The 57,671-nt window shown below is 60.3% G+C and carries 43 protein-coding genes and 2 pseudogenes (2 of these 45 only partly in view); 30 read left to right on the plus strand and 15 right to left on the minus strand.

From position 1 onward, the window contains the following. The 3 genes from ETEE_RS16550 to ETEE_RS16560 form a co-directional block, all read left to right on the plus strand. On the plus strand, window positions 1-1,887 hold the 3' portion of the coding sequence (locus ETEE_RS16550; RefSeq protein ID WP_158409708.1) for an autotransporter outer membrane beta-barrel domain-containing protein. It extends 1,278 nt beyond the left edge of the window; only the last 1,887 of its 3,165 coding nucleotides appear in the window; the start codon falls outside the window, past its left edge; it ends in the stop codon at window positions 1,885-1,887. Window positions 1,888-3,120: 1,233 nt separating this feature from the next. Further along, on the plus strand, window positions 3,121-3,426 hold the full coding sequence (locus ETEE_RS21385) for a hypothetical protein (protein WP_144242833.1): 306 nt from the start codon (window positions 3,121-3,123) through the stop codon (window positions 3,424-3,426). Window positions 3,427-3,537: 111 nt separating this feature from the next. Then, complete coding sequence (locus tag ETEE_RS16560) at window positions 3,538-3,894, plus strand: YcgJ family protein (protein ID WP_034165828.1); 357 nt, start codon at window positions 3,538-3,540, stop codon at window positions 3,892-3,894. A 27-nt stretch (window positions 3,895-3,921) separates the two neighbouring features. On the opposite strand, the gene ETEE_RS16565 is transcribed toward ETEE_RS16560, so the two are convergent. From ETEE_RS16565 to ETEE_RS16595, 7 genes and pseudogenes are all read right to left on the minus strand, one after another. Continuing rightward, window positions 3,922-4,656 (minus strand): hypothetical protein, encoded by a 735-nt coding sequence (locus tag ETEE_RS16565; protein WP_034165833.1) that lies wholly within the window; start codon window positions 4,654-4,656, stop codon window positions 3,922-3,924. A 146-nt stretch (window positions 4,657-4,802) separates the two neighbouring features. After that, window positions 4,803-5,279, minus strand: coding sequence for a NifB/NifX family molybdenum-iron cluster-binding protein (locus ETEE_RS16570; protein WP_034165829.1), 477 nt, complete (start codon window positions 5,277-5,279; stop codon window positions 4,803-4,805). Between the two features lie 10 nt (window positions 5,280-5,289). Continuing rightward, window positions 5,290-5,568, minus strand: a complete 279-nt coding sequence (locus ETEE_RS16575; protein WP_015461422.1) for a DUF134 domain-containing protein — start codon at window positions 5,566-5,568, stop codon at window positions 5,290-5,292. 57 nt (window positions 5,569-5,625) lie between these two features. Continuing rightward, the gene (locus ETEE_RS21650) at window positions 5,626-5,859 is read right to left on the minus strand and encodes a LuxR C-terminal-related transcriptional regulator (RefSeq protein WP_420314970.1); all 234 of its coding nucleotides are present in this window, start codon (window positions 5,857-5,859) and stop codon (window positions 5,626-5,628) included. Continuing rightward, window positions 5,851-6,740, minus strand: a pseudogene (locus tag ETEE_RS22385) (transposase); the annotation flags it as partial. The pseudogene ETEE_RS22385 and the gene ETEE_RS21650, both read right to left, overlap by 9 nt. A 121-nt stretch (window positions 6,741-6,861) precedes the next feature. Then, window positions 6,862-8,037 carry a hypothetical protein gene (locus ETEE_RS16590; protein WP_144242834.1) on the minus strand — a complete coding sequence of 392 codons (1,176 nt, stop codon included), beginning with the start codon at window positions 8,035-8,037 and terminating at the stop codon, window positions 6,862-6,864. Between the two features lie 249 nt (window positions 8,038-8,286). Then, window positions 8,287-9,081 (minus strand): PhnD/SsuA/transferrin family substrate-binding protein, encoded by a 795-nt coding sequence (locus ETEE_RS16595; RefSeq protein WP_038631576.1) that lies wholly within the window; start codon window positions 9,079-9,081, stop codon window positions 8,287-8,289. Between the two features lie 192 nt (window positions 9,082-9,273). On the opposite strand from ETEE_RS16595, the gene dsrO reads away from it, so the two are divergent. The 4 genes and pseudogenes from dsrO to ETEE_RS22390 all read left to right on the plus strand — a co-directional run. Next, on the plus strand, window positions 9,274-10,023 hold the full coding sequence (gene dsrO / locus ETEE_RS16600; protein WP_034165864.1) for a sulfate reduction electron transfer complex DsrMKJOP subunit DsrO: 750 nt from the start codon (window positions 9,274-9,276) through the stop codon (window positions 10,021-10,023). Beyond that, the gene (gene nrfD / locus ETEE_RS22060) at window positions 10,020-10,445 is read left to right on the plus strand and encodes an NrfD/PsrC family molybdoenzyme membrane anchor subunit (protein ID WP_225865181.1); all 426 of its coding nucleotides are present in this window, start codon (window positions 10,020-10,022) and stop codon (window positions 10,443-10,445) included. Before dsrO ends, nrfD begins: the two co-directional genes overlap by 4 nt. Beyond that, the gene (locus ETEE_RS22065; RefSeq protein ID WP_225865182.1) at window positions 10,346-10,948 is read left to right on the plus strand and encodes a polysulfide reductase NrfD family protein; all 603 of its coding nucleotides are present in this window, start codon (window positions 10,346-10,348) and stop codon (window positions 10,946-10,948) included. The genes nrfD and ETEE_RS22065 overlap by 100 nt, the downstream gene beginning before the upstream one ends. A 42-nt stretch (window positions 10,949-10,990) precedes the next feature. Further along, window positions 10,991-13,909, plus strand: a pseudogene (locus tag ETEE_RS22390) (molybdopterin dinucleotide binding domain-containing protein); the annotation flags it as partial. A gap of 19 nt (window positions 13,910-13,928) precedes the next feature. Here the strand turns inward: ETEE_RS22390 and ETEE_RS16615 are convergent. Together ETEE_RS16615 and yebS are read right to left on the minus strand one after the other, a co-directional pair. Continuing rightward, the gene (locus ETEE_RS16615) at window positions 13,929-16,568 is read right to left on the minus strand and encodes a PqiB family protein (protein WP_034165870.1); all 2,640 of its coding nucleotides are present in this window, start codon (window positions 16,566-16,568) and stop codon (window positions 13,929-13,931) included. Beyond that, window positions 16,528-17,772: a membrane integrity lipid transport subunit YebS gene (gene yebS / locus ETEE_RS16620; protein ID WP_045427641.1), complete on the minus strand. Its 1,245-nt coding sequence runs from the start codon at window positions 17,770-17,772 to the stop codon at window positions 16,528-16,530. The genes ETEE_RS16615 and yebS overlap by 41 nt, the downstream gene beginning before the upstream one ends. A gap of 298 nt (window positions 17,773-18,070) precedes the next feature. Here yebS and ETEE_RS16625 point away from each other — a divergent pair, with 298 nt between their 5' ends. The 4 genes from ETEE_RS16625 (at window position 18,071) to ETEE_RS21560 (ending at window position 21,598) form a co-directional block, all read left to right on the plus strand. Next, a complete protein-coding gene (locus ETEE_RS16625; RefSeq protein WP_034165865.1) occupies window positions 18,071-18,562 on the plus strand; it encodes a GAF domain-containing protein in 492 nt (163 codons plus the stop codon). Window positions 18,563-18,663: 101 nt separating this feature from the next. Beyond that, window positions 18,664-19,368, plus strand: coding sequence for an RNA chaperone ProQ (gene proQ, locus ETEE_RS16630; RefSeq protein ID WP_034165866.1), 705 nt, complete (start codon window positions 18,664-18,666; stop codon window positions 19,366-19,368). Window positions 19,369-19,387: 19 nt separating this feature from the next. Further along, complete coding sequence (prc, locus tag ETEE_RS16635; protein WP_034165867.1) at window positions 19,388-21,430, plus strand: carboxy terminal-processing peptidase; 2,043 nt, start codon at window positions 19,388-19,390, stop codon at window positions 21,428-21,430. Window positions 21,431-21,454: 24 nt separating this feature from the next. Next, a complete protein-coding gene (locus ETEE_RS21560) occupies window positions 21,455-21,598 on the plus strand; it encodes a hypothetical protein (protein ID WP_156119379.1) in 144 nt (47 codons plus the stop codon). A 204-nt stretch (window positions 21,599-21,802) separates the two neighbouring features. Here the strand turns inward: ETEE_RS21560 and ETEE_RS16640 are convergent, their stop codons facing one another. Beyond that, a complete protein-coding gene (locus ETEE_RS16640; protein WP_034165868.1) occupies window positions 21,803-22,648 on the minus strand; it encodes a MurR/RpiR family transcriptional regulator in 846 nt (281 codons plus the stop codon). A gap of 869 nt (window positions 22,649-23,517) precedes the next feature. Here ETEE_RS16640 and ETEE_RS21400 point away from each other — a divergent pair. From ETEE_RS21400 to ETEE_RS16655, 3 genes are all read left to right on the plus strand, one after another. Further along, window positions 23,518-26,319 (plus strand): glycosyl hydrolase family 18 protein, encoded by a 2,802-nt coding sequence (locus ETEE_RS21400; protein WP_158407653.1) that lies wholly within the window; start codon window positions 23,518-23,520, stop codon window positions 26,317-26,319. 89 nt (window positions 26,320-26,408) lie between these two features. Next, the gene (locus ETEE_RS16650; RefSeq protein ID WP_225865183.1) at window positions 26,409-28,595 is read left to right on the plus strand and encodes a peptidase domain-containing ABC transporter; all 2,187 of its coding nucleotides are present in this window, start codon (window positions 26,409-26,411) and stop codon (window positions 28,593-28,595) included. A 1-nt stretch (window position 28,596) separates the two neighbouring features. Continuing rightward, on the plus strand, window positions 28,597-30,042 hold the full coding sequence (locus ETEE_RS16655) for an HlyD family type I secretion periplasmic adaptor subunit (protein ID WP_158407654.1): 1,446 nt from the start codon (window positions 28,597-28,599) through the stop codon (window positions 30,040-30,042). Here ETEE_RS16655 and ETEE_RS20480 read toward each other — a convergent pair. Continuing rightward, a complete protein-coding gene (locus tag ETEE_RS20480; protein WP_225865199.1) occupies window positions 29,960-30,253 on the minus strand; it encodes a YadA C-terminal domain-containing protein in 294 nt (97 codons plus the stop codon). The two genes, ETEE_RS16655 and ETEE_RS20480, sit on opposite strands and share 83 nt — an antisense overlap. Here ETEE_RS20480 and ETEE_RS22090 point away from each other — a divergent pair. The 13 genes from ETEE_RS22090 to htpX all read left to right on the plus strand — a co-directional run bounded on the left by ETEE_RS22090 (window position 30,152) and on the right by htpX (window position 47,038). After that, on the plus strand, window positions 30,152-30,418 hold the full coding sequence (locus tag ETEE_RS22090; RefSeq protein WP_045428296.1) for a hypothetical protein: 267 nt from the start codon (window positions 30,152-30,154) through the stop codon (window positions 30,416-30,418). The genes ETEE_RS20480 and ETEE_RS22090 overlap by 102 nt on opposite strands. A gap of 172 nt (window positions 30,419-30,590) precedes the next feature. Continuing rightward, window positions 30,591-32,096, plus strand: a complete 1,506-nt coding sequence (locus tag ETEE_RS16665) for a CoA-acylating methylmalonate-semialdehyde dehydrogenase (RefSeq protein ID WP_034163495.1) — start codon at window positions 30,591-30,593, stop codon at window positions 32,094-32,096. Between the two features lie 11 nt (window positions 32,097-32,107). Continuing rightward, window positions 32,108-34,033, plus strand: coding sequence for a 3D-(3,5/4)-trihydroxycyclohexane-1,2-dione acylhydrolase (decyclizing) (iolD, locus tag ETEE_RS16670; RefSeq protein WP_034163494.1), 1,926 nt, complete (start codon window positions 32,108-32,110; stop codon window positions 34,031-34,033). 276 nt (window positions 34,034-34,309) lie between these two features. After that, the gene (gene iolG / locus ETEE_RS16675) at window positions 34,310-35,305 is read left to right on the plus strand and encodes an inositol 2-dehydrogenase (protein WP_034163493.1); all 996 of its coding nucleotides are present in this window, start codon (window positions 34,310-34,312) and stop codon (window positions 35,303-35,305) included. 29 nt (window positions 35,306-35,334) lie between these two features. Continuing rightward, window positions 35,335-36,264 carry a substrate-binding domain-containing protein gene (locus tag ETEE_RS16680; RefSeq protein ID WP_034163492.1) on the plus strand — a complete coding sequence of 310 codons (930 nt, stop codon included), beginning with the start codon at window positions 35,335-35,337 and terminating at the stop codon, window positions 36,262-36,264. A gap of 51 nt (window positions 36,265-36,315) precedes the next feature. Next, complete coding sequence (locus ETEE_RS16685) at window positions 36,316-37,863, plus strand: sugar ABC transporter ATP-binding protein (protein WP_034163491.1); 1,548 nt, start codon at window positions 36,316-36,318, stop codon at window positions 37,861-37,863. Window positions 37,864-37,874: 11 nt separating this feature from the next. Next, window positions 37,875-38,903 carry an ABC transporter permease gene (locus tag ETEE_RS16690; RefSeq protein WP_034163490.1) on the plus strand — a complete coding sequence of 343 codons (1,029 nt, stop codon included), beginning with the start codon at window positions 37,875-37,877 and terminating at the stop codon, window positions 38,901-38,903. A gap of 11 nt (window positions 38,904-38,914) precedes the next feature. Continuing rightward, the gene (locus tag ETEE_RS16695; RefSeq protein WP_034163489.1) at window positions 38,915-40,048 is read left to right on the plus strand and encodes a Gfo/Idh/MocA family protein; all 1,134 of its coding nucleotides are present in this window, start codon (window positions 38,915-38,917) and stop codon (window positions 40,046-40,048) included. Window positions 40,049-40,060: 12 nt separating this feature from the next. Further along, window positions 40,061-41,965 (plus strand): bifunctional 5-dehydro-2-deoxygluconokinase/5-dehydro-2-deoxyphosphogluconate aldolase, encoded by a 1,905-nt coding sequence (locus ETEE_RS16700; RefSeq protein WP_034163488.1) that lies wholly within the window; start codon window positions 40,061-40,063, stop codon window positions 41,963-41,965. Window positions 41,966-41,979: 14 nt separating this feature from the next. Then, window positions 41,980-42,870 carry a myo-inosose-2 dehydratase gene (gene iolE, locus ETEE_RS16705; RefSeq protein WP_034163487.1) on the plus strand — a complete coding sequence of 297 codons (891 nt, stop codon included), beginning with the start codon at window positions 41,980-41,982 and terminating at the stop codon, window positions 42,868-42,870. Between the two features lie 9 nt (window positions 42,871-42,879). Next, window positions 42,880-43,695: a 5-deoxy-glucuronate isomerase gene (gene iolB, locus ETEE_RS16710; protein WP_034163486.1), complete on the plus strand. Its 816-nt coding sequence runs from the start codon at window positions 42,880-42,882 to the stop codon at window positions 43,693-43,695. A gap of 200 nt (window positions 43,696-43,895) precedes the next feature. Continuing rightward, the gene (locus tag ETEE_RS16715; protein WP_049703780.1) at window positions 43,896-45,962 is read left to right on the plus strand and encodes an alpha-amylase; all 2,067 of its coding nucleotides are present in this window, start codon (window positions 43,896-43,898) and stop codon (window positions 45,960-45,962) included. Between the two features lie 185 nt (window positions 45,963-46,147). Beyond that, window positions 46,148-47,038 (plus strand): protease HtpX, encoded by an 891-nt coding sequence (htpX, locus tag ETEE_RS16720; protein ID WP_034163499.1) that lies wholly within the window; start codon window positions 46,148-46,150, stop codon window positions 47,036-47,038. Window positions 47,039-47,182: 144 nt separating this feature from the next. Here htpX and putA read toward each other — a convergent pair whose 3' ends face one another. Beyond that, window positions 47,183-51,109: a trifunctional transcriptional regulator/proline dehydrogenase/L-glutamate gamma-semialdehyde dehydrogenase gene (gene putA / locus ETEE_RS16725; RefSeq protein WP_034163485.1), complete on the minus strand. Its 3,927-nt coding sequence runs from the start codon at window positions 51,107-51,109 to the stop codon at window positions 47,183-47,185. Between the two features lie 524 nt (window positions 51,110-51,633). Here putA and putP point away from each other — a divergent pair. Then, window positions 51,634-53,148, plus strand: coding sequence for a sodium/proline symporter PutP (putP, locus tag ETEE_RS16730; RefSeq protein WP_071844164.1), 1,515 nt, complete (start codon window positions 51,634-51,636; stop codon window positions 53,146-53,148). A gap of 38 nt (window positions 53,149-53,186) precedes the next feature. Here the strand turns inward: putP and ETEE_RS16735 are convergent, their stop codons facing one another. From ETEE_RS16735 to ETEE_RS16745, 3 genes are all read right to left on the minus strand, one after another. After that, on the minus strand, window positions 53,187-53,459 hold the full coding sequence (locus ETEE_RS16735; protein WP_034163483.1) for a hypothetical protein: 273 nt from the start codon (window positions 53,457-53,459) through the stop codon (window positions 53,187-53,189). 224 nt (window positions 53,460-53,683) lie between these two features. Next, the gene (locus ETEE_RS16740) at window positions 53,684-55,162 is read right to left on the minus strand and encodes a Cu(+)/Ag(+) sensor histidine kinase (RefSeq protein WP_034163482.1); all 1,479 of its coding nucleotides are present in this window, start codon (window positions 55,160-55,162) and stop codon (window positions 53,684-53,686) included. Further along, window positions 55,152-55,835 carry a copper/silver response regulator transcription factor gene (locus ETEE_RS16745; RefSeq protein WP_034163481.1) on the minus strand — a complete coding sequence of 228 codons (684 nt, stop codon included), beginning with the start codon at window positions 55,833-55,835 and terminating at the stop codon, window positions 55,152-55,154. The genes ETEE_RS16740 and ETEE_RS16745 overlap by 11 nt, the downstream gene beginning before the upstream one ends. A 194-nt stretch (window positions 55,836-56,029) precedes the next feature. Between ETEE_RS16745 and ETEE_RS16750 the strand changes: the two genes are divergently transcribed. Both ETEE_RS16750 and ETEE_RS16755 read left to right on the plus strand, forming a co-directional pair. After that, window positions 56,030-57,412: a Cu(I)/Ag(I) efflux RND transporter outer membrane protein gene (locus tag ETEE_RS16750; protein WP_034163480.1), complete on the plus strand. Its 1,383-nt coding sequence runs from the start codon at window positions 56,030-56,032 to the stop codon at window positions 57,410-57,412. 32 nt (window positions 57,413-57,444) lie between these two features. After that, window positions 57,445-57,671: the 5' portion of a copper-binding protein gene (locus tag ETEE_RS16755; protein WP_034163479.1), read on the plus strand. It continues 121 nt past the right edge of the window; only the first 227 of its 348 coding nucleotides appear in the window; its start codon is at window positions 57,445-57,447; the stop codon falls past the right edge of the window.

Below are 57,671 nucleotides of genomic sequence, written 5' to 3' on the forward strand. Positions count from 1 at the left end.
ATAGGGAGTCACCTGATCCTGCGTACCGGCAGTGAAGGCGATAGTGGTCACAGCGACATTGCTGTCAGCGAGTTGATCGCCATCAAGGGGGGATACGCCGTCGGTCGCATTGAGCGCGTCTCCTCTGGGGGCGATCAGGATGGACAGAGAGCAGGCGACTATCAGGCGACGCTAGAAGGGTACGCCAGCTATGTCAATCAGCACCTGTATCTCGATCGTGCATGGCAATACAACGGCTGGGCAGAAAGTAAAGGCGCGGTGCGGTGCGCCACGATCCAGTGTGCGCTATACAGCAGTACCCATGGCCTGTCGCTGGTAAATCAGGGAACACTGGATATAACGATAGCGGGGGAGACGCTGGCGGCGCTGTATGTCAACCTTCGCGCTCAGCACGGAGTGGAGAATCCGGCTGTCAGGTTGGATAACGCGGGGGAGATCGCAGTCAATGCTGGCGGTGACAGCGGGCGCGCCTATGGCATGTATGTGCGGCTGCAGGACGCCGACCAGCAGGCGATCATTCATAATACCGGTACGATAACGGTAACGGGAGCGACGGCGCATGCGCTCTATGTCAGCGGCGAGCAGGGCAATGGGGGGACGGTTAGCTCGGGTAGCGGTGGGACGGCGCGGGTAGCTACCTGGAGCGTGGCGTTGCAGGATCGCTCGTCGGGTCAACAGAGTCTCTTCGCGGTGGCCGAGGGGGCGAGGCTGCACTTCGGCGATGAGGTGGGTAACGGCAGCCATCTGATCCTGCGCCCAGGGGACAGTACCCAGGGATATGCCGATAATAAGCGCTTTAATCTCAGTGACATGGTCTATAACTATGGCAATGGTGCTCAAGTATCGGGCAAGATTGGCAGCGTCAGCACACCGCTACCGATGCTGGTGGCCCACTATGGTTATCGCGATCCGGCTGGCAGCCGTACGTGGGATAATCAGTGGGTATCGCTGGATGTAGATGCGGGCAAGAGTGATGATTCTGCCCTGGGGGCTGGCGTGATCGACAGCATGGAGAACCAAGTTGAGCGTATCGGCCATATTCTGCTGGACGGTTCGCATCGCATGGGGAACGGGGAGAACGAGGTGCAGATGAAGGTCTACTATGGTCATCTGCAGCGTCGGGGCGTCGGGGCGGCTGATACCGATAGCGTCGGTACGGTAGCCTATGCCGACTACTCTCTCTCCCCAGATGCTACCCTGGGGTGGCATGGCGGTATAGAGCATGCTTGGCTCAAAGCGCAAAGCAATACGCTGCGCACCCGCGCGGTATCAGCGGTTATGGGGGTTCAAGGGCGCTATAACCTCGATGAGGCGGCGTATCTGCGTAGCCAGATCAGCGGCATTCTGTCCCATGACCAGAATCACTTCTCGGCGTTTGACGGTAGCCGGGCTAGCGCATCGGCGACCAACCTGGGGCTATATGGCGCGTTGTACGCGGGCTATGACTACCGTGTGGCTCGGCACAATACGATCACGCCCGAGTTGGGGGTGGCGACGCTATGGACATATCGACCATCCTTGGCGGTCAATTACGATCGCAGTGCCGATTTGAACCATGCCTATGCGACTCAGTACGATCAGTTTTGGTATGCCAGCGCCGGAGTACGCTGGCGTGGTCAGCTGGATATCGGGGGGATCGTGTATCAGCCGACGCTCATGGGCGGTGTCAAACATGCCATCGGCGGTGCGGATATCAACACTACCATGACATTTAATGGTCAGCGCTTTTCGGCGACCTTGCCCCGTGACCGTACCCGCGGCGTGGTCGATGTGGGTATCAGTAGTGCGCTTAATGCGCGTTTCGATATGGGCATTAACTATCGTGGCGAATATGGCAACAACATGACCGATCATATTGGGTATGTGAACGGGACGCTGCGTTTTTAGTCGTTTATTGCCGCGTAGTGCCGCGTAGTGCAGGGGCGAGGAGAGCGCCTTACCCGGGATCTACATCGTCGGTCAGCGGCGTGTATAGGCATAGACAGTTACGCTGTAACGCCTATGGCGCGTAGTCGGGGTGAGCATGATATGGCAAATAGCCAGCGTTATTGACCAGCTCCATGCGGCCTAACGTGAGGCTGATGCCTGGTATATTGTCATGGGTGACTTTTTCTATGGCTATCATCCTGAGATATGCCGCGTTTTGTGCGGCTCCTCGGTCTCTTTAGCACCGAGCGAATTGTTAAATTTGTCGCTCTCTTTACTGTGGCGCCACTGACCTAAGCGACATCGTGCATCATGGGTTATTGTCGCCGTAGCGCCTGCATTTAACCGTATCTGGTGGGGCGCGGCCATAAAACATGAGGCGCTTTTATAACAGTTAAAAACATTATTGATGACATATGATCAATAATGTTTCTTATCTGCGCTGAGCTGCTCGTTGAAGATAAAAAACACGCACCGGGATGCTGTATGCTGTCATTGATGAACGCAATGCGCTGATGTTGGATATCTATCGCATTGCGGCGCTCGCATGGCTTTTATTCGATGCTTGGCATGGGTGTGATTATATTTTTAGAGCTTATCTGTACCTTGTTTGGTTATTTACCGATCTTTTTTCGAATACGCTAAATCCTCGTTCACTCGGCCCTCGCGAGTAGGTACTCCGGCGATGTTAATGGCAATTATGACGTTTTTTAATCATTCAGGAAACGTGGCAACGAGAAAAGAGAGACAGTATAGCGTTGTATTCGTAGTTGAAACGATGGGGGAGAAGGGCGACGTTTTACGGCTTATCACGCTCTATTTCCGTTTCATCTTTTGCTCCGCGGTTAAACGTTAGCCGCCCACCTTGTGCTGTGACGCCAGCGGATAACGAGGGCGTGTCGCGGTGAGACGTGATTTTCGCCGGTATGATGTCATATTCACAGCGGTTGATACTTCTGGGTGATATCCCTGAGCGATAGGGAAAGGGCTCTATTATGGCGGTGATCTGCCCGGACTGCTTTGGCGGAGGGGGATTTCCCCAGCCGGCGGCGCAGGCTGGGCGCAGCACGCTGTCGCCCGGCCATGCGCGGAGTAAGGACAAGGTGTTAAAAATATGCCCGGCGTGAATCTGCAGTATCGCGATGCGCGGGACTCTGTGCTGCGCGGTGCATATTGCAAAAGGATGTGGATGCGATGGCTGACGGGCGGGGGATCTCCTCGCAGGATCGCGTGAGGGCGCGCTATAATTCCCTGCTGATAGGGCCGGCCTGGCGGCTGAATGAGGTCGTCAGCCGGTATGTCGCGGCGGGAATCTCCCCGCGTCACATGGCGTGGGACTACGTCAGCTGCGAAGGAGCGGCGCCGATTCACTATGCCGATATGCTCAATGTGTTGGCCGGCGGTGGCGGTGTACTGGTCGGCCTGAGCGTGCACGTTACGGCGAACCTCGGCTATGAGGGGGGGCGCAAACCCGCGTGCAGGGGCCGCGCCGTAGTGTGAAGGGGGTTAACGCCGGTATCGACTATCATTTTTAGGCCGGGCCGCCGGGCGGCCGGTGTCGCACCGGCTACCTCAGCGCCGGGCGCCGTTTGATAAGGTGAGGAGGATTAGATGAGACGCGTCTGTCGATGGTTTTCTACCGCGCTGCTGCTGGCGTTGCCGGCGGCGGCCTATGCCGCGTCCCCGGAGGCGCTGCGATCGCCGCGGGTCGGCGTGCTGTGCGATCGCTACCTCTGCGCGGACAGTCAGGGGATTTCCCGCACGCTAACGGAGCAATATCTGGGGCGTGCGGTGGCGCAGGGGCTCTTCGCGCAGGGGGATTTCGACCTGACCCAGTTTACCTTTGCCAACGGGATCTTCTGCGATACCCGCGAGCGCCTGTGCCGGGCGGATCGCTACTATGGCCCCGACGGTAAGCACAGCGGCGCCGTCTCAGTAAAATATACGGCGCTGCTGTTTCCCCGCTGAGTTTATGCAGGGTGGCCCGACGGCCCGTTACCCACCGCTGATGATGGCCTCGGGGATCTCATAGCGCTCATGACCCGCGCGGATCAGGAACAGATCGCTCTCTTGATGCCAAGTAAAGGTCATGTCGCCATCGGCTTGGCTCAGGTCGGCCGTTAACGGTTTGCCGTGGGCGAAAAACAGGGTGCGCTGCCGATGATCCGGCATGGTGATGGTGACGGTGGCCTCCCCCGGAGCGGTGCGGGTGACGCTAAAGGGGCATTGTCCCATCGGCTGGCCGCTCTGCTGTGCGCAGGGCAGCTTACCGCTGGCCGCGCTCGCCTTTTCTGTCTGCGGTGCCGCGGTGCCCGTAATACCGACCTTCAGGGTAAAGGGGTGCGCTGCGCTGGATTGCTTGGCAGCGCCCATCTGGTAGATCCGTACGGTGTAGCGTCCCTTCGCCGGCAGTATGCCCTGATAGCTATCGCCATCCTGCGCGCCGTTAAAGAGGGCCTCGCCTGTGCTGCCGGGCGCCATCAGGTTGAAGTAGGTCGTCGAAGCGCCGTTAAGCGTGATGCTGATATGCTGTCCCTTTGCGGCAATGAGCGTGTAATCCAGGACGTTTTCGCCTTTAATACGGCTTTTTATCGTCGCCTCGGATCCGCCTTTGGGGAACTGCACCGCGTGCTGGGTGATGCCACTGGCATCCGCGGCGTATACGGCATACGTCGGCGCGAAGGTACTGCAGCCCAGCAGACAAAGTGCAAACAGTGCGTGATGTTTCATGATCGGCCTCGGAATATCGTGGGGAAACGGCATGGCTAATTATAGTAAGGCCGCGATAAAAGTGATCTTGCGCAAATTTAATTACTTTTTGTCGCAGCCAGATCCGCATGGGGCCGCCGGGCGCAGACGCGTCCGGCGGTGAGGCGCTAGATACGCTGGCAGCGCACGATGTGCGGCGCGCCGTTCTGGCTGTGACGCGGCTGCAGCAGCGAGGGCGCCGCCGGCGTCGCGCTGTGCCCGTGGCATCCGCCGCCGCAGCCGTGTGCGCCATCGTGCGCCTTGCGCGACGGACGGGCCTGCGCCGGATCGGTGAGCGCCGGTAGCGGGCAGGGATCCTGGCAGCAGGCGCTCTGGAGATCGCCCCCCTTGACCAGGCGGATCTCCAGACCCATTGCCAGCAGACGCTGCGCCATATGCTGGCCGACGTTGCGCACCACCAGGCGTTGTACCCGCTGCTGGCGCAGCAGGGCCAGCAGCTGTTTCTTCCCGGCGCAGTGTTCGGCGGCGGCGGGATTATCATAGCGGGCGATTTCGCTGCCCTGTTGGTCAAAGATCGCCACCTGAGGCGCTCGGGCCAGGTGGCCCGCGATACGGTTACCGTGCATGGGAATGGCCGTTAGCATCGTTTTCTCCTTACAGCTCATCAATCATCAGTGCCTTGCCATTACTGAGGCAGTCCAGCAGCTTAAAACGCGCCCGCTTGAGAATATTGGCCAGCGTCTGGCGAGAGACGCCCATCTCTGCGGCGGCCTGCTGCTGTTGTAGCCCCTCGCGATCGACCAGCCGCAGGGCTTCAAACTCATCGCGCGCCAGCGTGACCTGCTCCAGCTGCTGCAGCGGCATGCCGTTGGGTTTAAAACAGCGGTGCTGCGGATGGCTGCAGATCCGGCGCGGGATTTTGGGTCTGGGCATAGGTTCTCCTAAATGGCATATGCAATATATACACCCTGTAATTAGCATATGCAATATTCATTTTGAGGCGGATGGACAGATATCATCCGCCGGTTCGGCGTTCAGCTGACAGATAAAGGCGATCAGTGAGGCGGTTTCCAGCTTCCGGCTGATGTTGGCGCGGTGTACCTCCACCGTGCGCAGAGAGACGTGCATACGGTCGGCGACGGCCTGGTTTTTTAATCCCTGACACAGCAGGTCGAAGGTCTGCCGCTCCCGCTGTGTCAGACGCGCCAGGCGTCGTCGGGTCAGAGCGGCGAATCTCGGCTGCTTCGGTTTTTTCCGCGCTTCTAATCTCCAGGGCTTCATACACCTTCGGCAGCAGTTCGCCCCGTTCACGGTTGGATAAAAAACCGTAGTAACGCACTATCTTAAAATGCTTTGCCGGGATATGACTGATATAGCGCCGATCATATCTTCCTGCATCAGCGTCTGTTGTCGGTGCTGCTGTGTACGATGGTCGTAATAGTGATGCACCTCCGCGCCGCCGCTGTAGTGCCTGAGCTTCGCTGCTGACACCGGTGGTCGTTTCAGGTACCGGCTGAGGTATTTGACGCTGCGCCAGGCTCCCTGGGTCTTCTTCGCAAAGTGGACCTTCAAGTTGTGTCCGTACTGCGCCTGCAGATATCGCTGCCGCTGCTTGTTATCGCGCATATACTCCAGCCCCGGCAGGAAGCCGTGATTGATCAGATTATAGCTGTGACGCAGCAGGCGAATGAACCACGCCAGATTTTCTCCACGGCATGCTTCGGTCTCGCCAGACGTCATGCCTGATATCGAGCCCTCCGCAGGTGACGGACAGGTGAATGTGCGGGGGGCATCGTAAAGGTGATGTGCTGCCAGTCGCAGTCGGGCAGGATGTGCTGCTGTTCGGCAATCCACTGCTCGGTGGCTTGCATGCCGCATGAGCTGCAGGCTTTTGACTTGCAGCTCTGGCAGAAGAAGCGGGAGTGAGTGCAGTCCGGCGAGCCGCAGCAGTAATGGCGAGCGCACATGACGCAGGTGCCACAAGCAAGCATGCGCTCAACGGAGAGTAGGGTCCACTGGCTGACGTTGTCGCCGTGTTTTTCGAGGTAGCGGTTCCAACCGTTATCGAAGGTGAAAAGGAGTTTGGCGGGGCGTGGGATGTACATGGGGGCGGAGTATAAAGCGAAGCTTCGGTCATGCAAATGCCCGAAGCTCCACAGGCGTGTTACGCTCTTAGGAAGCTCAAAAAAAATGCGCTTGAGATTAATAGTCATCGAGATAATATATTTAATCTGATTTTTTCTGAGTCGCCCAAAATTGAGCTCGAACCTGCTTCTGAACTATTGTTTCCATCATTCTTAATTCGCGGTGCCACTTCTGATCGTCGCTCATGTTATTATTTTTTTCGTAATTTTGAAGAATGCGCTTTGCCTGTGCGATACCATCACCATCACTGGCCTTTTCATTTTTTCTGTCTAGGATAATAAGAGCGTTTTTGAAATCTTTCCTTTGATCTCCTTGCATGCCAATATTTTCTTGATTGTTAATTTTTATTTCCTTGTTGTAAACTGTCATACTTGTGATTTTCTCTAATTTTTCTACGTCTCTTTGTAGGAAACTGTGGTTTTCAGCATGACGTAATCGTCCCAAAATCTCATAACCCTTCCCGTTTTGGTTAAAGCTGTCAGGAAAAATATTTTTCATATTATGTCCTCCCATGCCAATTAATACTCTTTGTGCTTTTTGATTATTTTCAAGCAGATTAACCGCCTGATTTAACAAAAGATGTTTAAGGTTTTTAGGACTATAATCGCTGTTTCCGCTATTATTTTTCATGGCAACGGTGCCGATGCAAAAATCGCCAGAATCTAGCTTCCAGATATTAAAATGCCCAATGTAATTGTTATGTTTATCGTTTACTTTAAGAGAAACTCCATCATTTGATAAGTATTCTGCTAGCGGGTAGTTTCCTCCTGCAGCACCCAGGAAGTCGCAATGTTTGGTCTTGCAACTCAGTAGGAAAGGCTCGCCCTGTTGATAATTTTCGGCGGTGAGAAGGGAAGTTGTGAGATTTCCTGATGATACTGTACTACATTCAAAATTAATATTTTTGGTTCCTTTTTGAGTGGTGATTTCTTCAGCTAGCATGATACACCGAGCAATATCCACCATTGTTTTATTTCCAGTTATTAAATCCTCAAAAATATACTCTTCACCTGGAGTGACAATGTCCTGCATACTTGTCAGCTTAGCCGGGTCAATATTCATTAATGTGTCACTATTCAGTAGCTGGTTTAGTTTTTCATTAATATTTATGCCATTTATTTCGAGTGTCGCAATATCGCGCATCATGTTTTCTTTGAAGGCCCTTTTATCTGAGGCGACTATTTTTTCTTGAGGTAACTGATCGGGCAAGGTAATTGAAGGAAAATATGCTGAGTGAGATGAGTTAATGGGTAACATTAAATATAGGTCCTTATAGTCATTAATAGAAAGCTGTGAGTTTACTCCGAAAGCGATCACAGTATGTACTTGTTTCGCGGTTTAAAGCGCCATGAAGAGGGGAACATTAGTATCGACGAACGCCCATGCGGGCAATCGCTCAACGTAGAGGCGGACAAAGGGTTATGCTGTCGTCGGATTTATCGGGTGACAAAATCCAACCGTTTGGTGGGGTGTGGGATAGACATGGTGCTGAGTATAAAGTAGGACTTAGAACATGCAAAGCATCGGAACGGCGAAGCCGAGAGGCTCGTCCTGTAAGGGCGCTATGTTTAGAATATTGACCAGCGTTTGGCGAGAGACGCCCATCTCTGCGGCGGCCTGCTGCTGTTGTAGCCCCTCGCGATCGACCAGCCGCAGGGCTTCAAACTCATCGCGCGCCAGCGTGACCTGCTCCAACTGGCAGACCGGCACGATCGCGGCGTCGGTTTCACCGTCGCGCAGGCGGTAGATCAGCGCATCCAGCGGAAAGCCGGCAAAGCGGGTCTGGGCGAAAAAGCGGCGGTAGTCATAGCCTTCGCGCGCCAGGCGGTAGAGCAGCGTCTGGTAGCCGCCAAAGGCCTGGGGCGAGACGGCGCTGATATTTTTGCCGCGCAGATCGGCCAGGTGACGCAGGCGGCTGTCGCTGCGCACGATCAGCGCAGATCCGATGACGTTGGTATTGCCGTGGCGCTGCGGGCTCTTCAGGGTCGCCAGCCAGGAGAGCGGGGAGTGCCGTCCCAGCGTGACCGCCTGCCCAGGATTGGTAATCACGAAATCCAGTCGCCGCTGACGCACGGCGCTGTCCAGCGCGCTGATGTCATAGGGCTGCAGACGGAAACGGTAGGCGGGCAGCCGTTGACTGAGCCAGTCGGCCAGCGGCTGCCACTGACGCTCGGCCATCTGGGTTCCGCGGGTGGCCAGCACGCCAATGGTCACCGTCTGCGACGGCGTGGGCGCCGCCCGGGCGGGGAGCAGCAAAAGCAGGGCCAGCCATGGGCTGCCGTAGCGCATCAGCGGGTTCATCGGGTGTTCAGGCTCAGATATTCAGTCGATGGTTAATTTTGATATAGGTCAGCAATCAAGCGCTATTGTGGTTTTCCACAATAGGAAGGCCTGTTCCCTGCCGCCCATAATAAATCACGCCAATCGATAAGCGAGCGAAGATATGCGGAACTGTGACATTTCGGGGCAGATGCGCTGCGCGGGGAGAGTGTGATGCCGGATGATAAACAACAACAACGGCGGCGCCTGCTGTTCGGGATCGGCAGCGTCAGCGCCGGTCTGGTGCTGCTGCCCTGGGGGGAGGCGCTGGCGGCGCCGGCGTCGCGACAGGGGATGCGCGGTAAGCGCTGGGCGATGATTATCGACCGGCGTAAGTGCGTCGGCTGTCAGGCCTGCACGGTTGCCTGCTGCATGGAGAACCTGCCGCCCCTCGGCCAGTTTCGCACCACGGTAAAGCAGTATGAGGTCAGCGGCGCCGCGGCAAACGGCGTCAGCCAGATGTTCATGCTGCCGCGCCTGTGTAATCACTGTGAAAATCCGCCCTGCGTCGCGGTCTGTCCGGTGCAGGCGACCTATCAGCGCGACGATGGCATCGTGATGGTGGATAACCGGCGCTGCGTCGGCTGCGCCTACTGTGTTCAGGCCTGCCCGTACGATGCCCGTTTTATCAATCAGCAGACGCTGACCGCCGATAAATGCACCTTCTGCGCCCACCGTCTGGAGGCAGGGCTGCTGCCCGCCTGCGTCGAGTCCTGCATCGGCGGGGCGCGCATCATCGGCGATATGCACGATCCCGACAGCACCCTGAGCCGCCTGCTGGCGCAGCATCGGACGTCGGTTTATGTACTGAAACCGGAGCAGCATACGGCGCCGCGGGTGTTCTACCTGGGGCTCGACGCCGCGTTTGTCAGCCAGGTCAGCGGGCAGGCGGCGCTGTACGGTGAGGAGGAGATTGACCAATGATAAGAGCGATCCTGGTGGCGCCGCAGCCGGTTGCCTGGCTGCCGTGGGCGGTGCAGTACTTTTTTTATATCGGCAGCGCCTATGGCGCGGCGCTGCTGCTGTGGCTGGCGCTGCGGCGCAGCGATAGTTACAGTGTCACGTTTATTTGTGCGATGGCGTTGGTGCTGCTGATCTCCTGCGTGGTCGGGCCGCTGGCGCTGACGGCCGATCTGCATCAGCCCGGTCGTGCCTGGCACTTTTTTGCCTATCTGACGCCCGGCTCCTGGATGTCGCGCGGCGCGCTGCTGCTGCCGCTGTTCTCCCTGCTGGGCGTGGCGACCGGGTGGCTCTGCCTGCGTCCCGCGCTGCAGGAGGCGGCGCGGACGCGCTGGAGCCCCCTGCTGATCCTGTTGGCCGCCGGGCGCTGGTCTGCGCCCTGCTGACCGTATTGTCCGGCGCCAGCATCGCCCTGTATACCGGCAGCGAGGTCGGGATCGTAGCGGCGCTTCCGCTGTGGCACCAGTGGGGGCTGCCGTGGCTGTGCAGCGCGCCGTTGGTCTGCGTGGGGCTGTGGGCGCTGGTGCGCGGCCTGCTGGATCGGCCGGTGACGGCGACCGATCGGCGCCTGCTGCTGCTGGCCTGCTGGCTATTCTGGCCCACGGGGCGGGTCGGGGCGGAGGGACTCTCGTTCATGCGCGCGCAGGCGTGGCCCGCCGCGCTGCTGACGCTCGCGGCGTCGCAGTGGCTGACGCAGCGGCGCTGGCCGGTCGCCCTGTTGGCCATCGGCGCAGCGGCCTCGCTGCGCTGGTTGACCCTGATCGACGTACAGCGGGTCCCCCGCTATGACGCGGGGATTTACCCTTACACGCTGGCGATCGGCAGCGAGGGGGGTGGCTGGGGATCCTGGCCATGGCGGGACTGTGGGTTTGCCTGGCGGCGATCCTGACTGAACTGATTGAGGTGCGCGCTGACGCGGTGGAGCAACAAAATGGATAAACGCAGACGTCATTTACTGAAGCTGGGGCTGGCCGCGGGCGGCGGCGCCGTGTTCGCCGCCGGCTATGCCTCGACGGTACGCCATGCGGCGCGCGGGGTGACGCAGGGCAGCGCCGGTGAGCCGACGCGCAGCGCCCAGTTTGGCAACGCGCTGCAGCCGGAGCTGCGTATCGACGGCGTAGGGCGACTGACGGTCAATCCGCAGCAGCGTCTGGCCAATGGGATGTGCTTTGGCTGCTGGACCCTGTGTGGGGTGCGCCTGGGTATCGATAATAACAGCAAGCGGATCCTGCGCATCGGTGGGAATCCCTACCATCCGCTTTCCCAGCAGCAGCAGATCCCCTATGTCACGCCGCTGGCGCAGGCCTGGCGCTCCCTGGCGGGCGAGGCGGGACTGGCGGGCCGTTCGACCGCCTGCGCGCGCGGTAACGCCATGTTGGAGATCCGCGAGAGTCCTTACCGCATCACGCAGCCGATGAAGCGGGTGGGGAAACGCGGCGAGGGACGCTGGTAAACCATCAGCTATGAGCAGCTGCTGCAGGAGATCTGCGACGGCGGCGATCTGTTCGGCGAAGGGGCGGTGGAGGGGCTGCGTTCGCTGCGAAACCTGACCACGCCGCTGGATGCGGCGCACCCGGAGTTCGGGCCGCGGGCCAACCAGCTGCTGGTGACCAACGCCAGCGATGAGGGGCGCGACCACATCATTAAACGCTTCGCCTTGAACAGCTTTGGCACCCGCAACTTTGGCCATCACGGTTCGTACTGCGACTATTCGTTTCGCGCCGGCTCCGGCGCGTTGATGCACGACTTGGACAAGAACGCGCACATGAAGCCGGATCTGGAGGCGGTGGAGTTTGTGCTGTATATCGGCACCTCACCGGCGCAGTCGGGAAACCCCTTTAAGCGCCAGGCACGCCAGTTGGCCGCCGCGCGAACCCAGACGGGGTTCAGCTACGTGGTGGTGGCACCCTCGCAGCCGGTGAGCACCAGCCTGGCGGCCGGGGAGAATAACCGCTGGCTGCCGATCCGTGATCCGCTGGGTCCTGGCGCAGCAGCGCTATAACGCCGCTTACCTCAGCCAGCCGGGCGAGGCGGCCATGATGCAGGCCGGCCAGGCCCACTGGTGCAATGCGACGCATCTGGTGATTTGTCAGCCTGGGCATCCGCGCGAGGGGCAGTTTTTGCGCCGCTCGGATCTGCTGGGGGGCCTCGTGGAGGCGCAGGATCCTCCGGCGCTGGTGCTGGCCGCGGCGCACAGGGCCCTCTGCGGGTAAAAAGCGCGTTGAGCTGCCTGCGCGATGAGGCGCAAAAGCTGACCCTGGCGCAGTACAGCGAAATCTGCGGGGTGCCCGAGGCGGATATCGTTGCGCTGGCGCGGGAGTTTACCGCCCACGGCACCCGCGCGGCGGTGGATACCCACGGCGGAACCATGCATGCCAACGGTTTCTATACCGCCTATGCCATCCTGATGCTGAATGTGCTGATCGGGAATATTAATCTGAAGAGAGGAATGATGGCCAAGCCGCCGGCCTATCCCGTCTTTGGCCGCGGGCCGTGCTATGACTTCGAGCGCTTTCCGGGCAAGGTCAAGCCCCGCGGCCTGATGCTGTCGCGCAGCAAGGCGCACTATGAGCAGAGTAGCGAGTACCGTGAGAAGGTCGCCGCGGGTGTCTCGCCCTATCCCTACCGGCTGAAGGCGTGGATTAGCCACATGGCGAACCCGCTGTACGGGGTGCCGGGGCTGCGTGCCCTGCTGGAGGCGTGCCTGCGCTCCCCGGCACAGCTGCCGCTGATCGTGGCGGTCGATGCCTTTATCAACGAGACCTCGGCGCTGGCCGACTATCTGGTGCCGGATACGGTCACCTATGAGAGCTGGGGGATCGCCGGGGTCTGGCAAGGAGTGCCGACGCGGGCGGCGACGGTGCGCTGGCCGGCGGTGACGCCGCTGAGCGCGCGGACGGCGGACGGCCGTCCGATCAGCCTGGAGAATTTCCTGATCGATCTGGCCAAGCGGCTGGCGCTGCCCGGCTTTGGCGCCCGGGCGCAGCAGAATGCGCAGGGGGAGTGGCTGGCGATCGACAGCGGAGAGCAGTACTACCTGCGCGCCGCGGCCAACCTGGCGCAGCTGGAGACGCCGGTGGCGCCCGCGACGGCGCAGGACGTGGCGCTGAGCGGGGTCGATCGTCTGCTGCCGCGGCTGCAGACGACGCTGCCGGCGGCCGAGGTGGGCGCGGTGGCCAGCGTACTGGCGCGCGGCGGTCGTTTTGAGGACGCCGCGCACCGTTATCAGGGGGAGATGATGGCTCACCGCTACCGCCGTCCGTTCGCCGTGTGGAATGCGCAGGTGGCGGCGGCGCGCAACAGCATGACCGGCGAGCGCTACTGCGGCTGCCCAACCTGGATGGCGCCGCGTCTAGCGGACGGTACGCCGCTGCGCGAGCGCTGGCCGCTGGAGGCGTGGCCCTTCGAGCTGACCAGCTACAAGTCCAATATCCACAGCGCCGTGTCTGCGCTGTCGCCGCGTCTGTGCGCCGTGAAGCGCGATAACCCGATCTACCTGCATCCGGCGGACGCCGAGCGGATGGGGATCGGCAACGGCGACGCCGTCGAGGTGACGACGCCGGGCGGCACACTGCGGGCGCAGGCGATGATCTTGGACAGCGTGATGCCCGGCGTCATCGCCGTTGAGCACGGCTATGGTCACTGGGAGCACGGCTATGGTCACTGGGAGCTGGGCGTCCGGTCGCATATCATCGACGGACGGGCGCAGCCCGCGCCGTCGGTGACGCTGGCGGGCGTCAGCCTGAACCAACTGGGGCTGGTTGACCCGACCCGCCAGAGCCCGGGACTGCTGCTGGACTGGGTGGTCGGTTCGGCCGCCCGCCAGGGGCTGCCCGCCCGCATCCGGCGGGCTAAGGCGGTCGGCCGCCTCAGCGCAGGGGAATGGCGGTTCCCCAGCGCTGCCAATCATCGGGGGGATTCTCGTGCAGTAAAAAGTGGGTTCCCGCCGGCGCGGCCGGCGCCAGCGGCGTTGAGGGCGGCGTGGCGAAGGCGATGCCGCCGCGGATGAACTGCTGGAACGTTCCAGTCTTGACCACGCCGCCGGTCAGGCCGAACGCCAGATTATAGCCAGAGGCCTGCCAGAAGACGCTATTGGTGCGCACCAGCCGCTGATAGGCGCGGCCAATGCGCAGCGCCACCTGCACCCGATCGCCCAAGTTGCCCAGGGTCAGGCCGGTGACGGTTCCCACCTCCATGCCGCGGTACAGCACCGGCGTGCCGATCTGCAGTGAACCGGCGTCCGGGGTATCGACCGCGATGCTGATCCCGTCCAGATAGCGCGCATCGCTCAGCGTCGCATCCTGCAGTTCAAAGCGTCGGGCCGCGTTGCCGCTGCCTGGCTCCAGGTTGATGAACGGCTGCAGCAGCGCCTCTAGGTTGCTCACGCCGGCGGCTGAAATATGCGGTGTCACCAGCGAAAAGCGGGTTCCCGCACGGGCGAAGGCATCGACATACTCCGGGTAGAGCACCGCCTGTGCCAATACCTGTCGGCGATCGGCGCTGAGGCTGAGCGAGGCCAGCTGACCGATGTCGAGCCCCAGGTAGCGGATCGGCATGCCCGGCGAGAGGCGGGTGCCGTCATAGGTTGAGAGAACGATCTGGCCGCCGACGGCGCGGGCGGCGGTTTCATTCGGGTAGAGGGGGCGCCGGTCGCCCGCGGGGGGCGTTACGCCGCTGAGGTTATCGAGGCTGATGGCGCCTTTCAGGGCGCGTTCAAGGGGGGCGGCCTCGACCGTCAGACCGCCGCCGTTGAGCTGCACCCGCGCGCCGCCCTCGGCCCAGAATACGCTTTGTCCTCCCACCAGGTGGCGATAGGCGGGCTGGATATACAGGGCGATATCGAAACCGTCGCGCCGCGGGGCGATGGCGGCGATTTCGCCGATGCGGAATTTGCGATATAGCACCGGCGACCCGGGCTGGATATCCGGCAGGGCGGCGGCGTGCAGAGTCAAGGTCGTCGGAGGCTGCTCGCCGCGGATATCATCGCGGGCGGCGGCGGCGTCGCGGAACAGCGGATAGTGGCTCAGCGCCTTACCGCGCTGGCCGGGCAGGATCGCGATCCCCCCCTCGAGCCACTCCTGCGGGGCGGCGCCGGTCACCGCCAGGCCATCGACGCCCAGCTGCAGGCCGAGGCGGCTGTTGACCACAAAGCGGCTGTCGGCATGGATAGCGTGTCGGTACGGCGGGGCGATGACGGCCTCAAACTGTACGCCGTCGTCGCGCAGTTCGCGCCCGGTGACCTGCCCAACGCGGATCCCCTTGAGGCGCAGCGGCTGGCCGACGTCGATACCGTAGCTCTGGGGGGCGTTCAGGGTCAGGCGCAGCGCGCCCGGTTCCTGCAGCAGCGCGTCGGCGGCGGGGAGGACGGTAAAGTGGCGCAGCGGCTCGCCGTCGCCGGGGTGAAGCTCGAGGACGCTGCCGTTGAACAGCTGGCTTAGATTAAGCCGGCTGAGCGTGAGGCCGGGCGCGCTGAGGCTGATGCGGCTCTGGCTGCGCAGCAGGTCGCTGACGCTGGGATCGACGGCCAGGGTGCCGCTGACTCGCCCATCGGCGTTGAGATCCAGCTCGGTGAGCATGCCGACCTGTACGCCCTGGTACAGCAGCGGCGTACGGTTGGCCTGCAGTCCCTCGCCGCCGGGCAGCGCCAGCGTGACGCTGACGCCGCGCTGACTGCTGGCCAGGTTAGAGTAGAGGGGAAAGCTGGCGCCGGGGCGTACCGGGGAGGATGCCGGCGGGGAATCGAATGCGATGGCGCCGTTGACCAGCGCGGCGAGACCCTCTACCTGCAGCGATATGCCGGACAGGCTGACGTCGCCGCGGATCCCTGAGACATTCCAAAAGCGGCTTTCCTCCTTGACCAGCGGGGCAAAGCGCCGCTCGATCAGCACATCGATACGCACCCCCTGCCGCGCGTCGTCGAGGGCATAATTATAGACGCTGCCGACCGGTATCTTGCGGTAATAGACCGGCGAGCCGTTGCTGAGCGCGCCTAAGTCCGGCGCGCGGAGGTGCAGCAGCAGCTCATCGGTCCCCGGATGGAGGCTGGGCTGCTCATCGCGGGCGATAAAGCGCTGGCGCGGCGCGCCGTCGCCCGGCTGCATGGCGATGTAGTTGCCGCCGACCAGCGCGTCCAGCCCGGAGACCCCCGCCAGAGAGGCCTTGGGCGTGACCAGCCAGAACTGGGTCCCCTGGCGCAGGGCATTGCTCATGCTGCGCTGGATGTTTACGGAGACCTCGATGCGCTTCAGATCCGGGGTGACGCTGACCTTGCTGACCGTGCCCACCTCGACCCCTTGAAAGCGCACCGGCGTGCGTCCGGCCACCAGACCGGGCGCGGATTGAAAGGTGATCAGCACCGTTTCACCGCGCTCTTGCAGGGTGGTATAGCCCATCCAGCCTGCGGTCAGCAGCGCGACCAGCGGCAGCAGCCAGAAGGGCGACAGGCGGCGTTTGTGCCTGACGATCGCGTTATTGGGCGTATTCTGTGTCGTTGGCGTCGGTTGTGGCATGTGCATCCCATATCAGTCGACTGTCCAGCCATTCCACGGCCAGCAGCGTCAGAAATACCGCGGCGCCGAAATAAAAGGCCGCCGCGCCCATGGTAAACGAGAACAGCTGGTCGCGATCGATCAGCGACATCATCAGCGCAATGACAAATAGATCCAGCATCGACCAGCGGCCGATCCAGGTGATCAGCCGCAGCATGCGCATGCGCCGCACCAGGCTGCCCCCGCGGCGCAGGTGTATGCCCAGCAGCAGGAACAGCATGACCGCCACCTTGATAAAGGGCACCAGGATACTGGCGATAAAGACGATAGCGGCGATCGGCAGATTCCCCCCCTTGGCCAGGGCGAGGGTTCCCGAGAGCAGGGTGTCCTCGATGCGCACGCCGTTGACGTATAGGATCGAGATGGGCAGCAGGTTGGCCGGCAGCAGGATGATCACGGCGGCGATCAGGGTGGCCCAGGTTTTTTGCAGGCTGTGGGGCTGACGGCGGTGCAGCGGTAGGCGGCAGCGCCGGCAGTGTCCGTGGGCATCCGGCGGAGCCGTATGGCGACAGGCGTGGCACAGCAGCAGCGCGCTGTCCGGCGCGCTTTGGGGCGGCTGCGGGTACAGGCGTCGCCACAGCTGTTCGATGTTCAGATGGATCAGCAGCAGCAGGGTCAGCAGGGTGGCGACGATATAGGCCAACAGCGCGGGGCCGGGATCGACGGCGGCATATTCGCGGACCTTAATGGCGGCGACGGCCAGCGCGATCAGATAGATATCCAACATGATCCACGGGCGCAGCAGGGAGAGCAGCAGCAGCAGCGGACGCAGGTTCAGGCGCAGCCGCTGGCCGAGATACAGCGCCAGCAGCAGCGCGGGCAGCAGCAGCGGCGCCACGATGGCGCAGAAGGCGACCATGCCGGCGGTGAGGATCTCGCCCTGCATGGCCATCTGTCCGATGCCCTGCCAGACGCTGGCCTGCACCGTGACGCCCAGCAGATGGATCTGTAGCAGCGGCTGAAACAGGGCCAGCGGCAAGAGCACCAGCAGGGTGAGTGCCAGCGCTGCAAGGCGGGGCAGCGGCCAGTCCCGGCCATCATACAGGCGGGCGTCGCAGCGCGGACAGAAGGCGGACTGGTGCGCACCGATCGCCGGGAGGCGACACAGCGCATCGCACTCCGGGCAGCGCAGGCGATGCGTCAGGACGCCGGCTCGGCGAGTCATGCCATTAATACCGGAAATGGGTGGCGTTGCCGGGTAAGCGGATAGCGCATCTATCGTCCCATGGTTGGCTGAGAAGCTGTGTACAACAGTAGCGCGGGCTAGGGCGTGTCCCGTAACGGTGCGCGGTGACGACGCTCACGGCCCGTTACGGGACATGTCCCGAGCGTAAATATACATGGTGTTAGCGCATAAGACGACGCTATTCGGCTTTTTGCTTGTGTGTTGTCGCATTTAATGCTTATTTTATGGGAGGCATGCCCGCGCAGGCTAATGGGATCCTATCGTCATTGAGAGAATCATGAGTAAAGATACGTTTTATACTGATATGGCTCGCGATCTGAGCGCGCTTTGCAGCGGTGAGTTCAACGCGGTTGCCACGCTGTCTAACGTGAGCGCCTTGCTGTATGAGCGCCTGCCTGCGGTGAACTGGGCCGGTTTTTATTTTCTGGATGGGCAGACGCTGGTGCTGGGGCCGTTCCAGGGCAAGCTGGCCTGCGTACGCATTCCCGTGGGAAAAGGGGTCTGCGGTACGGCGTGCGCCACGGGGCAGATACAGCGCGTTGGGGATGTGCACCGTTTCGATGGCCACATCGCCTGTGACGCCGAGAGCAATGCGGAGATCGTGCTGCCGCTGGTGGTCGGAGGACGGACGATCGGGGTGCTGGATATCGATAGCACACAGTTTGAGCGCTTCGACGAGGACGATGAAAAAGGCCTGAAAAGCGTAGTGGACGCGCTCTGCCAGCACTTGGAGCACTGCGACTGGGCAAAATTTGTGACTTTTGCTTAAGGTTGTGGTGCTGATGGCATGGCATTTGGCGGTAGCCTCATTATAATGTCGCCTGTTCATGCCATCGCTGGTTGGCAAACCCGTTGTAATCAGGAAATTTCATGGAAAATCAACCAAAGTTGAACAGTAGTAAAGAAGTCATCGCCTTTTTGGCCCAACGTTTCCCTCAGTGCTTCAGCACCGAGGGTGAAGCCCGCCCGTTAAAGATCGGCATCTTTCAGGATCTGGTTGCGCGGATGCAGGGGGAAGAAAACGGCCTGAGCAAGACTCAGCTACGTTCAGCACTCCGCCTTTACACATCCAGCTGGCGCTACCTGCACGGGGTAAAACTGGGTGCAGAGCGTGTCGATCTGGATGGCAACGCCTGCGGCGTGCTGGACGAGCAGCACGTAGAGCATGCCCGTCAGCAGCTGGAAGAGGCCAAGGCCCGGGTCCAGGCACAGCGTGACGCCCGCAGGCGCGAAGCCGCCGAAAACGGCGAAAAGCGCGAGCCGCGCCGTCCGCGTCCGGCGGGTAAAAAGCCCACCGTGCGCCGTGACGCTGAGCAGGGCAGTAAAGAAGTGCGTAAACCGCGTGCCGCCAAGGCTACGCAGGAGCGCAAACCGCGCGCCAAGAGCGAGACCACGGAACAGCGCAGCACCCCGGTGACCTCGCTGGAACAGCTGCATCTGGGGCAAACCGTGAAGGTCAGCGCCGGTAAGCATGCCATGGAGGCATCCGTACTCGAGATCACCAAAGACGGTGTACGTGTCCAGCTGTCTAACGGTCTGGCAATGATTGTACGCACAGAACACTTGCAGTTCTGATACGGAGGCCAACCCAGGCATGAACAATTTTTTCCGGGTATCGGCAATCGCCCTGTCGCTGTTTGCAGGTACCGTTTTTGCAGCGGATGACGCCGTCAGCGGCGCCGTTCAGCTGCCCCAGTTGCATCAGGAACCTCAGCATGCAACGGTCAGTGAACGTGTTACCGCACGTTTCACCCGCTCCCATTACCGCCAGTTTGACCTCAACGCAGACTTCTCGAAGAAAATCTTCAACCGCTACCTGAACATGCTGGACTATAACCACAACGTGTTTCTGGCATCGGATATCGCCCGCTTCCGCGATCGCGAAAGCAAGCTGGGCGATGAGCTGCGCAGCGGTCAGCTGGATACGGCCTATGCGCTGTTCAACCTGTCTCAGCAGCGCCGCCTGGAGCGTTATGAGTATGCCCTGACGCTGCTGAAAAAGCCGATGAACTTTGACGGCAGCGACACCATCGACGTCGATCGCAGCAAGGCGCCGTGGCCGACCAGCGTCGCCGAGCTGGACAAGCTCTGGTACGCCAAGGTGAAGTATGACGCGCTGAACCTGAAGCTGGCCGGTAAGGACTGGCCGGAGATCCAGAAGATCCTGACCAAACGCTATCAGTTCGCCATTAAGCGACTGACCCAGGGCAACAGCGAGGATGTCTTCCAGCTGTTTATGAATGCGTTTGCCCGTGAGATCGATCCCCATACCAGCTATCTGTCGCCGCGCAATACCGAGCAGTTCAATACGGACATGAGTCTGTCGCTGGAGGGCATCGGCGCGGTGCTGCAGCAGACAGAGGATGACTATACCCAGATTAACTCTCTGGTGGCCGGCGGTCCGGCGGCCAAGAGCAAGGTGCTGAAGGTGGGCGATCGCATCGTGGCGGTCGCCCAGCCGGGCAAACCGATGGTCGATGTGATCGGCTGGCGTCTGGATGACGTGGTCGCCCTGATCAAAGGGCCGAAGGGCAGCAAGGTGCGCCTGGAGATCCTGCCGGCGGGGAAAGGCACCAAAACCCGTATCGTCACCCTGACCCGCGAACGCATCCGCCTGGAAGATCGCGCCGTGAAGATGAGTGTCAAAACGGTGGACGGTCATAAAATCGGCGTGCTGGATATTCCCGGCTTCTACGTCGGCCTGACGGAGGACGTCAAGGTTCAGCTGCAGAAGCTGGAGAAACAGCACGTGAGCGCCATCGTTATCGATCTGCGCGGCAACGGGGGCGGCGCCCTGACGGAGGCCGTGTCTCTGTCGGGTCTGTTTATCCCCAGCGGGCCGGTGGTGCAGGTGCGCGATAACGTCGGCAAGGTGCGTGAGGACGACGATACCGACGGCGTCGTCTACTACAAAGGGCCGCTGGTGGTGCTGGTCGATCGCTTCAGCGCCTCGGCCTCCGAGATTTTCGCCGCCGCAATGCAGGACTACGATCGCGCCCTGATCGTGGGTGAGCCCACCTTCGGAAAAGGGACGGTACAGCAGTACCGGTCAGTGAACCGCATTTACGATCAGATGCTGCGTCCAGAGTGGCCGGATCTGGGGTCAGTGCAGTACACCATCCAGAAGTTTTACCGCATCAACGGTGGCAGCACCCAGCGGAAAGGGGTGACGCCGGACATCGTGATGCCGACCGGCGTCGATCCGGCGGACACCGGCGAGAGCTTTGAGGATAACGCGTTGCCGTGGGATAGCATCAACGCCGCCGCCTATAATAAGGCCGGCGATGTACAGCGCTTTGATCCGCAGCTGATTGTGCTGCACGATGCGCGTATCGCTAAAGATCCCGAGTTCCAGTACATCGAACAGGATATCGCGCACTACAAGGCGCTGAAGGCGCGTCGTAACATTGTCTCTCTGAACTACGCACAGCGTGAAAAGGAGAACAAGGACGACGACGCTATTCGCCTGCAGCGGATCAACGCCCGGCTGAAGCTGGAGGGCAAGAAGCCGATCGCCTCGCTGGATGATATTCCTAAGGATTATCAGGAACCGGATCCCTACCTGAATGAGACGGTGAAAATCGCCGAAGACCTGGCCCTGCTGGAGCAGAAAAGCGCACAGCAGGCTCAGGAGTAGGGGTAAGCCGGGCTGAAAGGTCTGATGGAAAAAGGCGCGCCGCAGGTCGCGCCTTTTTTTGTCTTGCGATCGACCGTCGCTTTCGCCAAATCAACGGAAGGCTGGCGGCAATATATTGAAAGCTATTTCTTTGAGGGCGTAGTTCTGCGTAAGACAGCTTTTTTCTGATCGATATATCATCATATGGAATTCAGCGCCGCTGATTTTTCACGGCCAGATTTCTTGATATCGTTCGCGAAATAAACACGGTATTGCCGATAACAATCCCTTAGGATGTCGCTTCCAAAATGTGCAGAATAAGCCTCATCACGTCATGATACGTTTATAAGGACATGTCGACTCTGCGAGCGTAGCGCATGCAAATGTCCGGCTTTATACAGAGCGCCGGTTTTGCGAGCCTCCCAGCTGATACGCCAGGGCCACTATCAGCGACTGCACCAGGCACAGCGTGGCGGATTGGGAGCGAAACGCATCCACCTGCGCCTCTTTCACCACAAAACAGAGATCGCTAAAGGTTGCGAGCGGACTAATCTGGCTGTCCGTAATGACTATCTGTTGAGCGCCCACGCTGGCGGCGGTCTCGCTGACTAACACGGTTTCTTCTGCATAGGGGGAGAAGCTAATGGATACCACAATATCGCGTGACTTGATGCGATTGATCTGCTCGCGCAGCATCCCGCCCATGCCGTCGAGCAGGATCGGACGACAGTCGAGGTGGCTCAGCGCGTAGGTTAAATAGGCGGCAACGCTGAATGAACGGCGTAATCCGACGATGTAGATGGTGTCGGCCTCTGCCAGCAGCGCCACTGCTCGCTGTAGCATCTCCGGCTCGGCGCGGGCGGCTAAATGCTGCAGCGCCTGGGCGTTGGAGCGGGCAAACTCCTGCAGGATATCCAGCGGCGTTTCCGGTACGGCCTCGCTCTCCATTTCACGGAACATCCGCGCGCGGTCGCTGTAGCTGGCGGTCTCCTCCATCAGGTTCATTCGAAACAGCTGTTTCATTTCATTGAATCCTGTGAAATCAAAGGCATTGGCGAAGCGGATAAGCGTTGACGGCGGCACCCCGGCGCGTTCAGCGATGACGGCAACCGTATCGAAGGCCACGCTGTTGGTATTGTCCAGCACATAGTGGGATACCTGCTGCAGTCTTTTACTTAGGCTATCGTAGCGGTCGCGGATCTGTTGCTGTAGCTCATTCAGGCTGGATGCTGTCGTCATTTTACCCCCATAGCGTAGTTCTCTGATTCTAAACGCTACAGCGTATTTTTTAAATATTGCTCATCCAGAACAGATCAAAATGAAACAGTGACTTCAGTCGTGATTCGCCCAAAATCGCCTCTTCATGGGGATGCGCTCATGTTACTGATGACGACATTACTCACATTGCGGTGTGTTAATCAGCGGGGAGCAGGTCAGTATGGCTTTTCCTGCCATTGCGGGCCCATACGCCGCCAAACCAGGGGGACTCTCCATGTCGGTAGGAGGCGGTGATCGTCGTTTTTCCTTTCAGTTGTGAATTTCCCCTGCCTGTATTGTGCGCCGGTGAGCCTGTTCCCGGGCATGACGGCAGTGGGCGTTATATATATTAATATTGAATGACAGTTTTAGAACCTATCCCATTAGGCTCTTATTCCTCTTTGCTCATTGTAATGATATTGCACCTTGGCAGGGCATTGTTTTGGCTGTTTGCATTAAAGTTGCCAGATTATCTGGTTTGTATCCACACGGGCATTAATATTTTTGCTGTATTCCATTTAAAATGGAGGTATCTATGTTTTCAAAGGGGATAAAATTATGACGTTAGAGAAAACACCACGTAACGTGATGATCTGACTTGATTTAATCATGCACTCTTTATCTTTGAAATTTTTTGCTTCATTTATTAGATTAGGTTTCTTTTTTCTGTTTGCTAATAATGTCATAGCGTGTAATTAAAGCCATCATTCAAATAATTTACATATGCTATACGGTGTTTGTATTTGAATTATTAATTAAATTATTTATGTGGCGTTTATTGCATAGCGATGCCAAATGAAAGGTGTGAAAAATACAATACGATATCTTATATAGTTGAGGACGTTATGTCAGTGCAAAAAATAAATTATAACTGGGGAGTCACAACGCATATCCAGTTTGATCCTGCAACCGATCGGCTGGATTTCGGCTGGATGCAGAGCAGTGAGTTCTCTATCAGTGAATCTGATGGCTCGGTGGTCATTTCGATTAGTGGCAACGAGCAATACTATATATTGGACGGCGTATCGCTGGCGGATATGCAGATCTCCGGGATCTCTGCGCTGGACGACTCTGCTGTGGCGGTGTGGTCGGAGGCCATTACCAACGCCGGTGGCAGCAGCGAACCCGCCGCATCTGTTGCCCCGGTGGTCGCGCCTCCCGTGTCAGACGTCGCTGTTGTTCCGGCGGCTCCGGCTGCAGATAGTGTCCCGGCACCGATCACCGAGCCAGAGGCAGTACCGGCTCCGCAGCCTGAGAGCGCAGAGAGCGGTGGTCCTGCCCCGGCGGTCAGCGGTGAAAGCACGGTCACCCAGATCGCCTACAATTGGGGCGCCACCACGCACCTTCAGTTTAATCCGGCAACGGATCGCCTGGATTTTGGCTGGATGCAGGGCAGCGAGTTCTCCATCAGCGAGGAGAACGGCTCTGTTGTCATTGCCATCAATGGCAATCAGCAATCCTATATTCTGGATGGCGTCTCCTTGGCCGACATGGACATGTCAGACATTTCTGCCCTGGACAGCTCGGCGATCAGCGCATGGTCTGCGGCCATCTTCAACGCCGGTGGCAGCAGCGAACCCGCCGCACCGGTTGCTCCGGTGGTCGCGCCTCCCGTGGCAGATATCGCTGCTGTTCCGGCTGCAGATAGTGTCCCGGCACCGGTCACCGTGCCAGAGGCCGTACCGGCTCCGCAGCCTGAGAGCGTAGGGAGCAGTGATCCTGCCCCGGCGGTCAGCGGCAAAAGCACGGTAATCCAGATTGCCTACAATTGGGGCTCCACCACGCACCTTCAGTTTAACCCGGCAACGGATCGTCTGGATTTTGGCTGGATGCAGGGCGGCGAGTTTTCCATCAGCGAGGAGAACGGCTCTGTTGTCATTGCCATTGATGGTAATCAGCAATCCTATATTCTGGATGGCGTCTCCCTGGCCGACATGGACATGTCAGACATTTCTGCCCTGGACAGCTCGGCGATCAGCGCATGGTCTGCGGCCATCTTCAACGCCGGTGGCAACGGGGAGATCATCCCGGTATCGTCCGCCCCGGCGGGGAGCTCGTCAGGCAGCCCGGCCTCAACGGTGCCCAGCGATTATACCGTGATGCCCCGTGATGGCAGTTCTTATGAGTTTACCCCTTACGTGGACATGACGGCCTGGCCGACCCCGGATCTGCTCGCCATCAGCCAGCAGTCCGGTGCCAGCGAATTTACCCTGGCCTTTATGGTGTCTGATGGCGTGGGTGGTCTGTCATGGGGCGGGGTGGTGCCGGTGGCAACCGAGACCGACTTTGCCGGTGGCATTGCCGCCTTCAGAAAGGCCGGTGGCCGGGTGACCCTCTCCTTCGGTGGCGCCAACGGCACTGAGGCTGCGATAGGGGCTTCCAGCGCCGAAGAGCTGGCAGCGCTTTATCAGAGTGCCATCGATAAGTATCAGGTGGACTCCATCGATTTTGACATCGAGGGGGCAGCCCTGAATGACAAAAAATCCGTCGATATGCGCAATCAGGCGATTGCCATTCTGGGGGCCAACAACCCGAATCTGGAAGTCTCCTATACGCTGCCGGTGTTGCCGGATGGGCTGACTCTGGATGGGATGAATCTGCTGCAGAGCGCCGTTGATAACCATGCCCGTATTGATATTGTCAACGTAATGGCCATGGATTACGGCGGCGCCTACGACCGCCTGCATAACAACCGCCCGGATATGGGGGATGCGGCCATTTCTGCGGCCAATGCCACCCTGTCACAGATGCGCAGTGTGGGTCTGGTGGACAGCAAGGTCGGCATCACGCCGATGATCGGTGTCAACGATGTCAATGTGGAGATCTTCAATCTGGAGGACGCCACCGAGCTGGTGGCCTATGCCGAAGGTAATCCGGATGTCGGTCGCCTGTCCATGTGGTCCATCGGGCGGGATAACGGTAGCGGCGCTGGTCAGCAATGGGCCAGCAGTTCGGCCAGCGGCCTGCAGCAGGGCAGCTATGATTTTGCCAGACTCCTCGGCGGCAGCGGGGCGGATGCCATGGTGCCCGTCAGCACCCCAGATCAGGGAGCGGTAAGTCCGGACAGCAGCGTGACGGCCCTGGAGAGCGCTCTGGTGGCTCCGGTAGAGCCGGCGGTGGATGCGGCAGCCCCGGGCACGGCGCCCAGCAATTATACCGTGATGCAGGAGATGACCATTCTGGAGAGTAATAACCCGATGCTGGATGTCTCCTATACGCTGCCGGTGTTGCCGGCGGGGCTGAATCTGGATGGGGGGAATCTGCTGCAGAGCGCCGTTGATAGCCATGCCCGTATTGATATTGTCAACATAATGGCTATGGATTACGGCGGCGCCTATGACAGCCTGCATAACAATAGTCCGGATATGGAGGATACGGCTATTTCTGCAGCTAACTCTACGCTGTCTCAGATGCATGATATCGGTATGGACGGCAGCGGCACTACGCCGATGATCGGTGTGAATGATGACAGCAATGAAATCTTCACGCTGGCCGATGCGGCGGAGCTGGCGGACTACGCCGACTCCAATGCAGATATCGGGCGGTCCATCGGGCAGGATAACGGCACTGCATCCGATCAGTCATGGGCAACTAGTTTGGCCCGCGGACTGGAGCAGAGTGATCATGATTTTGCCAAGGCATTTGCAGGTTAATCATTATCTTTAGGCAGGAGTTATTTCCGCCTTTTTTTCACTAACGCCGCTTCGGCGGCGTTACACATAATTTCGATTAAGAATTAATAATGAGAGAAAAAATAAATGATAATTCCAGGGAATATGTTCCTGGTGAGGAAATGGTTGCTCTATGTACAGTGTCACAGTTTTATAATATTGCCTCCGATCCGGTATTTCTGATAAGGGAACTGGGGCTGGAAGCGCAGGGAGTCGTGCCCGGCGATATTGTCCGGGCGGCAGTAATGATAAAAATGAAAGCCCGGGTGATAACGGGGGTGACGCTCAAAAGGATCAGAAAAATCCCGCTGCCATCATTAATTCAGCTTAAAAATAGATGTTGGTATATTCTTACAGACAGAAATGAAAATGGGGTTTTCAGGCTTTTTGATCCGGTCCGACGTAAAGTTTTTGACGAGCATGAAGATTCTGTGCTGGCCCAGTTGGGGGAACATGTGGTGCTGGTTCAGCGACACATGATGGGAGCAGGCCGCGATCCCCGCGGCTTTTCTATCCGCTGGTTTTTGCCGACTATTAAGCGCTATAAAAATCCGCTGACGCACGTTATTGTCGCATCCTTCTTTATTCAGATGTTTGCCCTGCTCGGCCCGCTTTTTTTCCAGATTATTATCGATAAGGTTTTGGTGCATAAAAGTTATGAAACGCTGGTTGTCATCGCAATTGGGATGCTGGTCGTGGGGGTGTTTGATGTCATATTACGCTATTTGCGGACATATGTATTAGCCCATACGGCTAACAGGATTGACGTGGAGTTGGGGCGCCGACTCTTTCATCACCTGTTTTCCCTGCCGATGAGCTATCTGGAGTCACGCAGTGCCGGGAGCACCGTTGCGCGTATCCGTGAGCTGGAGAATATCCGTAATTTTTTTACCGGACAGGCGCTCTTTTCTGTTATCGATTTATTTTTCATCTTTATTTTTATTGGTGTTTTATTTTTTTACTCCTGGACGCTGGCGATGATCACCGTGGTCAGTATTCCGGTGTATGTCCTCATCTCTGCGATTTTGCGCCCGTCGATCAAAAAACGGATTGACGATAAGTTCTATGCCAATGCGGCAAGCCAGAAGTTTTTGGTCGAGGCTGTGGTCGGGGCTCAGACAATCAAGGCCTCGGCGGTGGAGCCGATGTTCCGCAAACAGTGGGAGGAGCGCCTGGCACACTATGTTCACACCTCGTTTGAGGCCTCCCAGCTTACCTCCATCGGGCAGAATTCAATCTTGCTTATCAATAAAATATTTTCAATATTTATTTTGGCATTTGGGGCCGCCGCTGTCATTGGTGGAGAGTTAACGGTAGGGGAGTTGATCGCATTCAATATGATCTCCGGGCAGGTTGTGCAGCCGATTCTGAGAATATCGCAACTCTGGCAGGATTTTCAGCAGACGCAGGTTTCTGTTGAGCGGCTTGGCGATATCATTAATAACCAACCGGAGTTTATTCAAACGCAACAGGGTAAACTTCCTCCCTTACAGGGTCATATCCGGATGGAGAGTGTCTGTTTTTCCTATCGGAAAAGTGATCATTATGTCATTCGGGATATCGATCTGGAGATCAAGGCCGGAGAAGTGGTTGGTATTGTCGGTGCATCCGGCTCGGGGAAATCAACGCTGACCAAGCTGATCCAGCGGTTGTATATGCCGGTGGAGGGGAAGATATTCATTGATGGGATTGAAATGAATAATGTCGATCCTTCCTGGCTGCGCCGTAATATTGGGGTGGTGCTACAGGAAAATGTTCTGTTTAATCGCACAATCCATGAGAACATTGCCTTTGCCAATCCGGGAATGTCACGGGCGGATGTTATCCGGGTTGCAAAATTGGCTGGAGCCGATGAGTTTATCTCTACGCTGCCCCAGGGCTATGATTCGATCATTGAGGAGCGGGGCGGAAATCTTTCGGGGGGGCAGCGCCAGCGTGTTGCGATTGCCCGGGCCCTGGCCACCAATCCATCCGTGCTTATTTTTGATGAGGCAACCAGTGCCCTTGATTATGAAAGTGAAAATATCATCAGAGAAAACATGAAATATATTGTGGAGGGGCGTACGGTCATTATTATTGCACACCGCTTATCGACGGTGCGTCAATGTGACAGGATTATTAGCATGGCGCGGGGAAGAATTGTCGAACAGGGGCCTCATGCTGCATTAATGACCGCCAAAGGTATTTATTTCCACTTATGGTCATTGCAAAACAGCCAGTATGGCGTTGATGATGCGTCCATTGTCGGGGAAGCGTAACGTGAAATTATTAAACTGGAGAAATAAGAATTTTACGGATGACATGGCCTTTTTGCCTTCAGTTATTGAGGTGATAGAATCTCCGCCCTCACCGATCAGGGTCCAGTTGTTATATACGCTGTGTCTATTTACGGTTCTGGCGTTTGTCTGGTCGTTCTTTGGTCGCATCGATGTCATAGCCACGGCGCCGGGGAAAGTTCAGCCGCAGGGATACGTTAAGGTGATTGAATCGGAGGTGACCGGAAAGGTTTCCCAGATCCTGCTGAAAAATGGGGATCGCGTCAGTGAGGGAGAGACGGTAGCCCTGTTGGAGGCCGCCGATAGCCAGGCGAAATACAACGATACCCTCTATAATTTTTCCTCCTTTTATGCAGAGTTATGGCGCAGAAAAACCCAGGACAGGCTAGCCCGGGATTTGTCGGTGGAGGCTCGGGCGCTAACGGATTTTACCGTCGAATGGCCGGCACAGCCGGCCCTGCCGGAGGAAATTAAACTCCGTGAAACCAGTACCATGCATGGAGAGCTGACGCAGTTAAATACGGACTTACAGAATATACGTGCGCAGTTGGCGCAAAATAAAACCCGTGAACAGGGCATGAAGGCAACCATTGCGAGCCAAAAAAGCCTGATTGAGACACTTAATGAGCGCCTGCAGATCCGGCGGACCCTGGTGGAAAAACAGGTGGTCGCCAAGGATGACTGGTTACAGATATTGACGGATGTCAAAGAGGCCAAAAGTACATTGCAGTCTACGCTGGCTCAGTTGCACGATATTCAGGCCGCCCGGGACGTTCTGCATATCGCATTGCTGAAAATTCGCCATGATTTTATCTCTGAAAACCTGAAAAACATTGGGCAGCTTGAGCAGCAAAGCAACAGTCTGCGGGAGCAGCTGAACCAGCGGGAGGCGCAGCTGGCGCTGATGACATTCAAAAGCCCGATCAACGGAACGATTGTGGCATCCAGCCTGGTGTCACAGGGGCAGGTGGTGACACCGGGTGAAGAGCTCATGCGTGTTGTGCCGGACAACAGCCGACTGGAAATCATTGCCTATGTCCCCAATCAGGATATTGGCTTTATTCGGCCGGGACAGCATGTCGATGTAAAAATCAATGCGTTTCCCTACACCCGCTATGGCACATTGAATGGCGTGGTACAGCATATTTCCCAAGATGCCATCCCGGCAGCAGATGCACAGCAGGTGCAAATGGATCCCACCCGTCTTGGCAGTAACACCAAAACGGGTGGCGGGCAAAGTACTCAGGGATTGGTGTTTCCCCTGACGGTTGCGCTGGAGCAGGATCATATTCTGGTCGATAACCAACAGATCAGTCTGGTGTCTGGAATGGGGGTGAGCGTCGAGATTAAAACGGATCGCCGGCGTCTGATTGATTATCTGGTATCGCCGATTTATGACCTGACTTCCAGTTCATTGCGGGAGCGCTGATGGCCGGGGGCGGGGCTCCGTTGAATTCGTAGTTGATCCCCACACTGTACTCCAGCGCGTTATCATTAAAGGCAGCGTCGGCTTTGGCCGTCAGCCGATGGGGAAAGCGATGCCCCATCCCGACGGAGACAGCGTGTTGATCCTTATAGCATCCCCGTGCGGCGCTGGCATTAAATCCGCCGACAGTGTCGGGCTGAAACAGCCCGGCCAGTCCAGCATCCTTGGCGGCAATCTGTCGCATCTTATGGCGGTTATTGTCTATCTGGTGCTGTATGGCACCCAGATGATGGGGTACCGGCCTCCGGTAAGTTTCGGCGCCCGAGATCAGCTAAAGCCGAAAGGTCAAAAAACAGCCTCCGCGTACAATAACTTTTGATATCCAAACTGTCCCCAATAACGCGGCTGGTCAGCGTGATTCATGTCGTTAACATAAAAACACATCCTTGATCACAACAATCAATTTTTGTTTTGTTTTCCGCTAAAATGAAATGTTTATTTCATGTACGGTGTCCGGGTCACAGCCACATATCAATAGTGAGAGGTGCAGGATGGAGACGGTAGCGAATTTTATTCATGGCGAGAGCGTCACTGGTTCAGGCCAGCGCGTGCAGGCGATCTTTAACCCGGCCACAGGGGAACAGATCCGCCAAGTGGCGATGAGTACGGCGCAGGAAACAGAACAGGCCATTGCCGCCGCCGCACGGGCATTCCCTGCCTGGGCTCGCCAGTCGCCGCTAAAGCGCGCGCGGGTGATGTTTCGCTTTAAAGCGCTGCTTGAGCAGCGCATGGATACGCTGGCCCGGCTGATCAGCGAAGAGCATGGCAAGGTGTACTCAGATGCGGTGGGGGAGCTGACTCGCGGTCTTGAAGTGGTCGAGTTCGCCTGTGGGATAGCGCACCTGCAAAAAGGGGAACACTCTGCCAACGTGGGCACCGGCGTCGACAGCCACTCGCTGATGCAGCCGCTGGGCGTTTGCGCTGGGATCACGCCGTTTAACTTCCCGGCAATGGTGCCGATGTGGATGTTCCCCATTGCGCTGGCGACCGGCAACACCTTTGTGCTTAAACCGTCAGAAAAAGCCCCTTCGCTGGCGCTAGCGCTGGCGAAACTGCTGCAGGAGGCCGGGTTGCCGGACGGTGCGTTCAACGTCGTGCAGGGCGATAAGGCGTCCGTTGATCTCCTGCTGGCGGATCCGCGCATTCAGGCCGTGAGCTTTGTCGGCTCGACGCCGGTGGCTGAATATATTTATCAGACCGCATCTGCGCACGGCAAACGCTGTCAGGCGCTGGGCGGGGCCAAAAACCACTGCATCCTGATGCCGGATGCGGATATGGAGATGGCGGCCAGCGCGATCATGGGCGCCGCGTACGGTGCGGCGGGTGAACGCTGCATGGCGCTCTCCGTGGTGCTGGCGGTGGGAGATAGAGTGGCCGATGAGTTATGCGCGCGGCTGGCGAGCCAGATTGCCGCGCTGCGGATCGGCCCGGGGCTCGACCAAACGCCGGAAAATGAGATGGGGCCGCTGATCTCCGCCGCCCATCGCAGCAAGGTGCTGGGCTATATCGACAGCGGCGTAGTGCAGGGTGCGACGCTGCGCGCCGATGGCCGCCGCTTTCACACTCAAGGGTATGAGCAGGGGTATTTCGTCGGCCCTACGCTATTCGATAATGTGACCGCCGACATGGACATCTACCGGGAAGAGATTTTTGGCCCGGTGCTTTGCGTGGTGCGCGTTGCCGATTACGGCAGCGCGGTGGAACTGATTAACCGTCATGAATACGGTAACGGTGCGGCTATCTTCACCCGTGACGGCGGCTGCGCGCGCCGCTTCTGCGATGAGGTTCAGGCGGGGATGGTTGGCGTCAACGTTCCGATCCCGGTTCCCATGGCGTTTCACAGCTTCGGCGGCTGGAAGCGCTCTATTTTTGGCCCGCTCAACGTTCACGGTAATGACGGTGTACGCTTCTATACCCGGATGAAGACCGTTACCGCCCGCTGGCCTGAGATGCAACAGGATACCGGCGCCGCGTTTTCCATGCCGACGCTGGGCTGACAGGAGGGGGCATGAAAACCGAACGTATGACCATGGCGCAGGCGCTGATCAAATTTCTGAATCAGCAATATGTCTGTGTCGATGGGCTGGAGACGCCCTTTGTGGAAGGCATTGCGACAATTTTCGGCCACGGTAACGTGCTCGGTATCGGGCAGGCGCTGGAGCAGGAAGTGGGTCACTTGAAGGTCATGCAGGGCTGCAACGAGCAGGGAATGGCACACATGGCGACCGGGTTCGCAAAGCAGCACCGCCGCCTGCGTATTTTTGCTGTTACCACGTCGATCGGCCCGGGAGCGGCCAACATGGTGACGGCGGCGGCCACCGCCACGGCGAACCGCATTCCGCTGCTGCTGCTGCCGGGGGATATTTACGCCAGCCGCCAGCCGGACCCGGTGCTACAGCAAATCGAGCAGTTCCACGATCTGAGCATCAGCACTAACGACTGCTTTCGTCCGGTCTCCCGCTACTGGGATCGGATCAACCGCCCGGAGCAACTGATGAGCGCGATGCTGAATGCCATGCGTACGCTCACCGACCCGGCGGCCACTGGCGCGGTGACGATTTGTCTGCCGCAGGACGTACAGGGCGAAGCCTGGGATTACCCACAAAGCTTCTTCGCCCGCCGCATGCATTACATTGAACGTCGCCCGCCGGACATTCAGCGTCTGGCGATAGCGCAGGCACTGATTGCCCGCAAGCGCAGGCCGCTGGTGGTGTGCGGTGGCGGGGTTCGCTACTCGGGCGCTCACGATACGTTTCGCGAGTTTGTCGAGACGCTGCAGCTGCCGTTTGCCGAAACGCAGGCTGGAAAAGGCGCACTGGCAAGTGATCATCCCCTGAACCTCGGTGGTATTGGCGTTACCGGCGGGCTGGCGGCGAATCAGCTGGCGTCGCAGTCGGATCTGGTGATCGGCGTCGGTACACGCCTGACCGATTTCACCACCGGTTCGAAGGCGCTGTTTTCCCATCCTGACGTCGACTTCCTGCTGATCAACGTCGCGGAGTTCGACGCACTCAAGCTCGACGCCACGGCGCTGGTGGCCGATGCCCGTACAGGGCTTTCGGCGCTGACGGCAACGCTTACCGATTACCGAAGTCAGTGGGGCGATGCGGTTTGCCGGGCGATGGCGGCCTGGCGCAGCGAATGCCGCCGCCTGTGGGCGCGGACATGGTCGCCCGATGATACGCCTGAAATCGCCGGGCATCTTGATGCGCAGCTGGGTGAATATGGCGAGACGCTCAACACCCGTCTGACCCAGACGCGGGTGCTGGGGCTTATCAACCAGCATATTGAAGAGGACGCCATCGTAGTCGGTGCGGCGGGCTCTTTGCCGGGGGATCTGCAGCGGCTGTGGCAGGTGAAGACGCCCGACAGCTACCATCTGGAGTATGGCTACTCCTGCATGGGCTATGAGATTGCCGCCGCCATTGGCGCTAAGCTCGCCATGCCGCAGCAGCCGGTCTATGCCATGGTGGGCGACGGCTCGTACATGATGCTGCACTCTGAGCTGCAAACGGCAGTGCAGGAGGGAATTAAGATTACCGTGCTGCTATTTGATAACGCCGGGTTTGGCTGTATCAACAACCTGCAGATGGGGCACGGCATAAGCAGCTTTGGTACAGAGAGCCGTCGGCGTAATCCACAAACCGGGCGGTTGGACGGTCCGCTGGTGAAGGTGGATTTCGCGCAGAACGCCGAAAGCTACGGCTGCCGTGCGTGGCGGGTACACGATGAGTCAAGTCTGCTGGCGGCGCTGACGGAGTCCCAGCAGCATCCTGGGCCGACGCTTATCGATATCAAGGTATTGCCGAAGACCATGACGCACGACTATGCCGCCTGGTGGCGAACCGGCGATGCACAGGTTGCAACATCGCCCGCGGTACGTGACGCGGCGGAGCAGACGCAGGCGCGGGTGAAAAGCGCTCGTCAGTATTGAGTTTGCCAGCGTGGCGAAATTTTTATTCCATTTTCTCTTTTCCTCATCGCCCACTCGTCAAAAGGGAGTAGGTGCAGGCGGCAGTTGCTGCCGCATCCTCTCTTTTACCGACTGACGCATGCAAAATGTTGTGATTTTGATAGCATAATTTGTCGTGTTCATTGAAAAAATGTTAACTTTAGCGCAAAAACATAATTTTCACTTTTTATTAAAATAAAATAAATGTTTTATTTGTGGTGCGTTAGTTCACCGTATTCACCCACACCAGGAGCCGCTATGTTTAACATCGCTTTACTGGGCGCTGGCCGTATAGGTCAGGTACACGCAGCTAACATCGCCATCCACCAAGAGACGACGCTATGGTCCGTCGTCGATCCCAACCATGAATTTGCCACGCGTCTGGCCACGCAGTATCAGGCCCGCCAGCAGAGCCTCGATGAGGCGATGACCGACCCCAACGTACACGCGGTGCTGATCGCCTCTGCAACCGACACCCACGCGGATCTGATTGCGCTGGCCGCCCGCCACGGCAAAGCCATCTTCTGCGAAAAGCCGGTCCATCTGGATCTGGCGCGGGTGCGTGACTGTCTGAAGGTGGTCAGGAAGTACGACGTTCCTCTGTTTATCGGTTTTAACCGTCGTTTCGATCCGCAGTTCCGCCGCGTGAAAAGCGATGTGCTGGCCGGGCGTATCGGTACGCCGGAGTCGCTGGTGATTATTTCCCGCGACCCATCGCCGCCGCCGGCGGAATATGTGCGGGTGTCCGGTGGTATGTTCCGCGACATGACCATCCACGATTTTGATATGGCACGCTTTATCATGGGCGAAGAGCCGGTATCGGTGTACGCCCAGGGCAGCAATCTGGTTGATCCGGCCATTGGCGCCGCGGGCGATATCGATACCGCTTTTATCGTGCTTAAGTATGCCTCCGGTGCGATGGCGACCATCGTTAACAGTCGCCGCTCGGCCTATGGCTACGATCAGCGCCTTGAGCTGCACGGCTCCGAAGGGCTGCTCTGCGTGGGTAATATTCTGGAAAACCAGGTGCAGCACTATGGTCCAAACGGCGCTACCCATGCGCTGCCCGAGCACTTTTTCCTGCAGCGTTACCGAGCTGCCTATGCCGCGGAATGGGAGCACTTTGTCGCTGTTCTGCACGGCGAGGCGGTGCCTGAATGCAGCGGCGATGACGGTGAACAGGCGCTGTATCTGGCAGATAAAGCACTGGAGTCACTGCTCAGCCAGCGAGAGATCTCCCTCTACGAAGCGTGATAACGTCCCTTACATAGAGAGGCATAACAATGAAAAAACTGATCTTTGCCGTCCTCATCGCCGTGACATCCGGAGCGGCCCAGGCCGAGAACGAGCAGATTGTTTTCAGTACGCCAAACCTGGCGATGCCGTTTGAAGTTCACATGCAGCGCACGGCGGTCAAAGCCGCCAAAGAGATGGGGGTGAAGCTGCAGGTACTGGACGGACAGGGCAGCTCGCCAAAGCAGGTGGCGGATCTTGAAAACGCCATTACCCGCGGTGCACAGGGGTTTATCGTGTCGCCCAATGACGTTAACGCCGTTTCCGGCGCGGTTGATGAGATTCAGGCCGCCCGGCTGCCGGTGGTGACCCTCGACCGCTCTGTCGACAGTCAGAATAAGGTGCCGCACTTCGGTGCGAACAACTACAAAGGCGGCCAGGCCATCGGCGACTTTGTGAAGGCCCAGTTCCCCAACGGCGCGGACATTATTCTGCTGACCGGGCAGCCTGGGTCGTCGTCTAACATCGAACGCAGCAAGGGGATCCGCGACAGCCTGACGACGGGGGGCGATAAGTACAGGATCGTCGCCGATCAGACCGGTAACTGGATGCGTTCTGAAGGGATGCGCATTGTCGAGAGCGTCCTGCCGTCTCTGGACAAGCGTCCGCAGGTGATCCTTTCTGCCAACGATGATATGGCGCTGGGCGCGATTGAGGCGCTGCAAAGCCAGGGGCTCAAGCCGGGGGATGTGCTGGTGACGGGATTTGACGCCGTGCCGGAGGCCCTGGCGCGGGTGCGCGACGGCTGGATGGCGGTGACGGCCGATCAGCGCCCGGGCTATGCGGTACAGACGGCAATGGGCCAGCTGGTGGCCAGCGTGCGTGAGAAGCAGGCGATCGTTGGCGCAGACTATCCTCCGACGCTGATCACCCGTGAAAACCTGCAGCAGGCCGAGCGGATTAACGAGGCCGGTAACTGATTTGTCCTGGGCCGCCGTCGCGGCGGCCCACTATGAAGAAGGAGCAGGCCGATGTCGCAACCTTTACTCAACGTTACCCATCTGGCGAAAAGCTTCTCCGGCGTCTGGGCGCTGAGCAGCGCGCAGCTGACCGTTGGCACGGGTGAGATCCACGCGCTGCTGGGGGAGAATGGCGCGGGAAAATCCACGCTGCTGAAGGCGCTGGCCGGGGCGCAGCCGCAGACGAGCGGCGAAATCTGGTTTAACGGCGCTCTGCTGCCGGTGGAGGAGTCGCCCGTCGAGCGGCAGAATAGGGGCATTATTACCATCTATCAGGAATTTAACCTGCTGCCCAATATGACCGTCGCGGAAAACATGTTCCTCGGCCGCGAGCCGCGTAAGCGTAATTTGATCGTCGATGAAAAGGCGGTAAACCAGGAGGCGCAGGTAATCTTGAGCTACCTGCAGCTCAACGTTGCGCCGACGACGCCGGTGGCACGCCTGAGCGTGGCACAGCAGCAAATGGTGGAGATCGCCCGCGCGCTGACGCTGAATGCCAAACTGATCATTATGGATGAACCGTCCGCGGCGCTGAGCGACAGCGAAGTAGAAAGCCTGCATCGGGTGGTGCGGGAGCTCAGAGACCGAGGGGTGAGCATTATTTATGTCACTCACCGCCTGCACGAGGTGTTTCAGCTCTGCGACAACTTTACCGTGTTTCAAGACGGCCACTTTACCGGCACCGGCGCGGTGGCGGGCACCACCGTAGAGCAGCTGATCCGCCTGATGGTCGGGCGTGACGTGGCGTTCAACCGTCGTCCATCCTATGAAACCCACCATGAAGATAACCCCGTTCGCCTGGCGGTGAAAGGGCTGTGCCGTGAAAAGCCGCCGCTGGATCCGCACGGTATTGCGCTGCATGACATCAGTTTCCACGTTCACGCAGGCGAGGTGCTGGGCATTGCCGGGCTGGTCGGTGCCGGGCGTACCGAGGTGGCCCGCTGTTTGTTCGGCGCCGGCGGTTTCACCTCTGGCCAGTTTGAGATCGATGGCGTGGCCTATCAGCCGCGCAGCCCGCGGCATGCCCTTGCCCAGGGGATTGCGCTGGTGCCGGAGGATCGCAAAAAAGAGGGGGCGGTGTTGGGGCTGTCTATTCGCGACAACCTATCGCTTTCCTGCCTCTCCTCGCTGCTGCGCTGGCGCTATTTTGTAAACACCCGTAAAGAGGATGCGCTGATCGCTACTTATCGTCAGGCGCTGCAGATCAAAATGGTGAGCAGCGATCAGGCGGTACGTAAGCTCTCCGGTGGCAACCAGCAGAAGGTCATTCTCGCGCGCTGTATGGCGCTCAATCCACGGCTGCTTATCGTGGATGAGCCGACCCGGGGCATTGATGTCGGTACCAAGTCAGAAGTGCATCAGGTGCTGTTTGATATGGCAAAGCAGGGGGTAGCGGTAATTGTGATTTCGTCCGATCTGCCAGAGGTGATGGCGGTGTCCGATCGCATTATTACCCTCAGTGAGGGGCGGGTGACGGGCGAAATTCACGGCGACGATGCTACCGAAGAGCGCCTCATGATGATGATGGCCATCAATCACAACGCCCTGAATGCGGCATAACGGAGTTTCCCATGACGCAGATGACTTCCAAAACGCAGACGCCGGTAACGCGTTTGGGACGTTTCGATCCCATCGCCTTCTTCGAGCGCTTCGGGGTGCTGATTTTTATGATCCTGCTGCTGATTTTCTTTCAGTCGCAGAACGGCAATTTTTTCTCTGAGCGCAATATCGTCAATATTCTGACCGAGGTATCCATCTACGGGATCATGGCGGTGGGCATGACGTTTGTCATCCTGACCGCAGGCATAGACTTGTCCGTCGGCTCCATTTTAGCGGTCTGCGCCATGACCGCGGCTTACGTTATCAAAGGTGACAATTTCACTACCGTTGATGTCAGCGCCTGGGGTGGCATGAGCTGGCTGATTGGACTGGGGATCTGCCTGTCGATGGGCACGGCTATTGGCTTTCTGCATGGCCTCGGCGTGACCCGCCTGCGTCTGCCGCCGTTTATCGTCACCCTTGGTGGGATGACTATCTGGCGCGGGCTGACGCTGGTGATTAATGACGGTGCGCCGATCGCCGGTTTTGATCCCGGCTACCGCTGGTGGGGGCGCGGCGAATTGCTCGGTATCTCTATTCCTATCTGGATCTTCGCGCTGGTGGCCATTGGCGGCTATCTGGCGCTGCATAAAACGCGCTGGGGCCGCTTTGTGTACGCTATCGGCGGTAACCCGGAGGCCGCGCGCCTGGCCGGGGTCAACGTTAAACGCGTGCTGGTGAGTGTCTATGTGCTGATCGGCTGCCTGGCAGGGCTGGCGGGTTTTATCCTCAGCGCGCGTCTGGGGAGCGCCGAGGCGGTCGCCGGGATCTCGTTTGAGCTGCGCGTGATTGCCTCGGTGGTGATCGGCGGGACGTCACTGATGGGCGGCTATGGACGTATCGGTGGCACCATTATCGGTTCGATCATTATGGGCATCCTGATTAACGGTCTGGTGCTGATGAATGTGTCCGCCTACTACCAACAAATTATTACCGGGCTAATTATCATACTGGCCGTCGCCTTTGACACCTATGCCAAGAGCCGTCGCGGCGCACTGTGAGGAGACGGATGATGAAAGAGGTACGCATTGGGTTAATCGGTACCGGCTACATTGGCAGGGCGCATGCCATTGCCTATGCCCAGGCGCCGGTGGTGTTCAATCTACGCGGCAGGCTGGTGCGTGAAATGGTGGCGGAGGTCACCCCGACGCTGGCGGCAGAGCGGGCACAGGCCCTTGGCTTTAACCGCGCCACCGGCGATTGGCGTGCGCTGGTAGCCGACCCGAACGTCGATGTGGTGGACATCTGCTCGCCGAACCATCTGCATAAAGAGATGGCGTTGGAGGCGATTCATCACGGCAAACACGTCTACTCGGAAAAGCCGCTGGCGCTCAATGCCGTTGATGCTCGTGAAATGGTTGAGGCGGCGCAGCGGGCCGGAGTGAAGACGCTGATCGGCTTCAACTACATGAAGAATCCAACGGCCAAGCTGGCGAAAGAGATCATCTCCCGCGGTGAAATCGGCGAGGTGATCCACTTTTACGGTACCCACAACGAAGACTATATGGCTGATCCGTTGGCCCCCATCCACTGGCACTGCTTTACGAAAACCGCCGGACTTGGCGCGCTGGGCGACTTGGCTGCGCACATCGTTAATATGGCGCACTATCTGGTTGGCGATATCGAACAGGTCTGCGGCGATCTGAAAATTGTCGTACCCGATCGCCCTGCCCATGCCGGCTCGTCGCAGAGGGTGGCGGTGGAAAACGAAGATCAGGCGCATGCGATGGTGCGCTTCGCCAGCGGCGCACAGGGGGTGATAGAAGCCTCACGGGTTGCCTGCGGGCGCAAGATGGGGCTGTCGTATGTCATTACCGGCACCAAAGGCGCTATCCGTTTTACCCAGGAGCGAATGGCGGAGCTGCAGCTATATCTGCATGAGGATCCGGTGAGTCGCCAGGGTTTCCGCACGCTGCTGGTAGGGCCCGCGCACCCGGAGTACGCCGCGTTCTGCCTAGGGGCGGGACACGGTATCGGCTTTAACGATCAAAAAACGGTGGAGGTTCGTGACCTGGTGGATGGCATCGTCGCCGGTACACCCATGTGGCCGGATTTCACCGAGGGTTGGAAGGTATCGCGGGTGCTTGACGCTATCGCGCGCTCTCATCGTGAAGGCCGTTGGCTGAATGTGACTGACATTGTTTGATGAGGTATCAACGTGGAAAAGCCGTTTGATGTGATATGCATGGGTCGGGTCGCAGTTGACCTCTACAGCCAGCAGATTGGCGCGAGGCTTGAAGATGCGTCGAGTTTTGCCAAATACCTCGGCGGCTCGTCGGGAAACGTCGCCTATGGCACGGCGCGCCAGGGGCTGCGCTCATCGATGCTGGCGCGGGTCGGCGACGAACATATGGGGCGCTTCCTGCGCGAGGAACTCCGCCAGGTTGGCTGCGATACCTGCCATCTGATCATCGATAAAGAGCGGCTGACGGCGCTGGTGCTGCTCGGAATCAAGGACCAAGATACTTTCCCGCTGATTTTTTACCGCCACAACTGCGCCGATATGGCGATCAGCGCAGACGACGTGGAGGAGGCGTACATTGCCTCGTCCCGCTGCCTGGCGATTACCGGCACGCACCTGTCCCATCCGCAAACTCGCAATGCGGTGCTGACGGCGCTGGGTTACGCCCGTCGTCACGGCGTGCGCACGGTATTGGATATCGACTACCGTCCGGTGCTCTGGGGGCTGACCTCGCTGGGTGACGGCGAAACACGGTTTATCGCCGCCGATCGGGTGAGCCGTGAGCTCCAAGAGGTGCTGCACCTGTTCGACGTTATCGTCGGCACCGAGGAGGAGTTCCACATCGCGGGCGGCAGCATCGACACGCTACAGGCGCTGACGCAGGTGAGGCGCGTCAGTCCGGCGACGTTGGTGTGCAAGCGCGGCGCGCGGGGTTGCTCGGTGTATACCGATGCGATTCCGTCCCGGCTTGATGACGGCCTGACCGTTACTGGCGTCCGGGTGGAGATCCTCAACGTGCTGGGTGCCGGGGATGCGTTTATGTCTGGGCTGCTGCGGGGATACCTCAACGATGAAGGCTGGGAGCAGAGCTGCCGCTATGCCAATGCCTGTGGCGCGCTAGTGGTATCACGCCACGGCTGTTCGCCCGCCATGCCGAGCAAAATCGAGCTTGATGATTACCTGTCTCGTGAGCGTGACGTTCCGCGACCGGATCTCGACCCGCGTCTGAACCATTTGCACCGGGTGACTACTCGCCGCCGCGTGTGGCCTGAGCTATGCGTGATGGCGTTTGACCACCGCAGCCAGCTAGAGGATATGGCGATGCAGTGCGGTGCCAGCCTGAAGCGTATCCCCATGCTGAAAAATCTGATCCTGCAGGCTAGCCGGGCAGCCGCGCAGGATGCCGAGCTTGCGGGAAGGGCCGGGCTGCTGTGCGATGGTACCTTCGGGCAGGATGCGCTGAACGCCATAACCGGTGAGGGCTGGTGGATCGGGCGGCCTATCGAGCTGCCGGGATCTCGACCGCTGGAAATGGAGCTCGGCAATATTGGCACCCAACTGATCAGCTGGCCGCAGGAGCACGTAGTGAAGTGCCTGGTTCTTTATCACCCGGAGGACGAACACACCCTGCGCCTAGCGCAGGAGCAGAGCGTGGCGGAGGTCTACCGCGCCTGCTGCCAGTCCGGGCACGAGCTGCTGCTGGAGCTAATTTTACCGCCCGATATGTCACACAGTGACGATCTCTATCTGCGGGCGGTTTCCCGCTTCTACAACCTGGGAATTTATCCCGACTGGTGGAAGCTGCCGCCGCTCTCCTCTGCGGGGTGGTCGGCACTGGAAGCGATCCTCGAACGCTGCGATCCGCACTGCCGCGGCGTGGTTATCCTTGGCCTTGATGCCCCGGCGGAACAGCTGCGCGCCGGGTTTAACGCGGCGGCCGCTCACGCGTGGGTAAAAGGGTTTGCCGTGGGCCGCACGCTGTTTGGCGACGCCGCCCGCGCGTGGCTGAAGCATGATATCGACGATGCGCAACTGGTGGCGCGCATTCGGGACAACTACCTGCAGCTTATCGCCTGGTGGCGCGAGCGTGGGCAAGCATAATTAAGGAGAAGGGTATGGCTGTGCAATTAGGTATTAATCCGCTGACATGGACCAACGACGATCTCCCGTCTCTCGGCGCGGAGACGTCGCTTGAGACCTGCCTGAGCGAGGGTAAAGCGGCCGGGTTCGCCGGTTTTGAACTGGGCAATAAATTCCCGCGTGAAGCGCGGTTGCTCGGGCCCATCCTGCAGCGCCACGATCTGCAGCTGGTCTCCGGCTGGTACTCGGGCCGTCTGCTGGAGCGCAGCGTGGAGGAGGAGATCGCCGCGGTGCAGCCACACTTGACGCTGCTGCGCGAGCTGGGTGCCAAGGTGATGGTGTTTGCTGAGGTGACGCATTGTATCCACGGTGAACAGCAGACGCCGGTGCACCTGCGCCCGCGTTTTCCCCAGGCGCGCTGGGCGGAATATGGCGAGAAGCTGACCGCTTTCGCCCGCTACACTCAGCGGCAAGGGGTGCAGATTGCCTACCATCACCATATGGGGACGGTGATTGAATCCGCCGAAGATGTGGATAGCCTGATGCGTCAAAGCGGCGATGAGGTCGGGCTGCTGCTGGATACTGGCCATCTGACCTTTGCGGGGGCGGACCCGCTGGGGGTCGCCCAGCGCTGGGCGTCGCGCATTAATCACGTCCACTGCAAAGACGTGCGCGCCGACGTATTGGCAGAGGTGAAAAACCGTAAAACCAGCTTTCTCGATGCGGTACTGAGCGGTGTGTTCACGGTGCCGGGCGATGGCTGCGTCAACTATGCGCCGCTCATGTCACTGCTGAAAGAGAGCCAATATCAGGGTTGGCTGGTGGTAGAGGCCGAGCAGGATCCAGCTGTCGCCCATCCATTGACCTACGCGCGTCTGGGGTATAACAACCTGAATCATCTGGCGCGTGAGGCCGGGCTTATCTGAGGAGGCGATATGTCGCGTTTACTCTCGCGCTGGCAGCCGCCGGATGCACAGGGGTGTACCCAATCTATTACGCCAGAGCGTGCAGGCTGGGGCTATGTTGGCTTTGCGGCGTTTGAACTAGACGAGGGGCGGCAGTTAACGCTGCCTGCGGTCAGCGAAGAGCGCTGTCTGGTGCTGGTGGCAGGGCTAGCCGATATCACTACGCCGACCGCGCGGTTCACTGAGATCGGCGATCGGATGAGTCCGTTCGAGCGGAAAAAACCGTGGGCGGTATACGTCTCGCCCGGTGAAGCCGTGCAGGTGCAGGCGCTGACCCGGCTTGAGCTGGCGGTGTGCGCGGCGCCCAGCTCGGGCATCTGGCCGACCCGGCTGATCGCGCCGCAGGATATCGATGCCGAAGCACGTGGTAAGGGAAACAACCGACGCTATGTGCACAACATTCTGCCGCAGGATAAACCCGCGGACAGCCTGCTGGTGGTGGAGGTGTGGACTGACGAAGGCTGCACCAGTTCCTACCCCAGCCATAAGCATGATACCGACAATCCACCGCAGGAGACCTGCCTTGAGGAGACCTATTACCACCGCCTTAACCCGGAGCAGGGATTCTGTATGCAGCGGGTATATACCGACGATCGGTCGCTTGATGAGTGTATGGCGGTGTACAACCGCGACGTGGTGATGGTGCCGCGGGGGTATCACCCGGTGGCAACGATGGCGGGCTACGACAGCTATTACCTTAATGTTATGGCGGGCCCGGTGCGACGCTGGATGTTTACCTGGGAAGCGTGTCATGGCTGGATTAATCAGGACTATCCGCGCAAGTAACGCGTCGCGTGCATGATATCCGGTAGGGGCCGATACTTCGTCATGCACGGCTTTATTGCTTTACGGCTCGCAAAGGCGAGGGGGAGTGACGCTGCGGTGTCTAGCGTCAGCTCCGCCCCCGCTATCCTCCCCCCGCCGGGATGAGTCGCCGGCGCGGCCCCCGTGGCACACTGCAATGGTCACAGTCACAGGAGCCGATGATGAAATACGCCGTTCTCTCCGCACTATTGCTGCCGTTGGCCGCTGAGGCCGAATGGCGATCGCCCGCGTTTCCCCAGTTCGTCGCCGTAGGCGAGGGACGCTTTAGCGCCAGTCAGCCACTGGCTAAGGGCGAGGCGCCGCTGCAGCTGTATCAGGCCGATAGTTGCTGGCAACCCAGCGGATCGATCCGGCTGAATCAGACGCTCTCGCTGATGCCGTGCCAAGGTGAGGCGCCTCTATGGCGGCGCTTCCGGGATGGCCGCTACCTGGCCCTGATCGATATCCGCTCGGGAACGCCGACGCTGACGCTGTCCGTACAGGATGAGGCTGCGCAGCGGGCGGCGGCGCCTGCGCGCCGTTGTCCGCGTTGGGATGGGCGTCCGCTGCGTGTCCCCGTCGATCGGGCATTTAGCGAAGGCAGCCTGGTGCGCGATTTTTACAGCGGAGAGATCGTCCGCGTCACCCAGGGCACGGTGACCCTGCAGCCGGCGCCGGGCAGTAATGGCCTGCTGCTGCTCGAGTCGGCTGAAACCGCGGGGCCGGCGGCATTCGACTGGCACAACGCGACGGTCTATTTTGTCCTGATCGATCGCTTCGCCAACGGCGATCCCAGTAACGATCATAGCTATGGCCGCCAGAAGGACGGGATGCAGGAGATCGGGACCTTTCACGGCGGCGATCTGCGCGGGTTGACCGGACAGCTAGACTATCTCCAGCGTCTGGGGGTCAATGTCCTGTGGATCAGCTCGCCCCTTGAGCAGATCCATGGCTGGGTCGGGGGCGGTAGTCGGGGCGATTTCCCGCATTATGCCTATCATGGCTACTACCCGCTGGACTGGACGCGGTTGGATGCCAATATGGGCAGCGAGCAGGATCTACGGGCGCTGGTGGAGGGGGCGCACCAGCGCGGTATCAGGGTGCTGTTCGACGTGGTGATGAACCATACCGGCTACGCGACGCTGGCGGATATGCAGCAGTACCAGTTCGGCGCGCTGTTCCTGCAGGGGGAGACGCTACGGCAAACGCTGGGCACCGATTGGCGCGACTGGCATCCGGGGCGCGGCCAGACGTGGCATAGCTTTAATGACTATATTGATTTTGGCAATCGCGCGGCGTGGGCGCGCTGGTGGGGGAAGGGGTGGATTCGTACCGATATCGGCGACTATGACGCCCCGGGATTCGATGATTTTACGCTATCGCTCTCTTTTCTGCCGGATGTGAAGACCGAGTCTAGCACGGCGTCCGGTTTGCCGATCTTTTATCGTCATAAACCAGATACCCGCGCCCGGGAGATCCCCGGCTACACGCCGCGAGACTACCTGACTCACTGGCTCAGTCAGTGGGTGCGTGAATACGGCATCGATGGCTTTCGCATCGACACGGCAAAGCACGTAGAGCCGGCGGCCTGGCAACAGCTGAAGCAGCAGGCCAGCGCGGCCTTGGCCGAATGGAAGCGGGCTAATCCGCAGCAGGCGTTGGACGATGCACCCTTCTGGATGACCGGCGAGGCCTGGGGGCACGGCGTGATGCGCAGCGCCTATTATCGCCACGGCTTCGATGCGATGATCAATTTTGACTATCAGGAGCAGGCGGCACAGGCGCAGGGCTGCCTGGCCGATATCGATCCGCTGTGGCAGCAGATGGCGGCGCAGCTGCAGGATTTTAACGTGCTGAGCTATCTGTCGTCCCATGATACCCGTTTGTTCCGCAGCGACGGCAGCGGCGCCGCTGCGCTGCTGCTGCTGGCGCCGGGCGCGGTGCAGATTTTCTACGGCGATGAGTCGGGGCGTCCGCCCGGGCCAACGGGATCCGATCCGCTGCAGGGCACTCGTTCGGATATGAATTGGCAGGATATCCGCGGCCCGGCGGCGGCACAGGTCGCGCACTGGCAGCGCCTGGGGCAGTTCCGCGCCCGCCATCCCGCTATCGGCAAGGGAGAGCAGACGACCGTCGCGATGCCGCAGGGCTACGGCTTTATCCGCAATGACGGGCGGGATCGGGTGATGGTGGTCTGGGCCGGTCAGCCGGAGTCGCGCCGGCCGCGCCAGCTGTTACAAAAATTCTGAGGCGCGGCTCCGGCAACCATTTGATTTTTGCCGGAGCGGAGTGAAAAGTAGCCGCTATGCGCAGCATAAATGTAAAGTTTTGTTTCTTTACCCGGTTATCGCACCACAGCCCTTGAAACCGGCGCAGATGGCCTTACCATCTGATCATCGCATGGTGCGATATGTTTGAGAGGATTGACGACGATATGATGCGTATTGCTTTGTTCCTGTTGACCAACCTGGCCGTGATGCTGGTGTTCGGCCTGGTGCTGAGCCTGACAGGCATTCGGTCCAGCAGCGTGCAGGGACTGATGATCATGGCGCTGCTGTTCGGTTTTGGCGGATCCATTGTTTCGCTGCTGATGTCCAAGTGGATGGCGCTGCGCTCCGTTGGCGGCGAGGTGATTGAGCAGCCGCGCAATGAAACCGAACGCTGGCTGGTCGAGACGGTACGCCGTCAGGCCCAGCAGGCCGGTATCGGCATGCCGCAGGTTGCCATCTATCACGCACCGGATATCAATGCGTTCGCCACCGGCGCCCGGCGCGACGCCTCGCTGGTCGCGGTGAGCACCGGTCTGCTGCAGAGCATGAGCCGCGATGAGGCCGAGGCGGTGCTGGCGCATGAGATCAGCCACGTCGCCAACGGTGACATGGTGACGATGACGCTGGTGCAGGGAGTGGTGAACACCTTCGTGATCTTTATTTCCCGCCTGATTGCCCAGGTGGCGGCGGGTTTCCTCTCTGGCAATCGCGATGAGGGCGAGGGCGAGAGCAGCGGTAACCCGATGATCTACTTCGCCGTTTCCATGGTGTTGGAGCTGGTGTTTGGCATCCTAGCCAGCATCATTACCATGTGGTTCTCGCGCTACCGCGAGTTCCGCGCCGATGCCGGGTCGGCCGACCTGGTTGGCCGAGAGAAGATGATCGCCGCCCTGCAGCGCCTGAAGACCAGCTATGAGCCGCAGGAGGCCGGCAGCATGATGGCCTTCTGTATCAACGGTCGCGGTAATCGTACCTTTGGCGAGCTGTTCCTGTCACACCCGCCGCTGGATAAGCGCATCGAGGCGCTGCGCAGCGGTCAGTATCTGAAGTCATGACCGATCGCGCGCCGCGCGCGACGGTATGAGGTAAGGTAAAAATACCGCTCACCATCAGGTGGGCGGTATTTTTTTTGCGGATGGGGCTGGGATGCCGTGAATAGCCGGGTGAAGGGGCGCCCCGAGAAGGGGCGCGAGGCGGGGTTAGCCCAGGGTCATCAGACTGGCGTTGCCGCCGGCTGCCGCGGTATTCACGCTCAGCGCGCGCTCGTGGACCAACAGCTCCAGACGCAGCCGTGTGTCGCCGGGCGCCAGGCCCTGCAGGGGGACGATGGCGCCGCGGCGGGCGGCAATCTGCCCGCCGAGGAGGCGCAGTCGATCGCTGTCGCCATGGTAGATCGCCGCGTCGAACTCCAGCGCCATCAGGCTATCCGCCGGGCTCAGCGTGATGCGCGCCGCGACCGTCGCTGGCAGCGCTTTGTGCAGCGCGCGGTGTCGCGGGGTATCGGGCCACAGGACGCGGCAGCCGACCGCCACGGCCGCCGCCAGCTGGATCAGCGCATCGTCCTCGCTCTCCGCCACGCACAGCACCCGCTCGCGCGGGACAAGGCGCAGGGTGTTGCGCTCACCGGTCGGCCCTCCCAGCGGGCGCGGGACGGCGGCGGGGCACAGGCTGGCGTAGCGCTGGCACAGGATCTGGAGCGCCGGGCGATCGATGGCCCAGTCATTCAGGGCCTGCAGCGGCGAGGCGGCGTCGTACGGCTGACGCTGAGCGGCGTCGGTGCTCAGCGTCAGCGCATTTTCCGGACTGCGGGCCAGCAGGCGGTAGAGATAGAGCGGGCCGCCGGCCTTCGGGCCGGTGCCGGAGAGCCCCTCACCGCCGAAGGGCTGTACGCCGACGACGGCGCCGACGATATTGCGGTTAACGTAGATATTGCCGACGTGGGCGCGCTCGGCGATGCGGGCGATGGTTTCGTCGATGCGCGAATGTACCCCGAGGGTCAGGCCGTAGCCGGAATCGTTGATCTGGGCCAGCAGCGCATCCAGCTGCCCGCGGCGGTAGCGCACCACGTGCAGCACCGGACCAAAGATCTCCCTCTGCAGCGCATTGGGGCTGTCCAGCTCGATCAGGGTGGGCGGCACAAAGTGACCCCGAGCGCGGCGCTGGGCGTCGTCCTGGGCGTGCGCCGCCTGGAATACCGGGTATCCCTTGGCTCGCATGGCGAGGATATGCTGCTCGATATTGCTCTGGGCCTCGCTATCGATCACTGGGCCGATGTCGCAGTCCAGCCGCTCCGGGTTGCCCAGGCGGTATTCCGCCATGGCGCCGCGCAGCATGGTCAGGGTCCGGTCGGCGATCTCCTCCTGCAGGCAGAGGAGGCGCAGGGCGGAGCAGCGCTGTCCGGCGCTGTCGAAGGCTGACGTGACAACGTCACTTACGACCTGCTCGGTCAGCGCCGACGAGTCGACGATCATCGCGTTGAGCCCCCCGGTCTCGGCGATCAGCGGCGTTGGCCGACCCTGCGCATCGAGCCGATCGGCGACGGCGCGCTGCAGCCGTTTGGCGACCTCCGTCGAGCCGGTAAACATGACGCCGCGCACCCGGCTATCGTTGACCAGTTGGGCGCCCACGGTTTCGCCGCGCCCCGGCAGCAGCTGTACGGCGCCGGGGGGGACGCCGGCGTCGTGCAGGATAGCGATGGCCTGGGCGGCGATCAGCGGCGTCTGTTCGGCGGGCTTGGCGAGTACGCTGTTGCCGGCGGCCAGCGCGGCGGCGATCTGGCCGGTAAAGATGGCCAGCGGGAAGTTCCACGGGCTGATGCAGACCACGCAGCCCAGCGGACGGTGGCTCTCGTTGTCGAAGCTGACGCGCACCTGCTCGGCGTAGTAGCGCAGGAAGTCGACGGCTTCGCGCACCTCGGCGACGGCGTTGGCAAAGGTCTTGCCTGCCTCACGTATCAGAATCCCCATCAGCGTCGGCATCTGGCGCTCCATCAGGGTGGCGGCGCGCGCCAGGATGGCGGCACGCGCCTGCGGCGGCGTGGCCCCCCAGATGGGGGCGCTACGCTGCGCATCCGTCAACGCCTGCGCGACCTCCTGCTCGCTGGCGTCGCGCGTGTAGCCGACGATATCGCCCGGCTCGGCGGGATTAGGCAGGGCGCGCAGGTCGCCTTCGGCGCAGGGCTGCTCCAGCAGCGGTATCGCCACCCGCCGCTGATGGGCGTCGTTCAACAGGGCGCAGGAGAGGGAGGCCAGGCGCTGCTCATTGCTCAGATCCAGTCCGGCGGCGTTGGCGCGCCCCGGGGCATACAGATCGCGCGGCAGCGGGATCTTCGGATGGGGGAGCCCAAGGCACCCCTCCTGCGCCGTCAGCGTATCCACGGCGGCGACCGGGTCGGCGACCAGCGCTTCCAGCGGCAGGCTGGCGTCGGCGATGCGATTGACGAAGGAGGTGTTGGCGCCATTCTCCAGCAGACGGCGCACCAGGTAGGCTAACAGCGTTTCATGGGTGCCGACCGGCGCATAGATGCGGCAGGGGCGATTGAGCTTGCCGTCGGCGACCTTGCCGACCACCTGCTGGTATAGCGGCTCGCCCATGCCGTGCAGGCACTGGAACTCATACTGCCCCGGGTAGTAATTCTGTCCGGCCAACTGATAGATGGCCGCCAGCGTATGGGCGTTATGGGTGGCGAACTGCGGGTAGATCAGGCTGGGCACGCTCAGTAGCCTCTTGGCGCAGGCCAGGTAGGAGACATCGGTATAGATCTTGCGAGTATAGACCGGGTAGCCCTCCAGCCCCTCGACCTGGGCGCGCTTGATTTCGCTGTCCCAGTAGGCCCCCTTCACCAGGCGGATCATCAGGCGGCGCTGGCTGCGGGCGGCGAGATCGATCAGGAAGTCGATCACCGAGGGACAGCGCTTCTGGTAGGCCTGGATCACAAAGCCGATGCCGTTCCAGCCGGCCAGCTCGGGCTCATGGCACAGCCTTTCCAGCAGATCGAGGGAGAGCTCCAGGCGATCGGCCTCCTCGGCGTCGATATTGATGCCGATGTCGTACTGGCGCGCTAGCAGGGTGAGGGCGCGGAGGGTCGGATACAGCTCTTCCATCACGCGTTCATACTGGGCTCGGCTATAGCGCGGATGCAGGGCGGAGAGCTTGATCGAGATCCCCGGCCCCTCATAGATGCCGCGTCCGTTAGCGGCCTTGCCGATGGCGTGGATCGCCTGTTGGTAGGAGTGCAGGTAGGCCTGCGCGTCGGCGGCGGTCAGCGCCGCCTCGCCCAGCATGTCGTAGGAGTAGCTGAAGCCTTTCTCCTCCAGGCGCTGCGCGTTGGCCAGCGCCTCGGCGATGGTCTCACCGGTGACGAACTGCTCCCCCATCAGGCGCATCGCCATATCCACCCCCTTGCGGATCAGCGGTTCGCCGCGCTTGCCGATGATCCGGCTCAGCGCGTGGGAGAGGTGGGCCTCGCTGTGGGTCGCGACCAGCCTGCCGGTGAGCAGCAGCCCCCAGGTGGCGGCGTTGACGAACAGCGAGGCGCTGCGGCCGAGGTGCGCCTGCCAGTCTCCGCCGCTGATCTTGTCGCGGATCAGCGCATCGCGGGTGGCCTTATCGGGAATGCGCAGCAGCGCCTCGGCCAGGCACATCAGCGCGACGCCCTCCTGAGAGGAGAGGGCGAACTCCTGCAGCAGGCTCTGTACCATCCCGGCTCGTCCGCCGGCGTTCTTCCGGCCGCGCAGCTGCTGTGCCAGGCGGTAGGCCAGCTGATACGCCTGCTCGGCCAGGGGGGCGGGCAGGCGGGCCTGTTCGAGCAGCGCCGGGAGAGCCTCTGTCTCCGCGCGGCGGTAGGCCGCGGTGATATTGGCCCGCAGCACCGACTGCGGCAGAATCTGTTCAGCGAACGCCAGGAAGGGCGGCTGTCCCTCCGGCGGCGGCGGCGTCTCCACCGCGGGGGGATCGACGACGGCCGCCAGCTCCGGCGGCGTTTCGCCCTGTTCCAGACGCTCCAGATAGCTGAAGATGGCCTGTTTGATCAGCCAGTGCGGCGTACGGTCAATCTGGCTGGCGGCCGCCTTGATACGCTCGCGGGCGGCGTCATCGAGCTTAACCCCCATGGTTGTCGTTGCCATCGCATTTACTCCTTTTGGCTCTGTCTGTCGCGCGGGTGAGGCCAGCCTTTGGGATGGCGCTGCAGCGCCGCAGCGCGAAGGATAGGCCGTCGCACGGGGCAGACGGCGGGAATTCGCAGTCGGATCCCGGCGCTCGTCGTTTCATGGCGGCGCCGCATTGCAAAAAATATCCATTATGTTGCAACTTTGTGCAACCTTGTTAAATGCGACGTGGCCTACAGGTTTGAAAATGATATTTACCCCGGCGTTAATGTCATTATAGAAAGTATGGATAGCAGGTTGCGCCAGGTTTCCGTGCGAATGATCTCAAAATGAAAGGGTGCAACCGGTGTTAATGTGATCCAGCACGGTTTGTGCTCATTTTCTCTCTGCCGCGCATGGGTTTTATGTAAATGATGTGTTAATTAATGGTTGATATTTGAATCCGCGGCGGAAACGGCTGGGCGGGCGCGTTCGCCGGCGCGGCCTCGACGGCGGCGTCATGACGGCCCGGTGCGCCAGACGAGACTTTCGGGAGAGCGACAATGACAATGAGCACGCCCATGTTGGTGACCTTTTGTATCTATATCCTGGGGATGATCCTAATCGGCTTCCTCGCCTGGCGATCGACGAACAGCTTCGATGACTATATTCTCGGTGGGCGCCGCCTCGGCCCCTTCGTGACTGCGCTGTCGGCCGGGGCATCGGACATGAGCGGCTGGCTGCTGATGGGCCTGCCCGGCGCGGTGTTCGTCGCCGGTATCTCGGAGAGCTGGATCGCCATCGGCCTGACGCTGGGCGCCTGGCTAAACTGGCGGCTGGTGGCGGGACGCCTGCGGGTGCACACCGAGGCGAGCAATAACGCCCTGACCCTGCCGGACTACTTTACCGCCCGCTTCGCTGATGACAGTCGATTGCTGCGTATCATCTCCGCCCTGGTGATCCTGCTATTTTTCACCATCTACTGCGCCTCTGGGATCGTGGCTGGCGCCCGCCTGTTTGAGAGCACCTTCGGCATGAGCTACTCGACGGCGCTGTGGGCCGGGGCGGCGGCGACCATCATCTATACCTTTATTGGCGGCTTCCTGGCGGTCAGCTGGACCGACACGGTGCAGGCGAGTCTGATGATCTTCGCCCTGATCCTGACGCCGGTGATGGTGATGATCTCCGTCGGCGGTTTCGATGACGCGCTGGAGGTGATCAGGCAGAAGAGCAGCGAAAGCGTCGATATGCTGAAGGGGCTCAATCTGGTGGCCATCCTTTCGCTGATGGGCTGGGGGCTAGGCTACTTTGGCCAGCCGCATATATTAGCGCGCTTTATGGCGGCCGACTCGCACTATAGCCTGGTCAATGCCCGGCGTATCAGCATGACCTGGATGGTCCTTTGCCTGCTTGGCGCGGTCGCCGTCGGCTTTTTCGGCATCGCCTACTTTAGCAACCATCCCGCGCTGGCCGGCGCGGTGGATCGCAACGCCGAGCGGGTCTTCATCGCGCTGGCACAGCTGCTGTTTTCTCCGTGGATTGCCGGGATCCTGCTGTCCGCTATCCTGGCGGCGGTGATGTCGACGCTCAGCTGCCAGCTGTTGGTCTGCTCCAGCGCGATTACCGAGGATCTGTATAAGGCCTTCCTGCGCAAGCAGGCCGGACAGCGGGAGCTGGTGTGGGTCGGACGGGCGATGGTGCTGCTGGTGGCGCTGGTCGCCATCGCGCTGGCGTCCAACCCGGAAAACCGGGTGCTGGGGCTGGTGAGCTATGCCTGGGCCGGCTTCGGAGCCGCCTTCGGTCCGGTGGTGATCGGCTCGGTGCTCTGGTCGCGGATGACCCGTAACGGCGCGTTGGCCGGGATGGCCATCGGCGCCCTCACGGTGATCGTCTGGAAACAGTACGCCTGGCTGGGCCTATATGAGATCATTCCGGGCTTCCTGTTTGCCGGCGTCGGCATCCTGGTGGTCAGCCTGCTGGATCGCGCACCCTCGGCGGCGGTGCAGCGGCGCTTCGCCGCCGCCGATGCCGAGTATCGCTCCCCGCCGCCGCGCGCTCTGCGGCCGGAGGTGGAGTGACGGCGCCCGCCGCGAGCCGGACGCCAGTCCCCCTGACGCTACTTGCCGCGTCTCTGCGTTTCGGCATCGTGCATCCTTTGGTGGCCCTGGATGATCTGCTGATGCGCGGCCGCGCTACTGTTGTTCATGGCCCGGTGGGCGATGATCGCCCGCTGATGCTTATCCAGAGGAGCGCTGTCGTGTCCCGTCGCGCCGTGGGCTGAGGCGAGGCGCTGAGGCGCCGCCGGTGGGGCGCTGTCCTGCCCGCTGGCGGCCAGGGCTGCGCTGCTGAGGCCCAGGGTGAGCAAGGCGGTGTAGATCAGTCTTTTCATCGGTATGACTCCATATCGGTAATCTCTGCGTGCAACGCCGGCGGCGTCGGTCACGCGAACGGGGGGAATGTTGCGTCGGAAAACGCCCCGGCGCGCGGGGGATGGAGCGCCGTTACGCGGGCGTCTCTCCTCCGATGCGTACCAGTATACCGGGGGGATCCGCAGCCGCGCGTGACGGGAGAATGACGATCGCGTAATGATTTATTGTATTGATTACTAATCTATTATTTTTTGCAGCCCGGGGTGTTCCCGCTTTCCGGGGCGCGAGGCAGGGAGAAGGTAAAGCGGGTGGCATCGGGATCCGAGCTAACCCAGATCTGGCCCTGATGCGCGCCGATGATCGATTTGACGATGGCCAGGCCGATGCCGCTCCCTTCGCCGTTACGCTGGCGCGCGGGGTCGACGCGATAGAAGCGGTCGAATAGGCGCGCCAGGTGACGCGACGCGATGGGCGTGCCGGGATTGGCGACGCAGAGTCGCACTTCATCGGCCGTCCCGCTGAGTCGCACGGTCACGCTGTGGCCCGCCGGGGTATGGCGAATGGCGTTGGATAGCAGATTGCTGATGACCCGTCGCAGCATTGACGGATCGCCCCAGGCGGCGGGGCCCTCGCCGTCAACGCGCAGGGTCACTTGGCGTTCCTCCGCCCAGGCCTCGAAGAAGTCGAACACCTTGAGGGTCTCCTGGCGCAGATCGAGGGGAACGCGACTGAGGCGAAGACGCTGGCTGTCCGCCTGCGCCAGAAACAGCATGTCGTTCACCATCTTCGCCATGCGCTGGTACTCTTCAAGGTTCGAATAGATCACCTCCTCCAGCTCGTTCTGCGTGCGGGGCTGACTCAGTACGATTTCGCTCTGGGTGATCAGGTTGGTGATCGGGGTGCGCATCTCGTGGGCGATGTCGGCAGAAAAGTTTGCCTGCCGAGTGAAGACGTCTTCGATGCGGGCGAGCATCTGGTTGAAGGAGAGCACCAACTGCTGCAGCTCGATCGGCACCGCGCCGGGGGCGAGGCGGGTATCGAGATTCTCCGCGGTGATGGCCTTGATCTTCCCGCTGAGATCGCGCAGCGGCCGGTGTCCGCTGTAGATGGCGAGCAGCACGATGAAAATGATCAGCAGGCTGATGAGGGCCGCGCAGAGCATCAGATTGGCCTTCAGCTGCTCAAGATAGTGCAGGTGTACATTGATGGAGAGGGCGATCAGCAGGGTGTAGGGGGTGCGCGGATCGCCCGCCGGATAGACCGTGCTGGCGATGAGGCGGTAGGCGTTTCGATCCGTCGCCTCGCGCGGGCCGTCGGCGTGGCGGCCGTCTGGCCAGAGAAAGACCTGACCGCTTTGCAGATAGCGCTGCAGCTCCGGCAGCTGCCAGACCGCGTCGAGATCGGCGGCGGCCTCCGCGCGGTAGCGATAGAGAAAGTGCCGATCGCCGGCGCGCAGCGCGACGCTGATGTTCGGGTAGCCGGCCAGCACCCGGCTGAGCGTATCGAGGCGCTGGATGCCGGGGCGGGGCGGTTCTTGCAGGACGCGCAGGACGCTGCTGCGCACCTGCTGGAGCGTGCCGTTGTCCAGCTCGGCGAAATGGCGCTCGACGGAGTAGATCATGATCCAGGTGAACGCGACAAAGGCGAGACTGGTCGCCAGCGAGATGGTAAGGGTCAGGCGGGCCGCCAGGGAGATGGGGCGCCGCACGCGCTTAGCCCACATCCGGCGCCTCGAGCAGGTAGCCGACGCCGCGCACCGTCTGGATGAGCTTGGGCTCGAAGTCAAGGTCGATCTTCGCCCGCAGCCGCTTCACGGCCACGTCGATGGCGTTGGTGTCGCTGTCGAAGTTCATGTCCCAAACCTGCGAGGCGATCAGGGAGCGGGGCAGCACCTCGCCCTGGTGGCGGATAAAGAACGTCAGCAGGGTGAACTCCTTGCCCGTTAGCGTGATGCGCTTAGCGCCGCGGGTCACCTTTCTGGAGAGAAGATCCAGGGTGAGATCGGCCACGTGCAGCTGGCTCTCGGGAATGTGGGTGCTGCCGCGGCGCAGCAGGGTTTTCACCCGCGCTAAGAGCTCGGCGAAGGCGAAGGGCTTGACCAGGTAGTCGTCGGCGCCGAGCTCCAGCCCCTTTACCCGTTGTTCGATGGTGCCCAGCGCGCTCAGCAGCAGGATCGGCAGCCCCTGGTTGGCGTTGCGTAGCATGCGCACGATGTCCCAGCCGTTGACGTCGGGCAGCAGAATATCGAGGATGATCAGATCATAGCTGGCGGTCATCGCCAGGTGGTATCCCGTCAAACCGTTGTCGGCGAGATCGACGACAAATCCTGCCTCTGTCAGTCCCTTACACAGGTATTTCCCGGTTTTTACCTCATCCTCGACGATCAGTATTTTCACCCTGTGCTCCGTTATCTCATGCTCTCCCGGCCATTGTAGAGGGGTTGAGGGCGAGATCAATCGATGAACGGGAAAATGACAGCTTTGTCATTTGGCTGTCACCGGGCAAACCGTATCGGTTTGTTAAGGTGCCTTATCCTTTGGCGGCCTTATGGGTGCCACTCCCCCATCGGCATGTTTGGGCTATCAGCGTTATGGTTAAGTTAAAGCAATTAAGCGTCAGCGTGGTATTGACTCTGACGGGATGCGTCTCTCTGGCGCCAGAGTATCAGCGTCCGGCATTGCCGGTAGGCGCGCAGTTCTCCTCGGCGGCGGCGGCTGGCGCCACGGCGGCGACGTACGACCGGGATCTGGGCTGGCGCCAGTTTTTTCGCGATGCGCAGGCCAGACAGCTGATCGACGAGGCGCTGCGTAACAACCGTGACCTGCGGCAGGCGGTGCTCAATGTGCGTCTGGCGCGCGCCCAGCTGGCACTGCAGCAGGCCGACCGCTATCCCCAGCTCGATGTTTCCTCGCAGGCGAACTATCGCGCTCCGCTCCAGGGCGGCGCCAGCAGCCGAGAGTATCAGCTGGGCGGCGCGCTGGGGGTCGAGCTGGATCTGTTCGGTCGGCTCCAGTCGATGAGCGAGCGGGAACGGCAGAACTTTCTCGCCAGCCAGCAGGCACAGCGTGCGGTGCATATCCTGTTGGTCTCCAATGTCGCCCAGGCCTATTTTACCCAGCAGCTGGCCTACGCCCAGCAACGTATCGCCCGAGAGACGCTGCAGAGCTACCGCCAATCCTACACCCTGATTGAACGGCAGGTGCAAAGCGGCAGTAATAACCTGCTGGCGCTGGAGCAGGCGCGCGGGCAGATCGATACGACCCAGGCGACGCTGGCGCGGCGCGAGGGGGAGGTGGCGCAGGCCAACCATGCTATCCAGCGGCTCGTCGGCGTCTATGGCGGAGCCCCCCGCGATCTGCGCGGGCTGGAAAGCCCGGTCGGTCCAGTCGCGCTACCGGTGCCGCTGCCATCGACGATCCTGCTGCAGCGGCCCGACATTATGGAGGCGGAGCATCAGCTGCGGGCGGCGGATGCCGATATCGGCGCGGCGCGGGCGGCATTCTTTCCCTCGATCTCGCTGAGCGGCGGACTGAACGCCAGCGGCAGCGATTTAGCCGGATTATTCAGCGCGGCCGGTGGAATGTGGAGCTTTGTCCCCAAGGTTACCCTGCCGATCTTTAACGGCGGGCGTAACCGCGCCAATCTGCAGCTCGCCGAACTACGCCAGCAGCAGTCCATCGTGAATTATGAAAATAGGATCCAGGCGGCGTTTAAGGAGGTGGACGATGCCCTCTCCACGCGCCGGAGCCTCGCCGATCAATTAACGGCGCAGCAGCGCTATCTCGACGCGCTGCAGGCGACCTTAGGGCGCGCCCGCGGCCTATACGCCCACGGTGCGCTGAGTTATCTCGAGGTCTTGGACGCCGAACGCGCGTTATTTACCACCCAGCAGACGCTACTCGATCTGCGCTATGCCCAGCAGGCGAATGAGATAGCGCTTTTTGCCGCCCTGGGCGGCGGTTGGCAGGCATAACAACTGACCCTTAATCCAATGGAGTGAATTGTATGAAAACAGCGATCAAAGTGGCTTTATGTACGGCTTTCATCATGGCGGGCAGCGTCCCAGCGCTGGCGGCGGAGAATGGCCATCAACACGCTCAGCCGGCGGCGGCCGATCAGGTGCAGACGCCACAGGTAACGACCCGCGGCGAGGTGAAGGCGATTGATTTGCAGAGTAATAAGATCACCATCAGTCACCCGGCGATCCCCGAATTGGACTGGCCGGCGATGAC

The sequence above is a fragment of the Edwardsiella anguillarum ET080813 genome, assembly GCF_000264765.2.
Lineage (GTDB): Bacteria > Pseudomonadota > Gammaproteobacteria > Enterobacterales > Enterobacteriaceae > Edwardsiella > Edwardsiella anguillarum.

Excerpts from the sequence above, each read along its gene's own strand:
- ETEE_RS16735 (WP_034163483.1), bottom strand. The coding sequence starts at position 53,459 with ATGAAAAGACTGATCTACACCGCCTTGCTCACCCTGGGCCTCAGCAGC.
- dsrO (WP_034165864.1), top strand. The coding sequence starts at position 9,274 with ATGCCGGATGATAAACAACAACAACGGCGGCGCCTGCTGTTCGGGATC.
- ETEE_RS16685 (WP_034163491.1), top strand. The coding sequence starts at position 36,316 with ATGTCGCAACCTTTACTCAACGTTACCCATCTGGCGAAAAGCTTCTCC.
- ETEE_RS16560 (WP_034165828.1), top strand. The coding sequence starts at position 3,538 with ATGAGACGCGTCTGTCGATGGTTTTCTACCGCGCTGCTGCTGGCGTTG.
- ETEE_RS16740 (WP_034163482.1), bottom strand. The coding sequence starts at position 55,162 with ATGTGGGCTAAGCGCGTGCGGCGCCCCATCTCCCTGGCGGCCCGCCTG.
- ETEE_RS16590 (WP_144242834.1), bottom strand. The coding sequence starts at position 8,037 with ATGTTACCCATTAACTCATCTCACTCAGCATATTTTCCTTCAATTACC.
- ETEE_RS16665 (WP_034163495.1), top strand. The coding sequence starts at position 30,591 with ATGGAGACGGTAGCGAATTTTATTCATGGCGAGAGCGTCACTGGTTCA.
- yebS (WP_045427641.1), bottom strand. The coding sequence starts at position 17,772 with ATGACTCGCCGAGCCGGCGTCCTGACGCATCGCCTGCGCTGCCCGGAG.
- iolB (WP_034163486.1), top strand. The coding sequence starts at position 42,880 with ATGTCGCGTTTACTCTCGCGCTGGCAGCCGCCGGATGCACAGGGGTGT.
- ETEE_RS16570 (WP_034165829.1), bottom strand. The coding sequence starts at position 5,279 with ATGCTAACGGCCATTCCCATGCACGGTAACCGTATCGCGGGCCACCTG.
- ETEE_RS16695 (WP_034163489.1), top strand. The coding sequence starts at position 38,915 with ATGAAAGAGGTACGCATTGGGTTAATCGGTACCGGCTACATTGGCAGG.
- iolG (WP_034163493.1), top strand. The coding sequence starts at position 34,310 with ATGTTTAACATCGCTTTACTGGGCGCTGGCCGTATAGGTCAGGTACAC.
- iolD (WP_034163494.1), top strand. The coding sequence starts at position 32,108 with ATGAAAACCGAACGTATGACCATGGCGCAGGCGCTGATCAAATTTCTG.
- nrfD (WP_225865181.1), top strand. The coding sequence starts at position 10,020 with ATGATAAGAGCGATCCTGGTGGCGCCGCAGCCGGTTGCCTGGCTGCCG.
- putP (WP_071844164.1), top strand. The coding sequence starts at position 51,634 with ATGACAATGAGCACGCCCATGTTGGTGACCTTTTGTATCTATATCCTG.
- ETEE_RS16750 (WP_034163480.1), top strand. The coding sequence starts at position 56,030 with ATGGTTAAGTTAAAGCAATTAAGCGTCAGCGTGGTATTGACTCTGACG.
- htpX (WP_034163499.1), top strand. The coding sequence starts at position 46,148 with ATGATGCGTATTGCTTTGTTCCTGTTGACCAACCTGGCCGTGATGCTG.
- ETEE_RS16650 (WP_225865183.1), top strand. The coding sequence starts at position 26,409 with ATGAGAGAAAAAATAAATGATAATTCCAGGGAATATGTTCCTGGTGAG.
- ETEE_RS22090 (WP_045428296.1), top strand. The coding sequence starts at position 30,152 with ATGCCCCATCCCGACGGAGACAGCGTGTTGATCCTTATAGCATCCCCG.
- ETEE_RS16575 (WP_015461422.1), bottom strand. The coding sequence starts at position 5,568 with ATGCCCAGACCCAAAATCCCGCGCCGGATCTGCAGCCATCCGCAGCAC.
- ETEE_RS16615 (WP_034165870.1), bottom strand. The coding sequence starts at position 16,568 with ATGCCACAACCGACGCCAACGACACAGAATACGCCCAATAACGCGATC.
- ETEE_RS16565 (WP_034165833.1), bottom strand. The coding sequence starts at position 4,656 with ATGAAACATCACGCACTGTTTGCACTTTGTCTGCTGGGCTGCAGTACC.
- ETEE_RS16625 (WP_034165865.1), top strand. The coding sequence starts at position 18,071 with ATGAGTAAAGATACGTTTTATACTGATATGGCTCGCGATCTGAGCGCG.
- proQ (WP_034165866.1), top strand. The coding sequence starts at position 18,664 with ATGGAAAATCAACCAAAGTTGAACAGTAGTAAAGAAGTCATCGCCTTT.
- prc (WP_034165867.1), top strand. The coding sequence starts at position 19,388 with ATGAACAATTTTTTCCGGGTATCGGCAATCGCCCTGTCGCTGTTTGCA.
- putA (WP_034163485.1), bottom strand. The coding sequence starts at position 51,109 with ATGGCAACGACAACCATGGGGGTTAAGCTCGATGACGCCGCCCGCGAG.
- ETEE_RS21560 (WP_156119379.1), top strand. The coding sequence starts at position 21,455 with ATGGAAAAAGGCGCGCCGCAGGTCGCGCCTTTTTTTGTCTTGCGATCG.
- ETEE_RS16640 (WP_034165868.1), bottom strand. The coding sequence starts at position 22,648 with ATGACGACAGCATCCAGCCTGAATGAGCTACAGCAACAGATCCGCGAC.
- ETEE_RS16715 (WP_049703780.1), top strand. The coding sequence starts at position 43,896 with ATGAAATACGCCGTTCTCTCCGCACTATTGCTGCCGTTGGCCGCTGAG.
- iolE (WP_034163487.1), top strand. The coding sequence starts at position 41,980 with ATGGCTGTGCAATTAGGTATTAATCCGCTGACATGGACCAACGACGAT.
- ETEE_RS16690 (WP_034163490.1), top strand. The coding sequence starts at position 37,875 with ATGACGCAGATGACTTCCAAAACGCAGACGCCGGTAACGCGTTTGGGA.
- ETEE_RS16595 (WP_038631576.1), bottom strand. The coding sequence starts at position 9,081 with ATGAACCCGCTGATGCGCTACGGCAGCCCATGGCTGGCCCTGCTTTTG.
- ETEE_RS21385 (WP_144242833.1), top strand. The coding sequence starts at position 3,121 with ATGGCTGACGGGCGGGGGATCTCCTCGCAGGATCGCGTGAGGGCGCGC.
- ETEE_RS16680 (WP_034163492.1), top strand. The coding sequence starts at position 35,335 with ATGAAAAAACTGATCTTTGCCGTCCTCATCGCCGTGACATCCGGAGCG.